We start from the raw sequence: 56278 nt of genomic DNA on the forward strand, positions 1-56278 counted from the left end.
CAGGTGCTGCTGACCCACGACGACCTGCGCAACCGACGCCGCTACCTCAACGCGCGCGCGACGCTGCGCGAGCTGCTGCGTCTGGGTACATTGCCCGTCATCAATGAGAACGATGCCGTCGCGGTCGACGAACTCAAGCTTGGCGACAACGACAACCTCGCCGCCGCGGTGGCGTCGCTGGTCGATGCCGACCTGCTGCTGATCGCCACCGACATCGGCGGCCTCTACAGCGCGCATCCGCTACGCGATCCATCCGCGCGCCCGGTCGAGCGCGTCGAACACATAACCCCTGAACTGCTCGAAGCCGCGGGCGGCGGTGCCGGTGTGCTCGGTACCGGCGGCATGCGCACCAAGTTGGAAGCCGCGGCGAAAGCCGGTGCGGCGGGCATCGCCACCGTGCTGTTCTGTGGGCGCGACGCGCACGTGGTGGAAGCGCTCGCCGATGACCGCCTGCACGGCACGCTGGTCCTCGCGCAGGGCGATCGCCTGCGCGCGCGCAAGCAGTGGCTGCGCCATGCACCCGCATCGGGTCGCCTGCAAGTCGATGAAGGCGCGGCGCTCGCGTTGCGCCGGCAGGGCGCATCGCTGCTGCCCGGTGGCGTGGTCGCGGTCGAAGGCGATTTCCGTCGCGGCGACGTGGTGGAGATCGCGATCGCCGGACAGGCTCCATTCGCGCGCGGCCTGGCCCAGTACAGCGCCGGTGAAGTGCGCCGCATCGCGCGCCGCCACAGCCAGGACATCGAAGTTATCCTCGGGTTCCGCTACGGGGAGTCGGTCGTGCATCGTGATGACCTCGTGCTGCTCGGCTCCACGGCCAACACCGAGGCGACGACATGAGTGGCTACGTTCGCCAGCTAGCCGAACGCGCACGCGAGGCCGGTCCGGCTATTGCCACACTCGACGGACCCGCGCGACGTCGCCTGATCGAACGCATGGCGACGCATCTGCGCCGCGACAGCGTCGATATCATCGCCGCGAATATTGAAGACATGACGCGCGGCCGCGACGCTGGACTCAGCGACGCAGTGCTCGATCGCCTGCGGCTGGACGATACGCGCGTATCCGCCATCGCCGACGCGCTCGATGAAGTCGCGGCGCAGGCGGATCCGCTGGGCGAGGTGACGCGTCGCGAGACGCGGCCGAACGGCGTGGTGGTCGAACGCGTGCGCATTCCGCTGGGCCTGATCGCGATGATCTACGAGGCACGACCCAACGTGACCGCGGAAGCGGCGGCGCTGTGCCTGAAGGCGGGCAACACCGTGTTGCTGCGCGGCGGATCCGAGGCGCGTGCGAGCAACGCGGCGATCGCGGGCTGCCTGCACGCCGCGCTGCGCGAGGAAGGGCTGCCCGAAGCGGCGGTGTCGCTGGTGTCGGATCCCGCGCGCGAGCACGTGCTGGAACTGTTGCAGCTGGCCGACCTCATCGACCTGGCGATCCCGCGCGGTGGCGAAGGGCTGATCCGCTTCGTCGCCGAGCATGCGCGCGTGCCGGTGATCAAGCACTACAAGGGCGTGTGCCATCTCTACGTCGATCGCGCGGCCGACCTCGATACTGCGCTCGACCTGCTGGTCGACGGCAAGGCCTCGCGACCCGGCGTGTGCAACGCACTGGAGACGCTGCTGGTGCATCGCGACGTGGCTGGCGAGTTCCTGCCGCGCGCAATGCAGCGCCTGCTTGCGCGCGGCGTCGAAGTGCGCGGCTGCGAGCGCACGCGGGCCATTGCCCCACAGGCGAAAGTGGCGGACGAAGTCGATTACGCCGCCGAATACCTCGACCTGATCCTTGCGGTGCGCGTGGTGGACGATCTGGCGCAGGCGCTCGCGCACATTGCGCGTCATGGATCCGACCACACCGAGGTGATCGTCACGGCCGATGCTGCGGCTGCCGAGGCGTTCGTGCGCGGCACGCGCAGCGCGGCGGTGATGGTCAATGCATCGTCGCGCTTCAACGACGGCGGGCAGCTCGGGCTCGGCGCGGAGATCGGCATCTCGACCACGCGCCTGCACGCGTACGGGCCGATGGGTGCCGAATCGCTGACCATCGAACGCTTCGTCGTGCGCGGGGAAGGACAGGTGCGGCATCCGGAGTCGCGCGAAAGGTTGGGTTGACGTTGCTGTCATCCCCGCGAAGGTGGGGACCCAGTCGTCCGATGCGTCAAGCCTTCCGGATGTCTTGACGCATGCGTGCATGGATTCCCGCCTGCGCGGGAATGACAGCCTGGTCGATGCTTATTCCTGAAGCCGCTGCACACCAACCCATCGTTCGCCCGGATCCAGCGTCACCGGTTCCACCACGGTGGCAGCTTCCACGCAGACGAAGCGCAGGTGTTCGCCCGCGCCGAGGTCGCCAATGGAGGCGGCGAGCGTCGCCCCGGGACTCCATATCACCGCATCGCGGAAACCTTCGGAGGCGATGCGCAGCGTCTGTTCGCCGTCGTGCAGCGTGAGTTCGCACGGCGCGGCCGGGTAAATGTGGTCGAGTTCGCCGTCGAAGCGCACCGGCGTGCCCGTCGCGGGCATCGCGACGGACTTGCGTGCGCTGTCTTCGTACGGCGTGGACTCCAGGCCGGACAGATCGACCTGCGCCAGTCGCCCGACCCGCAGGTAGGTATGCAGCGCGGCGGTGAACGCGAACGGCGCATCGCCGGGGTTGTGTACCGACAGCCCGACGATGAGGCGCGACGGCGCCAGTGCGACCTGCAGCCGCGCGACGAATCGCGACGGCCACAGCGAGCGTGTGTACTCGCTGTCGGTCAGCTCGAACGTCGCGGCCTCCATGCCGTCGGCGCCGGACGGCTCGATACCGGCGAATCGCCATTCCAGCAGGCGCGCGAAGCCGTGCTTGACCAGCGGCCCGTGACCGGCGAACTGCGGGAAGATCACCGGAATGCCGCCGCGGATCGCGCTGCCCGCGGCACGACTGGCGTTGGGGCTGAGGTAGAGGCGCTCACGATCGGGCGCGGGCTTCCAGGACAGGACGTGCGCGCCGTGCAGGCTGACTTCGGCGCTGGCGCCGTCGGCCGCGCGCAGGCGGATGCAGGGACGGTCGTCGCGGACGAAGGATTCGATGGCGAGCGTCATGGGCGGCGATCGTGGCGCATTGCGCCGATCTTGCCCGATTGCCGCGATCCGCGCGCATGGCGTACGGAAACGAAAAACGCCGGCGAGGCCGGCGTTGTCGGTTCAGCACTTCGCGCGAAGGCGGAAGTTGGTCGGGGAGACAGGATTTGAACCTGCGACTTCTACGTCCCGAACGTAGCGCTCTACCAGGCTGAGCTACACCCCGACTGCTGAGCCGCAAATTCTAGTCAGTTCGACGGGTGCGAGGCAAGGGGGCAAATGCAATTTCCTTCAGCCAGGCGCCGGATCGCTGGGGGAAAGCGGGCCGCGCCGCTAAACTGTCGCGGTTTTCATTGCCTGGCCGCGCCCGCGGCCCGCCGTCACTGGAGTCCCGCTTGATCAAGCCGCGCACCCCGCCCGGGGTCATGGAGCTGCTGCCTCCTGACCAGATCGCCTTCCAGCGCATGCTGGACACGATCCGCCGAAATTTCGAACGCTTCGGCTTCCTGCCGGTGGAAACGCCGGTGATGGAGCTGTCGGAGGTGTTGCTGACCAAGTCGGGCGGCGAGACCGAGCGTCAGGTGTATTTCGTCCAGTCCACCGGCGCGCTGAACAAGGCCGAGGGCGGATCCGGCGAGGGCATGCCCGAGCTGGCCCTGCGCTTCGACCTGACCGTGCCGCTGGCGCGCTACGTCGCCGAGCACGAGCACGAACTCGCATTCCCATTCCGCCGCTACCAGATGCAGCGCGTGTACCGCGGCGAACGCGCCCAGCGCGGCCGCTTCCGCGAGTTCTATCAGTGCGACATCGACGTGATCGGCAAGGATGCGCTGAGCGTGCGCTTCGACGCCGAGCTGCCGGCGGCGATCCACGCGGTGTTCTCCGAACTGGACATCGGCGCATTCACCATCCAGCTCAACAACCGCAAGCTGATGCGCGGCTTCTTCGAGGCGCAGGGCGTGGCCGATGGCGAGCTGCAGGCGCTGGTGCTGCGCGAGGTCGACAAGCTCGACAAGCGTGGCGAGGATTACGTGCGCGACACGCTGACCGGCGAAGGCTTCGAGCTGCCGGCCGATGGCGTCGAGCGCATCCTCGACTTCGTCAAGGTGCGTTCGACCTCGCACGCCGACGCGATGGCCAAGCTCGACGCACTGGGCGAAGGCAACGACGCGCTGCGCGAAGGCGTGGCCGAACTGCGCGAAGTGCTGGAGCTGGTGCGTGCGCTTGGCGTTCCCGAGGACGCCTACGCGCTCAACTTCTCCATCGCGCGCGGCCTGGACTACTACACCGGCACGGTCTACGAGACCACGCTCAACGATTACCCGCAGATCGGTTCGATCTGCTCGGGCGGTCGTTACGAGAACCTGGCCAGCCACTACACCAAGTCGAAGCTGCCGGGCGTGGGCATCTCGATCGGCCTGACGCGCCTGTTCTGGCAGCTGCGCGAAGCGGGCCTGCTCGGCAAGTCCGGCGGCAGCACGGTGCAGGCGATGGTCGCGCTGATGGATTCAGAATCGCTGCCCGACGCGCTGGACATCGCGCGCCGCCTCCGTTCGGCCGGGATCAACACCGAGATGCAGATGGAAGCGCGCAAGATCGGCAAGCAGTTCCAGTACGCATCGCGCGCGGGCATCCGCTTCGTGGCGCTGGTCGGCGAGGACGAACGCGCGCGCGGCGTGGTCACGGTCAAGGACCTGCTGCGCGAAGAGCAGTTCGAAGTGGCGCGCGAGGCATTGGCCAGCACGCTGCGCGTGGAACTGGAACAGGCACAAGCGTTGGCGGGGCGCTGATCATGAAACCGATCCGACTTGATGGTCGTTCGCTGACGCGTGCGCAACTGGTGGACGTGGCCTATGGCGCGCACGTCCAGCTCGCCGCCGACCAGCTGCCCGCCGTCGCGCGCGCAGCGGAATTCCTCGCCGAACAGGTCAGCCGCGAGGAACCGATCTACGGCGTCTCCACCGGCTTCGGCAGCAATGCCGACCGCCTGCTGGGCAACCACCACCTGCGTGACGAACTGCCGGGCGCGAAGCCATCCGGCGAAACGCTGCACGAGGAGCTCCAGCGCAACCTCATCGTCACCCATGCCGTTTGCGTGGGCGATGCGTTCGCACCGGAGATCGTGCGCGCGATGCTCTGCATCCGCATCAACACGCTGATGCGCGGGCATTCCGGCATTCGCGTGGAAACGCTGCAGGCGCTGACCGCGATGCTCAACGCCGGCATCGTGCCGGTGGTGCCGCAGCTAGGTTCGGTCGGCGCGAGCGGCGACCTCGCGCCGTTGTCGCATCTGGCGATCGTGCTGCTCGGCGGCGGCGAGGCGTTCTACGAAGGTGAGCGGCTTCCGGGTGCGCAGGCGCTCGCACGCGCCGGACTCGCGCCGATCACGCTGTCGTACAAGGAAGGCCTCGCGCTCAACAACGGCACCGCGCAGATGCTCGCCTGCGGTGTGCTCGCACTGGCTCGCCTGGAAGACCTGCTCGATACGGCCGATCTTGCCGCGGCGATGACCATCGACGCGTTCGCCGGGCGCCTGGGCGCGTTCGCCGAGGAAGTGCACGCACTGCGCCCGCATCCGGGCCAGGTGCGCAGCGCGGCGAACCTGCGCGCACTGCTCGACGGTTCGACGCTTGCCGACATTCCGTACCACCTCGTGCCGAAGTTCCGCGCGTGGCATCCGGCAAGCTGGGACACGCCCGCGTCGCAGGCGCTGCGCTTCGACATCGGCTGGGACTGGGTGGCCTTCAGCCAGCGCCACGGTCGCGAGAAGTTCTATCTCCGCTTCCGTCCGTTCCGTGGAGGCAAGAAACACCAGCCGCAGGACAGCTACTCGCTGCGCTGCATCCCGCAGGTGCACGGCGCGGTGCGCGATGCGGTCGCGCAGGCGGCGCGCGTGCTCGAAGTCGAACTCAACGCGCTGACCGACAACCCCATCGTGTTCCCGGACGCGAAGGCCGATTTCGTCGAGCAGCAGGTGATTTCCGCGGGCCATTTCCACGGCATGCCGCTGGCGCTGGCGATGAGCTACGTGAAGGCCGCGATCCCGGTGCTCGCGAGCATCTCCGAGCGCCGCCTCAACAAGCTCGTCGATCCGGCCACCAACGACGGCCTGCCGGGTTTCCTGATCGGCAACGAGGATTCCACCGAGTCCGGCCACATGATCGTGCAGTACACCGCGGCGGCCATCGTCAACGATCTCGCCAGCCGCGCGCATCCGGCATCGGTGTATTCCATCCCGACCAGCGCCAATGCCGAAGACCACGTGTCGATGGGCGCGAACGAAGCGCGCCACGTGCTGGCAATGGCCGACGACCTGGGCAAGGTACTGGCGCTGGAGCTGTACACCGCTGCGCAGGCACTGGACCTGCGTCGCGACATGATCAACGCCGCGCGCGATCTCGCCGATCGCGCCGATGCCGCCGCGCTGGCGGCGAAGGTGCAGGGTGGTCCGCAGCCCGGAACGCAGGCGTACGACGCGTTCCTCGATGAGGTCGAAGCGTTGCGCGCCGAACTCGCGGCGTCCGCCGAGTTCAAGCCCGGTCGCGCCGTCGCGGCCGCGCATGCGGCGATCCGCGAGTCGATTCCGTTCCTCGACCGCGATCGCGCACTCGACGGCGAAGTCGCCACGGCTGTGCGACTCGTGCGTGAAGGCGTGGTGCTGGCCGCTTCGCGCGGCTAAGGACGCGTGAACTGAAGCCGGCCTGTGCTCAGGCCGGTTCCTCCTGCGAGGTGCGCACGCAGTCGCGTCCGTCGGCCTTGGCGCGATACAGCGCCTGGTCGGCAAGCTGCAGCAGCGGATCGATCGCAGCCACCGCGACGGTTTCGATCGCGTGCACGCCGATGCTCGCCGTTACCGGAATCGCATGGTGGCCGCTGCGGAAGGGTTGTTCGCGCAAGTGCTGGCGCAGGTCCTCTGCGACCTGCGTGGCGGCAGTGAGATTCAGGCCGGGCAGCACCACCACGAACTCCTCGCCGCCGAACCGCGCCAGCAATGCGTCGTGATGCGGGCGCAATCCGTGGCCGAGCGTGCGCGCCGCCCAGCGCAGGCATTCGTCGCCGACGAGATGGCCGTACTGGTCGTTGATCAGTTTGAAGTTGTCCAGGTCGATCATCAGTAGCGACAACGGGCGGCGGTGTTCGCGCGCCTGCCGCAGCAACGCGTCGAAGCGATCGCGGAAATGGCTGCGGTTGTGCAGGCCGGTCAGCGCGTCGCGCTGGCTCGATTCGCGCAGTCGAGCGTGCGCGTCCTCCAATTGCGCCAGCGCGCTGCGAAGCTCGGTCGTGCGCTGTTCGACTTTCTGTTCGAGCTGGTCCTTGGCCTCGCGCACGATCCGTTCGTTTTCGTTGCGCAGCGCCGCGTAGCGGTGGCCCAGCGCGACCGAGAGCAGCAGCATTTCCAGCGCCGAGCCGATCTGCACGCCGTATTCGGTGAAGAAGGTCTTGGGCGTGAGGCCGAACGCCACGCCGACGAACAGTCCGGTGCCGAGCAGGAACATCGCCCATGCCAGCAGGAACAGCTGCGCCGGCGTGTAACCGCGACGCACCACCGCGACCGATACCACTGCGATCCACGCGATGCTGATCAGCACCGCGGCCGATGCGATCGGCGTGGAGACGTGGTACGGCAGCCACGTTGAGGCGATGCCGAGCAGGGCGAAGAACGCGATCAGCGCCAGGCCGATGCGGTCGCCCCAGGGCCAGCGTGTGCGCAAGCCGAGGAAGATGCGCGCGAACTGCTGCATGCCGATCTGCGCCATGCAGATCGATAGCGGCACCATGCGGTCGCTCATCCAGGACGAGTTCGGCCACAGGTACTCGAAGCCCAGTCCGTTCAGCGTGAACAGCACCATCCCGAACGCGGACAGGTGGAACAGGTACCAGAAGTAGCTGGCGTCGCGCAGGCTCAGCCACAGCGCCATGTTGTAGAAGAACAGGGCAAGAAGGATCCCGTAGTACGCGCCGATCACGAACTGCGCATCGCGCGAGAGTTCGGTGAACGCGACCGGCGTCATCAGCGAGAGCGGCACCTGCATCGAGCTCTCGCTTTGCACGCGTACGAACAGATCGACCGGTTCGCCCGTGGGCAGTGCGACCCAGAAGTTCGGATGGCGATAGCGGATGCTGCGCGCGGTGAAGGGCAGGTGGTCGCCGCCGGCCTGGAACGCGACGCGTCCGTCGGGATAGCGCGCGTAAAGGTCGATGCGATCGCTCAGCGCATAGCTCTGCACCAGCAGCCAGCGCTGCTCGGGGTTGTCGCGGTTGACGACGCGCGCATGGAACCAGAACGCGCCGTCCTGGAAGCCGAAGGCGGTGCGGCCGCCGGGCAGGGGCGCGAAGCGGCCTTGCTTCAGCCACGTCGTCGCGGACGTCAGGTCGCCCCGCGCATCGATGTCGTGGAAATAGCGCAACGCCGGGGCCAGTGGCACCTCGGTGCTGGCGCGGTCGAGTTCGATGGCGTCCTGCGCGGACACGGCAGCGGACAGCAACAGGCAGACGGCCACCAGGCAACGTCGCAGCCAACGCGTCCCACTTCCCATGTCTTCCCCTTGCCAGTCCCGGTCCAAGCCGACTGCGGACGCCGCGGCGATGGTCGCTGCGGAGCCATTCCCGTCTCAGGCCGACTGGCGCCGGTGACGTCCGCCCACTATGGATCAAGACGGTGTGAACGGGCCGTTCAGGCCGCCGATGGTCCGAAGCCCGCCCTGGGTTGACGGAGAGCCGTTCGGGCAGGTCTAATGTATTAACGCGTTAATACATTAGCGATCATGAAGCGACGTCCCACCGCCAACGAGCGTAGTGAAGAGAACCTGGCGTTCCTCGCCGCGGCCCTGCTCGAGCTGCGCACCGCCGAGGAGGTTCAGGCCTTCCTCGAGGACCTGTGCACGCCGGCCGAGCTGGAGGCCATGAGCGACCGCTGGCGCGTCGTTCCACTGCTCCAGGACGGCGTCCCGTACCGCGAGATCCACGACCGCACCCAGGTCAGCGTGACCACGATCGGTCGTGTCGCCCGCACCCTGGAGCGTGGCGCTGGCGGGTACCGCATCGCAGCCGGCCGCGTGGCCGCCCCGAGCGTCGATGACGCCCAACCCGAGCTTTCCAAATGAGCCCCACCGTCAACGCCCCGGTGCGCGATCGTCTGCGCGTCGCCATCCAGAAGTCCGGCCGACTGGCCGAGCCCGCGCGTGCGCTGCTGGCCTCGTGCGGGCTGAGCTGGCGCGAAAGCCGCGATCGCCTGTTCTGCTACGGCGAAAGCCTGCCCATCGACCTGCTGCTGGTGCGCGACGACGACATTCCCGGGCTCATCGCCGACGGCGTCTGCGACCTCGGTGTCGTTGGCCGCAACGTGCTGCAGGAGCAGGGTAGCGATCGCGCGGGCAATGGCCGCACGCTGGCCTTCCGCGAATGGCGCGCGCTCGGCTTCGGCCGTTGCCGCCTCGACATCGCCGTGCCCGACGGCTGGGACTGGGAGGGCGTGCAGCAACTTGCCGGCAAGCGCATCGCGACGAGCTATCCCGCGCTGCTGTCGCGCTGGCTAGTGGAGCAGGGCGTCGATGCGCAGGTCGTGCTGCTCTCGGGTTCGGTGGAAATCGCGCCGCGACTGGGCCAGGCCGAGGCGATCTGCGATTTGGTGTCCAGTGGCGCGACGCTCGCCGCGAACCAGCTCAAGCCGGTGACCACGCTGCTCGAAAGCGAAGCGGTGCTGGCGGGACCGGCGGAGGAACTCGACGCCACGCGCGGCGAACTCGCCGAGCTGCTGCTGCGCCGCCTGGATGGCGCGCTGCGCATCCGCCACAGCAAGTTGCTGCTGTTCCAGGCATCGCGACGCGTGCTGCCCGACCTGCTGCCGCTGCTGCCCGACGCCGAAGCGCCGACGGTGATGCGCCTGGACGAAGGCGACGACCTTGCGTTGCAGGCGCTGTGCCACGGCGCGGTGACGTGGCAACGGCTCGAGGAACTCAAGCGCGCCGGCGCGCGCGGGCTGATGGTGCTGCCGGTGGAGGGCATGCTGGCATGAGCGCACTCGTTTCCACCTTCGACGGCATGCGCCGCGTCGACTGGGATCGCCTCGACGATGCCACGCGTTCGCAGTTGCTGCGCAGGCCAGCGCAGATCACCTCCGCTTCGACAGCGAATTCCGTCGCGGCGATCCTCAGCGAAGTGCGCGAGAACGGGGACGCCGCGGTGCGCGCCTTCGGTGCGCGCTTCGACGGTGTGGAACTCGATGATTTCGCGGTGGGCGAAGACGAATTCCGCATCGCCTTCGATACGCTGCCCGAACCACTGAAACAGGCCATCGACGAAGCCGCCGAACGCATCGCGTCGTTCCATCGCGCCGGCATGAGCGAGGCCTACACCGTGGATACCGCACCGGGCGTGCGCTGCGAACGCGTGCTCCGGCCGATCCAGCGCGTCGGCCTGTACGTACCTGCCGGCTCCGCGCCGTTGCCGTCGACCGCGCTGATGCTGGGCGTGCCGGCGCGACTGGCCGGCTGTCCGGAAGTCGTGCTGTGCACGCCGCCGCGCCGCGACGGCAGCGCCGATCCCGCCGTGTTGTACGCCGCGTCACGCTGCGGGATCACGCGCGTACTGAAGATCGGTGGCGCGCAGGCGATCGCGGCGCTGGCGTATGGCACGGCCACGATTCCCCGCTGCGACAAGCTGTTCGGGCCCGGCAACGCATACGTCACCGAAGCCAAGCGTCAGGTCGCGATGGACGTCGACGGCGCCGCCATCGACATGCCGGCCGGACCGTCCGAAGTGCTCGTGATCGCCGATGCCGGTGCCAATCCGGCATTCGTCGCCGCGGACCTGCTCTCGCAAGCCGAACACGGCCCGGACTCGCAGGTGATCCTGATCAGCGACACGACCGCGTTGCTCGATGCGGTGGCGGAACAGATCGAGGTGCAGCTGGAAGCCTTGCCGCGCGCGGACATCGCACGCCGCGCCCTGCAGTCATCCAGCGCGATCCAGGTCGCGTCGCTCGCCGACGCAATGGCAATCAGCAACCGTTACGCACCCGAACACCTGATCCTCGCCGTGCGCGACGCGCGCGCTCTGTTGCCGCGCGTGCAGGCGGCAGGCTCGGTGTTCCTCGGCGACTGGGCGCCGGAAGCGCTAGGCGACTACTGCAGCGGCACCAACCACGTGCTGCCGACCAGTGGCGCGGCGCGCTTCAGCGGCGGGCTCAACGTGGCCAGCTTCCAGGTGGCGATCACCGTGCAGGAAGTGCAGCCGCGCGGCATCGAGGCCATCGGCCCGTGCGCGGTCGAACTGGCGCGCGCGGAAGGACTCGACGCTCACCTGCAGGCGGTGGCGCTGCGCCTGCAACAGGCGGCCGCGGCATGAACGCCATGCTCGACGCCACGCCGACGACGGGGCCGATCGCGCTGTTGCGCGAGGACCTTCGCGACTTCGCCGGATACCGTTCGGCGCGCAGCGAAAAGCTGCAGGGACACATCTGGCTAAACGCCAACGAATCGCCGTGGGCCAATCCCGCCGACCGCGACGGCGCGCTGCGTCGATATCCCGATCCGCAGCCGCAGCAACTGCGCGAAGCACTCGCTGCGCTGTACGGCTGCGTTCCGGAACAGCTGCTTGCCGGTCGCGGCAGCGACGAGGGTATCGACCTGCTGGTTCGCGCGTTCTGCCGCCCCGGTGGCGACGCCATCGTCGTGAGCACGCCGACCTTCGGCATGTACGCGGTGAGCGCGCGCCTGCACGGCACACGCGTGATCGACGTGCCTTTGCGCGAGGCGGATGGCGAATGGATCTGCGACCTCTCCGCCATCGGCGATGCTGCGATCGCACAGAGCGCGCGCATCGTGTTCCTGTGCTCGCCCGGAAATCCGACCGGTGCGCTGCTGCCACTGAAGGACATCGCAGCGCTGGCTGGGCGCCTCGAGCGGCGTGCACTGGTGGTGGTCGATGAGGCCTACATCGAGTATGCAGGGGCCGAGTCTGCGATCTCGCTCATCGGCGTGCAGCGCAACATCGTGGTGCTGCGCACGCTGTCGAAGGCCCATGCGTTGGCCGCCGTGCGCATCGGCAGTGTGATCGGTGATGCTGAGCTGATCGAGGCGCTGCGCCGTTGTCAGGCGCCGTATCCCTTGCCGGTCGCGTGCGTGGCCCAGGCGCTTGCTGCGCTCGATGGCAATGCCGCAACCACCACGCGCGACCGCATTTCGGCAGTCCAGGCGGAGCGCGAAGGCCTGCAGCGTCGCCTTGCGTCCGTTCGCGGCGTCCGTCGTGTGTATCCCTCGCGCGCGAACTTCGTCCTCGTCCGATTCGACGACGCGCAGGACGCATTCGAACGCCTCCTGTCGGTCGGCGTGGTGGTGCGCGACATGCGCGCCGCGCAAGGGCTTGGCGACGCACTGCGGATCAGTCTCGGCACGCCCGCGCAGAACGCAGCCGTCATTGGGGCGCTGGAAGGAGTGCGCGCATGAGCGCCACGCCGATCCTGTTCGTCGATCGCGACGGCACGCTCATCGAGGAGCCGGCCGACTTCCAGATCGACCGCTACGAGAAGCTGCGCTTCGTGCAGGGCGTGATCCCCGCAATGCTGCGCCTGCGCGATGCCGGCTATCAGTTCGTCATGGTGACCAACCAGGACGGCCTCGGTTCGGACGCCTTCCCGCAAGCGGATTTCGACGGCCCGCACCGGTTGATGATGCAGGTGTTCGAGAGTCAGGGCATCGCTTTCCGCGACATCCTGATCGACACCAGCCTGCCGGCCGACAACGCACCGACGCGCAAGCCGGGCATCGGCCTCGCCTTGCCGCTCATGCGCGAACGCGGCATCGACTGGTCGCGTTCGGCGATGGTAGGCGACCGCGAGACCGACAACGCCTTCGCGCGCAACCTCGGCATCCGCGCGTTCCAGCTGCGCACCGCCCAGTTCGGTGGAGAGTGGGACTGGGACGGCATCGCCCGCGTACTGGCAGACGCGCCGCGCGCGGTGACGGTCAAGCGCGACACGCGGGAAACGAAGATCGAGGTCGCGCTCGACCTGGATCGTGTTGCCGATCCGCGCGTGTCTACGGGGATCGGCTTCTTCGACCACATGCTGGAGCAGATCGGAAAGCATGGCGGTTTCGCACTGGAACTGCGCTGCGAAGGCGATCTGCACATCGACGAGCACCATACCGTCGAGGACAGCGCGCTCGCGCTGGGTCAGGCATTGCGTGAGGCGCTCGGCGACAAGCGCGGAATCGGTCGATACGGCTTCACGCTGCCGATGGATGAAGCGCTGGCCAGCGCCGCGCTGGACTTCTCCGGCCGTCCGTTCTTCGTGTTCGAAGGGGCGTTTGCGCGCGAACGCGTGGGCGATCTGCCGACCGAGCTGGTGCCGCACTTCTTCCGCTCTCTGTGCGAAGGCGCGGGACTCAACCTCAACCTCAGCGTACGCGGCGACAACGACCATCACCAGGTCGAGGCCTGCTTCAAGGCGGTGGCGCGCGCCCTGCGCCAGGCCGTGAAGCGCGAAGGCCGTGAGTTGCCGAGCACCAAGGGCACGCTGTAACCCTCACCACGGAACAACGAATACGTGAACGACGTCGTCCTCATCGACTGGGGCGGTGGCAACATCGGCTCGGTGCGTTACGCGCTCGATAGACTCGGCGCGCGCGCCGTGCTGAGCGCCGACGCCGATACCATCGCCAACGCGCCGCGCGTCATCCTGCCAGGCGTCGGTGCGGCGCCGCCGGCGATGGCGCGGCTGCGCGAGCTCGGCCTGGTCGACACCATTCGCACGTTGCAGGCACCGCTGCTCGGCATCTGCCTTGGCATGCAACTGTTGTACGAAGCCAGCGAGGAAGGCGAGGTCGAATGTCTCGGCTTGCTTCCGGGCCGCGTATCGCGGCTGGCGTCGGCGCCGGGTCTTCGCGTGCCGCACATGGGCTGGAACCGGCTCGAGCCTTTGGCGCCGTCGCCACTCCTCGATGGCATCGACAAGGGCGCGTGGGCGTACTTCGTGCACGGTTACGTGGCGCCGGTCACCACCGATACGCTCGCCAGCACCGGCCACGGTGCGAGGTTCGCTTCCGTCGCGGCGCGCGGGCGCTGCTTCGGCGCGCAGTTCCATCCGGAGCGTTCTGCGGGAACAGGGCAGCGCCTTCTCGCCAACTTCCTTCGAATGGAGACGGCATGAACGCCTCGCCTTCGTTCCGGCGTGCCGCCGGGTTCCAACTGTATCCAGCGATCGATGTTCGCGACGGGCGCGTGGTGCGCCTGCATCAGGGCGACTACGAACGCGAGACGCGCTATGAACCGACGCCGATCGATCTCGCCCGACGTTATGTCGCCCAGGGCGCGCAGTGGCTGCACCTGGTGGATCTCGATGCGGCCCGATTGGGCGGCTATTCGCTGCACACGCTGGTGTGTGAGATCGCCGATGCAGGCCTGCGCGTGCAGACAGGCGGCGGCGTACGCAGCGACGATGACATCGCGCGCATCCTCGATGCGGGCGCCGAACGCGTCGTGATCGGTTCGCTCGCGGTGCGCGAGCCCGTTCGAGTTGGCGGCTGGATCGAGCGCTTCGGTGCGGACCGGCTGACCTTCGCGCTGGATGCGCGCCAGGACGCGCGGGGAGAGTGGTGCTTGCCCGTCGCTGGCTGGACCCGAGACAGCGGTGCGCGGCTGGACGACATGCTGGATACGTTCGCGGAAGCGGGCGTCACAAACCTGCTATGCACCGACATCGCCCGCGACGGAACACTTGGCGGGCCGAATCTTGAGCTGTATCGCCTGCTCGCATCGCTGGCGCCGGGCCTTGAAATCCAGGCCTCGGGAGGCATCCGTGACATCGACGACATCGTGGCGTCGCAGGCGGTCGGCTGCGCGGGTGCGGTGCTGGGCAAGGCGCTGATCGAGAACGCGTTCGACCTGTCCGACGCCATCGACAGGGTGCGCGCATGTTGAGTCGGCGCATCGTTCCCTGCCTTGATGTCCGCGACGGTCGGGTCGTCAAGGGCGTTCGATTCCGCGACCACGTCGATATGGGCGATATCGTGGAGCTTGCGCTGCGCTATCGCGATGAAGGGGCCGACGAACTGGTCTTCTACGACATCACCGCAAGCCCCGAGGGGCGTAGTGTGGATCGGGAATGGGTCGAGCGTGTCGCATGCGTGATCGACATTCCGTTCTGCGTGGCCGGTGGCATCCGCAGTGTCGAGGATGCGCGCGCGGTTCTGCATGCGGGTGCGGACAAGGTGTCGGTCAACACGCCGGCCCTCGAACGGCCAGACCTGATCGGCGAACTCGCCGACGCGTTCGGCGTGCAGTGCGTGGTGGTCGGCATCGACAGCCTTCGCGACGAGGACGGCGAATGGCGGGTCCGCCAGTACACCGGCGATCCGTCGCGCACGCGTGCGCTGGCGCGGCGCACGCTCGACTGGGTGGAAGAGGCGCAACGCCGCGGCGCCGGCGAGATCGTACTGAACTGCATGGGAAGCGACGGCGTGCGCTCGGGCTACGACATCGAGCAACTTGCTGCGGTGCGCGAGCGTTGCACGGTGCCGCTGGTCGCTTCCGGCGGCGCTGGCGCCATCGAGCATTTCGCACAGGTGTTCCGCGAGGCCGACGTCGATGCGGCGCTGGCAGCGAGTGTGTTCCACTCGGGCGCGGTGCCGATCCCCGATCTGAAGCGGCACCTGCGCGGGCAGGGTATGGAGGTGCGCGATGTCGATTGAACTTCCGTTCGTCGTGGACGAGCTCGCGTGGGACAAGCAGTCCGGCCTGCTGCCCGCGGTGGTGCAGGACGTGGACACGATGCGCGTCCTGATGCTGGGCTACATGGATCGCGATGCGTTGCGCGCCACGCTCGACAGCGGGCACGTCACGTTCTTCAGTCGCAGCCGGCAGCGCCTGTGGACCAAGGGCGAGACGTCCGGGCATTTCCTCGATCTGGCCTCGATCGAAGCCGATTGCGACGGCGACACATTGCTGGTGCAGGCGCGGCCGCATGGGCCGACCTGCCACCTGGAGCGCGACAGTTGCTTCGGCGACGCGCCCGCGCGGTCCGCTTCGTTCCTGCAGGAGCTCGATGCACTCATCGCCACGCGCGACCGTGAACGGCCGGCGGAAAGCTATACCACGCGGCTGTTCGAAGGCGGCGTGCGCCGGATCGCGCAGAAGGTGGGCGAGGAGGGCGTCGAAACCGCGCTGGCGGCGGTCGCGCAGGGCGATGCGGAGCTGCTCGGCGAGGCCGGCGATCTGGTCTACCACCTGCTGGTCCTGTTGCGCGCGCGCGGCCTTTGCCTTGCCGACCTGGAGGCATTGCTGCGCGAGCGGCACGGGCACTGAGCCCGCGACTTCCTCCGGCCACACGGCATGCGGATAATCGCGCGACGCCTCCAGGGTTCGCGCCATGTCCCGCACGCTGTCCGCCTTGTTCCTGTGCCTTCTCGCCAGTACGACCGTTGCGCACGCGGCCGATGCCGTCGGCACCGTCTACGACGACGTCAACCGCAATGGCCAGCGCGACCGCAACGAGCGCGGCATCGCTGGAATCAAGGTGTCGAACGGGCGCGAGCTTGCGCTGACGGACGCGCAGGGCCGTTACACGCTTCCCGCGCGCGACGGCAGCACGCTGTTCGTGATCAAGCCGCCGTCTTACGCGGTTGCGAATGGTGACAATGGCCTGCCGCGGTTCTGGCACCACGTGTTCCCGCAGGGATCGCCCGCCTTGCGTTACGGTGGCATCGCGCCGACGACGTCGGACGGGTACGACTTCCCCCTGCATCGCGAGCGAGCGCAGCCACGTGACCTCGACATGCTGCTGTTCGGCGATCCGCAGCCCAAGAGCCGCACCGACGTCGGCTATTACGAACGCGACATCGTGCAGCCGCTGGCCGGCCGCCACGAGGCGCGGCTCGGGCTGAGCCTGGGCGACATCGTCAACGACGACCTCAGCCTGTACGCCGACATGAATCGCGTGACCGCGACGCTCGGCGTGCCTTGGCTGCACGTCCCGGGTAACCACGACCTCGACTTCGACGCGACGCGAGACGAGGACGCGCTGCTGACGTTCCGCAACGTGTTCGGTCCCGACACCTACGCGTGGGAGGAGCCGCAGGCGAGTTTCATCGTCATGGACGACGTGGTCTACCAGCCGGGCAGGAAGCCGTCCTACGTGGGCGGACTGCGCGACGACCAGTTCGCGTTCCTGCAGGCGTACCTGGCGACGCTACCGAAGGAGCGGCGCGTGGTGATCGCCGTGCACATCCCGTTCTTCGAACCTGTGCCGGGCGTGGAAACGTTCCGCCGTACCGATCGCGAGCGCCTGTTCGCGCTGCTCAAGGACCACACGCAGGTGCTGCTGCTCAGCGCGCACACGCACAACCAGCGCCACTACTACCACGACGCCTCGACCGGCTGGCACGGCGCGAAGCCGCTGCACGAGTACAACGCAGGCGCGACCTGCGGCGCGTTCTGGTCGGGCGTGAAGGATGCTCAGGGCATCCCGGACACGACGATGAGCGACGGTACGCCGAATGGCTATGCGCGTGTCGTCTTCAAGCCGGACGGTGCGTATTCGCTGCGCTACCAGGTGGCGCGCGGTGCGCGTGACGAGGCCATCGGGCTGCACGCACCGAAGGTCCTGCGTCGTGGCGCATGGCAGGCGTTCGGCGTGTACGCCAACGTCTACATGGGCGATGCCGACAGTCGCGTCGAGTACCGCATCGATGAAGGTGAATGGCGCGCGATGAAGCGCGTCGAGCAGCCCGATCCGCGGTTGGTCGCGGAGAACATCGCGGACGACGCGGCGACCGCGCTGCGCGGCTACGACCGTTCGCCGGAGGCGGATCCGTCCACGCATCTGTGGCGCGGCACGTTGCCGACAGACTTGTCGGCCGGGGAACACCGCATCGAGGTGCGCACCTTCGACCGCTGGCAGGGCGAACAGCGTGCGCAAACGCGCTATCGTCTGGACGACGCGCAGGAGTAACCATCATGGCCGCCGAGCTTCCGACCGATCTGCCGATCAAGCTGTTCCGGACGGAAGCCGCGTGGGAGAAATGGCTGGCCGCGCACGGCGGCGCACCGGGACTGTGGCTGAAGATCGCCAAGAAGGACCAGGGCGTGACGTCGGTGACGTATTCGCAGGCGCTCGACGTCGCGCTGTGCCACGGTTGGATCGACGGGCTCAAGCGCGCCTGCGACGAGCAGTACTTCCTGCAGCGCTTCACGCCGCGCAAGGCGAAAAGCCTGTGGTCGAAGCTCAACGTCGCGCGCGTGGAGAAGCTCGTGGCCGGCGGGCGCATGCGGGCCGGTGGGCAGCGCGAAGTGGACGCGGCGAAGGCCGATGGACGCTGGCAGGCTGCCTACCATTCCGCCAGCGGCATGGAGGTTCCGCCCGAACTGGCCGCGGCGCTGGCGAAGAACGCGAAGGCGCGGAAATCCTTCGAGTCGCTCAACGGCACCAACCGCTACGCGTTCTGCTGGCGCGTGCACACCGCGAAGAAGCCCGAGACGAAACAGGCCCGGGTGGAGAAGTTCATCGGGATGCTGGAGCGCGGGGAGAAGATCCACGCCTGAGGCGTGGACGTCAGGACACCGCGAGGTCGGCGAACGACACCACTCGCGCATGGCCATGCGTCGCATCGCCGGTGCGCGGTTGTGCGTAGTCGTCGAGGCGGTCGATCAATGCGGTCTGCAGGCCGGCCTCGCGCGCGGCGTCGAGTTCTTCGACCACGTCCGACAGGAACAGGATCTCGCCGGCCGGAATGCCGATGGACTCGACGATGTTGCGATAGCTCTGCGCCTCGCGCTTGCCGCCCATCTCGGTGTCGTACCAGCCGGAGAACAGGGAGGTCAGGTCGCCCGCGTCGCTGTGGCCGAAGAACAGCCGCTGCGCCGGCACGCTGCCGGAGGAATACACGTACAGCGGCAGGCCCGCGGCGTGCCACTGGCGCAGCGCCGGTGCGGCGTCGGGATAGATGTGCGCGGTGAAGTCGGCGCTCTTGTAGCCATCGGCCCAGATCATGCCCTGCAGCGCCTTCAGCGCGGTGTGCTTGCGATCCTCGTCGATCCAGCCCTGCAGCACTTCCACGATCATCGCGTCCTCGCACATGCCGCCGTTCTCGGCGGCGACCGTGTCGAGCCACTTGCGCACCGCCGGCTCCTTGCCGCGTGCGGCGACGAAGCGGGGCAGGGCGCGGCGCGCGTACGGGAACAGCACGTCCTTGACGAAGGAGATGCTGCTGGTGGTGCCTTCGATGTCGGTGAGGATGGCGCGGATGGTCATGGGGCGGTGATCGCAGTCGTGCGCGCGACGAGGCGCGTCGGAGGTGCAGGGCACGATCCCCGCGTACGCGGGGATGGCGAAGGCAGTGTCGGCGGGCTTCAGCCCGCCTGGCCCTTCTCGTAGCGCGGGAAACGCTGGGCGATGTCGGTGCCGGTGAAATGGCCGACCCAGCCGTCCGGCTCGGTGAAGAAGCGGATCGCGACGAAGCTCGGTTCTGGGCCCATGTCGAACCAGTGCGTGGCGCCATCGGGCACGGCGATCAGGTCGCCCTGTTCGCACTTCACTTCGTACACCTGCGCGTTCACGTGCAGGGAGAACAGGCCCGAGCCGGCGACGAAGAAACGCACTTCGTCTTCCTTGTGGAAGTGCTCGTCGAGGAACTTGGTGCGCATGGCTTCGCGCTGCGGATTGTCCGGCGCGATGCTGACCACGTCGACCGTCTTGAAACCGCGCTCGGCGATGAGGCGGTCGATGTCGGCGCGATACGCGTCCATGATCTTCTCCGGCGAATCGCCGGGCGCGACGGGCGCGTTGGCCTGCCACTGTTCGAAGCCGACGCCGATCTTCGCCAGTTCGCGCGCCATCTCGGCGTGGTCGCTGGTGGTCAGGGTCGGCGTGGCGGTGTCGTTCTCGTCAAAGATGCGCAGGCGGCTCATCGCTGCAGTCTCCTCAGGTCAAGCTCGCAGCCGAGCAGGAATTCGAAAGCTTCCAGATGGCGTCGCGCTTCCGGCATGTCGCGGCCCCAGGCGTACAGGCCGTGGCCGTCGATCAGGTAGCCCCACAGCTGCTGGCGGTCGAGCAGGCAATCGACCTGTGCGGCCAGCGTGTGCATGTCCTGGCTGTTGGGCAGCACGGGCAGTTCGACGCTGATCTCATGGGTGGTGTTGCCGGAGAAGGCTTTCAAGAGTTCGTAGCCTTCCAGGTGCACGTGGCCGATGCCGGCGTACAGGCGCGAGGCCACCGTCTGCGTGCGCGAATGGGTGTGCAGGACGCAGCCGATCTCCGGGAAGCGCTTGTACAGCTGCGTGTGCAGCAGGGTCTCGGCGGAGGACTTCTGGCTGGTCGCAACCGGCTGGGCGTCCACGTCCACGACCATGATGTCGGCTTCGGTCAGCTTGCCCTTGTCGCGGCCGGACACGGTGATGGCGATGTGGCGCTCGTCCATCCGGCGCGAGAAGTTGCTGCTCGTCGCCGGCGTCCAGCCGAGCGCGGAGAGCTCGCGCACGTTGACGATGATCTCGCCGGCGCAATGCGCCAGGCGCTGGGGGTCGTAGGGAAGGGAGGCAGTCATGGGGAAAGTGTAACGGACCCTCGCGAAAGGCCGGGTTACCGGATCGGGTGGCGCGCCTTTTTCACCGTCACGCCGGCCTACCGGGCCGGATCGATACTTCGCGCGGAGGTGGCCCATGAACGCTCATGATCACGCTCGGCGGCGCTTCCTGCGCCGGACGGCCCTCGCGGCCCTCGCCAGCCTCGCCGGAGGCGCCATCGCCGGCCAGGCGGCCAAACCCGCAGCCAAACCCGCAGCGAAGCCTGCCGCACCGGCGGCCCTGCCCAAGCTGCCGCTGGACAATCCGCAGGCCAAGGCACTGGCCTATACCGAGAACGCGGCGGCGGTGAAGCACACGCTGTTCAAGCCGGGCAGCGACTGCGCCAACTGCAACTTCTACAAGGGTGCGAAGGGGCAGGCCTACGGGCCGTGCCAGATGTTCCCGCAGCACTCGGTGGCGGCCAAGGGATGGTGCTCGGCCTGGGCGAAGAAGGTCTGATCGCCCGCCGGACGCGAGGGCCGGGTGGCCCTCGCGCGGTGCGCGGTCAGCCGCGCATGCGGCTGTGCTTGAAGCCGTACAGGAAGTAGATCAGGAAGCCCGCGGCGGTCCAGACGACCATCAGGAACCAGTTGTGCGCGGTCATCGTGGACAGCAGCGCCAGGCAGCTGAGGATGCCTGCGGTGCAGATGAGCCATGCGAACGGGATGCGGAACGGACGCGGCAGGTCGGGCTGGGTCCGGCGCAGGATCAGCACGCCACCGCACACGGCGGCGAACGCGATCAGCGTGCCCATCGAGGTCAGCTCGCCCAGCACGTCCAGCGGGAACAGCGCCGCCAGCACGGCGATGCCGATGCCGGTGATCACCGTGTTGATGTGCGGCGTGCGGTATTCGGGATGGATCCGGGTGAACACCGGCGGCAGCAGGCCGTCGCGCGCCATGATCATGAAGATGCGCGGCTGGCCGATGATCATCACCAGCACCACCGACGACAGGCCGATCAGCGCGCCGATCTCCACCACGATGCGCAGCCAGCCCAGTTCCGGATGCGCCGCCACCGCGGTCACGACCGGCTCGTCCGTGCCCAGCTGTGCGTACGGCACCAGGCCGGTCATCACCGCGGCCATCGCGATGTACAGGACCGTGCAGATCGCGAGCGAGAGCAGCATGCCGATCGGCAGGTCGCGCTGCGGCTTGTGCGATTCCTGCGCCGCCACCGACACCGCCTCGAAGCCGATGTAGGCGAAGAACACCAGCGCCGCGCCGCGCAGCACGCCTTCGAAGCCGTACTTGCCCGGGCCTTCGTTGGCGGGGATGAAGGGATGCCAGTTGGCCGGGTCGATGTACTTCCAGCCGGCGAAGATCACCAGCACGATCAGGCCGGTCTTGAGCACTACCATCGCCATGTTCATCGCCGACGACTTGCGGATGCCGACGTAGCACAGCCAGGTCAGCAGCAGCACGATGCCCGCGGCGGGCAGGTTGGCGATCGCGCCGGTCGGGCGCAGTTGCCCGTCGAGTGGCGCACTGACCAGCGCCTTGGGCAGATAGATGTGGAAGTGTTCTAGCAGGCTCAGGAAGTAGCCGGTCCAGCTCACCGCGACCGCCGAGGCGGATACGCCGTATTCCAGTACCAGCATCCAGCCGATGAACCACGCCGCCAGTTCGCCCAGCGTCGCGTAGGTGTAGGTGTAGGCGCTGCCGGAGACCGGCACCATCGCCGCGAACTCGGCGTAGGCCAGCGCACAGAAGGTGCAGCAGATCGCGGCGAGGATGAAGGACAGCATGATCGCCGGACCGGCGTGGTCGGCCGCGGCCTGTCCGGTGATGACGAAGATGCCGCCGCCGATGACTGCGCCGATGCCCAGCGCGGTCAGGCCCCACGGCCCGAGCGTGCGGTGCAGGCTCAGGCCTTCCGCTTCGGCGTGGCTCGCGTGCGGGTGTTTGGTTGCCCAGAGTTGTCGGAGCATGAGGCTGTATGTCCTGGTGGATGCCGCGCCGGCGTGTGCCGTGCGGAGAATTGCGTCCCTCAACGAGCGAGGCCGACGGCGGTACCGTCGGCCTCGTCGAACTGCACGATGGCGATTACGGACCCGGGTCCGGACCTTCGTGGAAAGTCGGGTGCTTCTCGAGCGTCGGGCCGCTGGCCGGAGCGTTGCCCGGGGCCATGTGGCTCTTGCGGTAACCGTAGAGGAAGTAGACCACCAAGCCGATCGCCGCCCAGCCGAAGAACATGCTCAGCGTGTACGTCGACAGGTTGAGGAACAGCAGCAGGCAGCCGGCGATCGCCAGCGGGCACACCACCCACACCATCGGCGTGCGGAAGCCACGCGGACGGTTCGGCTGCTGCACACGCAGCACCATCACCGCGCAGGACACCGCGATGAACGCGAACAGCGTGCCCGAGTTGGAGATGTCGGCCAGCACGCCCACCGGGAACAGCGCGGCGAAGGTCGCCACGAACAGGCCGGTGATGACGGTGATGACGTGCGGCGTGTGGAACTTCGGATGCACCTTCGACAGGATCTCCGGCAGCAGGCCGTCGCGCGACATGGTGAAGAAGATGCGGGTCTGGCCGTAGATCATCATCAGGATGACCGACGGCAGCGCCAGCGCCGCGGCCAGGCCGATCAGGTTGCCCATGCCCTGGAAGCCGAGCAGGCGCAGCACGTGGGCCAGCGGTTCCTTGCTGCACACCAGGGCTTCGCTGCCCTTGCACGCGGCGGCCAGTTCCGGGCTGCCCGGATGCAGGGCCACGCCGTTGGCGTCGAACATCGGCTGCGAACCGACCGAACCGACCGCGCCGTAGCCGACCAGCAGGTAGAACACGGTGCACACCAGCAGCGAACCGATCAGGCCGATCGGGATGTTGCGGTTGGGGTTCTTGGTTTCCTCGGCCGCGGTGGAGACCGCGTCGAAGCCGACGTAGGCGAAGAAGATCGACGCCGCCGCGCCGAGCACGCCGATGCCGCCCAGCGGGCTGCCCCAGCCAGTCGGAAAGAACGGCTGGAAGTTCGGATCCTTCGCCGCCGGCACCGCGATGGCGATGAAGGCGGTCAGCGCGATCACCTTGATCGCGACGAGGACGGCGTTGACCTTGGCCGACTTGGACGTGCCGATCACCAGCAGGCCGGTGACGACCAGCGCGATGAGGAAGGCCAGCAGGTTGAAGCCGCCGCCGTCCATCGGACCGGTCTTGAGGAATTCGGGTAGCGAGACACCGGCACTGTTGAGCAGACCGTTCATGTAGCCCGACCAGCCCACCGATACCGCGCCCGCGGCGATCGCGTACTCGAGCACCAGCGCCCAGCCGACGATCCAGGCCAGGCCTTCGCCGAGCACGCCGTAGGTATAGGTGTAGGCCGAACCCGCGACGGGGACCATCGAGGCCAGTTCGGAGTAGGCCAGTGCCGCCAGGGCGCAGACGACTGCGGCGATCACGAAGGCGAGCATCATGGCCGGACCGGCCTTCTGTCCGGCTTCGGCGGTGAGCACGAAGATGCCGGTACCGATGATCGCGCCGATGCCGAGCATCGTCAGTTGGAACGCGCCGAGCTGCCGCTTCAGCGATTTCTTTTCAGCTGTTTCAAGAATCTTGTCGAGCGGCTTGACGCGCCAGAAAAGCATTGCCTTCTCCCCGGTGGCTTTGTTACTGATTAGGGCTACATTGGCCCGCCACGATGCGGCGCGTGGCTGGCGGAACATACCCTGCTGCGCCGCGACGGCACAAGTAACGCCGGGAGTGGGACAATCGCCGGCCCTCCGCGTCGACCCCGCCCATGCCCCGTTCATCCGCTCCCGAGATCGCGCTGCTGCGCGAAACGCTGTCCCTGTACGGACGTTCCTGGCCGGACGAACACGCGAGCGTGACCCTGTTCACCGGATTGCTCGACGAAGCCGATGCGCCGATGCCGGGCGCCGATCCGTTCTCGCGCGAGCGACTGGGCGGCCACTTCACCGCATCGAGCTGGCTCGTCGACCGTTCCGGCACGCGTGTGCTGCTGACCCATCACCGCAAACTCGAACGCTGGCTGCAGCTCGGCGGCCACGCCGACGGCGATCGCGACCTGGCGCGCGTGGCGCTGCGCGAAGCGGAGGAGGAGTCGGGACTGAGCGGATTGACGGTCGAGCCGGAGATGTTCGATCTCGACCGACACTGGATTCCCGAGCGCGGCGACGTGCCGGGTCACTGGCATTACGACGTGCGTTACGTGGTGCACGCCGGCGACGACGAAGGCTATGTCGTCAGTGAGGAATCGCACGATCTGGCGTGGCGCTCGATCGACGAAATCCTTGCGGATGCGTCGAGCGACGAGTCGATGTTGCGGATGGCGAAGAAGTGGATGGAGCGTGCAGGGAAAGGCTGACCCCTCTACCGCCCCTGCGGGGCACCTTCTCCCGCAAGGGGAGAAGGGAAAAAGAGCGTCGAAGTTCGCATGTTCCACCTCTCCCCTCGCGGGAGAGGTCGACGCGCAGCGCGCGTCAGGAGAGGGGGCTCAATACAACACGCGCGTCCGCAGCGTCCCCGGGATCCGCGCCAGTTCCTCGCGCACCTGGTCGGCCTGCTCGGTCGTCGCGGTCACGTCGATGACCACGTAGCCCACCTTCGGATGCGTGCGCAGGAACTGGCCGTCGATGTTGACGCCCAGTCGCGAGAACACGTCGTTCACCTGCGACAGCACGCCCGGCACGTTGCGGTGGATGTGCAGCAGGCGAAGGCTGCCGGTGTGTTCCGGCAGTGTGACTTCGGGGAAGTTGACCGCCGACAGCGTCGACCCGTTGTCGCTGTAGCGGATCAGCTTGGCTGCCACTTCCAGGCCGATGTTGTCCTGCGCTTCCAGCGTGCTGCCGCCGATGTGCGGGGTGAGGATCACGTTGTCCAGGCCGACCAGCGGCGAGACGAACGGATCGGCGTTGCCCTGCGGCTCGACCGGGAACACGTCCACCGCCGCGCCGCCGACCTTGCCGGATGTCAGCGCTTCGGCCAGTGCATCGATATCGACGACCGTGCCGCGTGAGGCGTTGATGAGGTGCGCGCCGTGCTTCATCTTCGCGATCTGCGCCGCGCCGAACATGCCCTGCGTCGCCGGCGTCTCCGGCACGTGCAGGGTGACGATGTCGCTACGCTCCAGCAGGTCGTCCAGGCCCATCGCCATGCGCGCGTTGCCCAGCGAGAGCTTGGTCTCGATGTCGTGGAAGATCACGTGCATGCCCAGCGCTTCGGCGATCACGCCGACCTGCGTGCCGATATGCCCGTAGCCGACGATGCCGAGCGTCTTGCCGCGTACTTCGTGGCTGCCGGCGGCCGACTTCGACCAGCCACCGCGATGGCATTGCGCGTTCTTCTGCGGGATGCCGCGCATCAGCATGATCGCCTCGGCCAGCACCAGCTCGGCGACGCTGCGGGTGTTGGAGTAGGGCGCATTGAACACCGGGATGCCGGCCAGCTCGGCCGTGTCCAGGTCGATCTGGTTGGTGCCGATGCAGAACGCGCCGATCGCCATCAGCCTGCGTCCGTGCGCCAGGACCTCGGCATCCAGCTGCGTGCGCGAACGGATACCGACGATGTGGGCGTTGGCGATCTCCTGGTGCAGCAGCTCCGGCGGCGGCGACTTGTCGTAGACCTGGATGTTCGAATAACCGGCGTTGCGGAAGCTCTCCACTGCGGTCGGCGCGACGCCTTCCAGCAGCAGGACGCGGATGTCGGACTTCGGAAAGGAGGTCGGCAGGCTCACGACGGTCGGGGTCGAGGGTGGGCCTTCGACTATGCCCGAAATGCACCGCGTTTGCTGCAATGCACCAGCGTCGAGGATAGGATTCCCGAACGCCTGCCCGGACGGTCCGACAGGCGATGCGACCGGGTCGCCACCACTGCTGGGTTCCGATGACCGATTCCCGCCTGCAACGCTTGAAGGACGCCGCTCCCCAGCTGCGTCTGAGCACTGATGCCGCCGACCTGGAGCACTACGGCCGCGACTGGACGCGGCGCTGGACGCCGGCGCCGCTGGCGATAGCGCTGCCGGCTTCGCTGGAGGAAGTACAGGCGATCGTGCGCTGGGCCAACCAGGAGGCCGTGGCAGTGGTGCCCTCGGGCGGTCGCACCGGCTTGTCGGGCGGGGCGGTCGCCGCGAACGGCGAGCTGGTGCTGAGCCTGGAACGCATGAACCGCGTGCTCGACTTCGACTCGGTCGACCGCACCCTGACGGTGCAGGCCGGCATCCCATTGGAAGCCGTGCACAACGCCGCGCGCGAACACGGCCTGGTGTATCCGGTGGATTTCGCCGCACGCGGCTCGTGTTCCATCGGCGGCAACATCGCGACCAACGCCGGCGGCATCCGCGTGATCCGCTACGGCAACACGCGCGAGTGGATCGCGGGCCTGACCGTGGTGACGGGCGAGGGCGAGGTGCTGCGACTCAACCGCGGCCTGATCAAGAATTCCAGCGGCTACGACCTGCGCCAGTTGATGATCGGCTCGGAAGGCACGCTCGGCATCGTCGTGGAAGCGACCCTGCGCCTGACCGATCCACCGCCGCCGACCAACGTGATGCTGCTGGCGCTGCCGTCGTTCGAATCGTTGATGCAGGTGTTCGCGGCGTTCCGCGAGCGGCTGACGCTGGAGGCGTTCGAGTTCTTCACCGACCGCGCGCTGCACCATGTGCTGGCGCACGGCGCGCAGAAACCTTTCGACGAGGTGCATCCGTTCTACGTCGTCACCGAGTTCGCGGTCGGCTTTGATGCGCGCGAGGCCGCGGCGATGGCGGCGTTCGAGTTCTGCATGGAGCAGGGCCTGGTCAGCGACGGCGTGATCAGCCAGAGCGACGCGCAGGCCGCGCAGCTGTGGCGCTTGCGCGAAGGCATCACCGAAAGCCTGGCGAAATACCGGCCGTACAAGAACGATGTGTCGGTGCGGATTTCGGCGATGCCGGCGTTCCTCGCCGAAACGCAGGCGCTGCTGGGGCGCGAGTACCCGCACTTCGACGTGGTCTGGTTCGGCCACATCGGCGACGGCAACCTGCACATCAACGTGCTCAAGCCCGACGACACCGGTGACGCCGAATTCGTCAGCCAGTGCGAGCAGGTCACCAAGCTGCTGTCGCAGGCGCTGGAGGGTCATGGCGGCAGCATCTCCGCCGAACACGGCATCGGCCTGGTCAAGAAGGCCTACCTGCTCGGCACGCGCAGCGCCGAGGAAGTGGCGCTGATGCGCGGCATCAAGCGCGTGCTCGATCCGAACGGCCTGATGAATCCGGGCAAGCTGTTCGACACCTGACACGCCGACGCCCCACGTCCGCCAGGTTGCTTCACCGCGGGATGAACACCGCGGCCTTTTCGCCGCCGCGCATACGTCCTTTGACGCTTCGAGCGGTTAGTCTTCGCGGACCGGCCGCCCCCGCGGTCATTCCGTTCATGGACTTGCGATGAAGCGTTCCGCCCTGTTGCTTTCCCTCGCGCTCACGGCCGCCGCCCCGGTGGCGCTGGCCTCCAGTTTCGCCGGCACGTCGGCGGGTACCTCCGCCGGCGGCAGCTCGGCCTCGAGCAACGCCAGCTCCGATTCCAGCTCCGGCAACGACGACAAGGTGGTGCTGGCCGCGCGCGACGACGCCGCGACCTTCGTCGCCAGCGACGGCGCGATCCGCGGTGCGCAGCTCGAAGCCGCACTGCGCCACCTGCGCGAGCATGCGCCGCAGGCGCGCGACGCCAGCGACCTGGAACTGGCGAAGGCGATCCTCGCCCTGTGATCCACGGCCGCGGCCTCGTCCGCGGCGTCGTGCTCGTCGTCGGACTCGCATTCGCCGCCGGTTCGGCGCAGGCCGCGTTGCGCCTGCGTCTCGCCGAGGACGGCCTGACTCGTGCGCAGGTCGATGCCAGCCAGCGGCTGCTCGAGGAAGCGCAGGCGCATTTGCCCGATGCGATGCGAACCGGCATCGACCGGGAGATCGTCGTGCGCTGGACGGATGTGCTGGACGATTCCATCCACGGACGCGCGACGCGAGACGAATTGCTGATCAACCGCGCGCTGCTGCCGCCGTTGACGCAGGCGGGCGCACCACCGCGCGAAGCGCTCGCGACCGTCCTGCACGAACTCGCGCATTTCCATGACCGTGCCGTTCGCGGCGCGCTGTCACGCGATCCGCGCCTGCTCGATCTCGCCGGCTGGCAGGTGCGCGCCACGCGTTTCACCACGCGCGTCGCGGGACGCCAGCGCGAGAACCGTTTCGTCGACCGCAGTCCCGATCCGTACGAGCTGACCGATGCGGAGGAGTTCGTCGCGGTCAACGTCGAACACTTCCTGCTCGACGCCGACTACGCGTGCCGTCGTCCCGCCGTGTATCGCTACCTGCGCGATCGTCTCGGCGAGCCGCGCACGCCAGCGGCGTCGTGCGACGCGCAGTGGCCGTACGTCGATGCAGGCGAGAGCGAGGGCGGTGCGGTGGGCATGCTCGATCCCGCACGCGTGTACGCCATCGACTACCTGCTCGCCGAAGGCAACAGCCAGCCGATGAGCCGCTGGGGCCACAGCATGCTGCGCATCGTGGTGTGTGCGCCGGGGCGTCCGCGCGGACCGGATTGCCGACTCGATCTGTCGCACCACCGCGTGCTCTCGTTCCGCGCCTTCGTCGACGACGTGCAGGTATCGAGCTGGCGCGGACTCAGCGGGCGCTATCCGTCGCGGCTGTTCGTGTTGCCGATGGAACAGGTGATCGACGAGTACACGCGCGTCGAGCTGCGCGGCCTGAGATCGGTGCCGCTGCGACTGGATCGCGGAGAGATCGCGGCCGTGCTCGAACGCGCCGCGCAGGTGCACTGGAGCTACGACGGCCGCTACTACTTCCTCGGCAACAACTGCGCGGCGGAAACCTGGAAACTGCTCCACGACAGCCTGCCGCGACTGGCGGGGCAGGGCATTGGCAGCATCACGCCGACGGGCCTGTTGCAGCGACTGGAATCGGCCGGCGTCGCCGATGCGTCGGTGCTGGAAGACGACGATGAAGCGCTGCGCCTGGGCTATCGCTTCGCTTCGCAGCGGGCGTACTTCCAGCAGGTGTATGACGTCGCGCGTACGCAGCTGGAGCTGCCGCAGCGCGATGTCGAGGACTGGCTCGCGATGGGACCCGCGCAGCGTCGAGCGTGGTTCGAAGGCGCCGACCTGCGCGCGAGCGCGGCGCTGCTCGTGCTGGAGCAGGCCGCGCAGCGACGGCAGATGCGCGACGTGCGCGATGCGCTGAAACGGCGTTACCTAGAGCAGGAGGCACAATCCGGCGTGGGCGACGATCCGGTGCGCGAGCTGCTGCGTGAAAGCGCCTACCTTGGCCGCCCCGCATCGCTGATCGAAGGCGGCTACGGCGTTCCGCAGACGGATGAACGCATGGCGCTGGTCGCGCGCGGCGACGAATTGCACGCGAAGCTGCAACGCACGCGCATCGCGGTCGAGCAGGGCGCGCGCGGATGGATGAGCGCACAGCAGCGCGACACCATCGATGCCATCGCGTCGAACCGTGACGCGCTGGGAGAACGGCTGCGCGCCCTGCACGCGCAGGAAGGCGGCGTGCGCCTGGATTCCCGGTAGCGTCGGTAAATCCGCCGCGCTCGGGGAGGCCGGCGGCGCGCATGTCGCTCCGAGCGCCTCGCGAGCCGCATGAAGCGCCTGCGTTGGCGAAAAAAGCGTCATGGGTCGACACAAAAAGCGTCGGCGATGGCGAAGAAGGCGCCATGCTCGACGCTTTTCGCGGCGTGCACGGCGCTTTGGGCGTCGGCGGTGGCGCTTGTTTCGTCAGGTTGCGGCACGAATGGCGTCGAGCGTGGCGCTTATTTCGCCGCCCGCGCCGCTTGAAGGTGGGACGGAGCCGGATCCAGCGTCGGCGGAAACGCAAAAAGCCGCTCGGGAGCGGCTTTTTGCGGTGTCGACGACGCGGGAAGTGCTGCGCGTGACGCTTTTTTCGTCGCGTCAGTCCGCGCGGCCGGCGAATTCGCCCGTCGTGGTGTTGACCAGCACGCGCTCGCCGTTGCCGATGTACTCCGGCACCATGATCTCGATGCCGGTGGACAGCTTGGCCGGCTTCGGGCGCTTGGTGGCGGTGCCACCCTTGAGTTCCGGCGGCGTCTCGACCACTTCGATCGCCACGCTCTGCGGCAGCTGCAGCGCGACCGGTGCGTCGTCGATGATCTGCACGTAGCAGCCGGTGAGGTCGGCGACGATGTAGCCGGCCAGGTCGCCGACGACGTCGGCGTCGAGCGTGTACGGCGTGTAGTCCTCGTCGTCGAGGAACACGAACGCATCGCCGTCCTTGTACGAGAACGTGGCCTGGCGACGGCTGAGCTCGACTTCCTTCAGCTCGTCCTCCGCGCCCATGCTCACGTCGAGCTTGGTGCCGCCGGGCACGGAGTACATGGTGAAGCGGAACTTGACGTTGCCGCCGCGGCCCTGCGGCGAGCTGCGCTCGATGTCGCGGATCTGGTAGACCGCGTTGTTGTACTCGACAACGTTACCTTTCTTTACGTCGTAGGCTTTCATGGTTGTGTTCGGGATTCGTGATTCGGGATTGAGGATTCGCAAGAGCGGCGGCGCGGTTAACGGGACGATGCGGGCTCCTTCGAATCCCCGAATCTCGAATCCCGAAGCCCAGCGTCACATCACTTCGGCGCCAGACGCGTCGCGCCGTCGAGGCGGATGGTTTCGCCGTTGAGGTAGGTGTTGCCGAGGATGTACGCGACCAGGTCGGCGAATTCCTTCGGCTGGCCCAGGCGCGACGGGAACGGGATCGACGCGGCCAGCGACTGCTGCACCGAGTCCGGCATGCCGTCGACCATCGGGGTCCAGAACACGCCCGGCGCGATGGTCATCACGCGGATCCCGAAGCGCGACAGTTCGCGCGCCATCGGCAGGGTCATGGCGACCACGCCGCCCTTCGACGCGGAGTACGCGGCCTGGCCGATCTGTCCTTCGTAGGCGGCCACGGAGGCGGTGTTGACGATCACGCCGCGCTCGCCGTCGGTGCCGGCCTCGTTGTGCTGCATCAGGGCGGCGGCGGCCTTGGCGACGTTGAAGCTGCCGACGAGGTTGACCATCACCGTGCCCTGGAACTGCGCCAGCGGCATCGCGCCTTCCTTGCCGAGCATGCGGCCCGCGCCGAGGATGCCCGCGCAGTTGATCGCCACGTTGAGTCCGCCGAGGAACTCGCGCGCGGCCGCGACGTTGTCGACGACGCCGGCTTCGCTGGTGACGTCGGTCTTGAAGTAGCGGGCGTTGGCTTCGCCGAGTTCGGCGACGGCGGCGGCGCCCTTGTCGTCGTTGACGTCGAACAGGGCGACCTTGCCGCCGTGGGCGACGAGATGCTGGGCGACGGCGAGGCCGAGGCCGGAGACGCCGCCGGTGACGATGGCGCGGACGGATTGGAGTTGCATGGGCTGGTCCCGGGACGCGGAAAGACGCGATTTTACCGGACGCCGGGCCCTGGCCGTTCGTCGCGGCCGATCCGGGCCGTATTCAGGCCTGCATCAACATCGTGCGGTAGGTGTCGCGGATCTGTTCCGGCGTCAGGCCGGGGGCGAACAGGAAGCCCTGGCCGACGTGGATCCCCAGTTGCAGCAGGAAGGCGCGGTGGCGCTCGGTTTCCACGCCCTCGGCGACCAGCTCCAGGCCCAGGCTCTTGGCGATGCCGGTCACGGCCTGGCATACGGCCACGTCGGAGTGGTTCTCCGGAACGCCCTGCACGAACAGCTGGCTCAGCTTGAGGCCGTGGATCGGCAGGCGGCGCAGGTAGTTGAGCGCGCTGTAGCCCTCGCCGAAATCGTCGATGGTGAGCATCACCCCCATCTCGCGCAGCGCGGCGAACGTGCGCAGCGTCGCCGGCGCATCCTCGATCAGCACGCGTTCGGTGAATTCCAGTTCGAGCGCGGCGCCGGGCAGGCCGTACTCGGCGAGCACCGCGGCGACGCTGCTTGCGAGGTCCTCGCCGAGGAACTGGCGATACGACACGTTGACCGCCACGCGCGGCACCTTGAGGCCGCCTTCCTGCCATTCGCGCATCTGCCGGCAGGCTTCGTGCAACACCCAGTCGCCGATGCCGACGATGTCGCCGGTGGTTTCGGCGTGGTCGATGAACTTGTCCGGACGGATCTCGCCGAGCGAGTGGTTGCGCCAGCGGATCAGCGCTTCGACCGCGATCACGCCGCCGTCGCGCATGTCGACCTGCGGCTGGTAGACGAGGTGGAACTCGTCGTTGTTGACCGCGCGGCGCAGGTGCGTTTCGAGCTGCAGGCGATGCAGTTGCTGCTCGGCCAGTTCCGGCGTGAAGGTCTGCCAGCCGTTGCGACCGCGCCGCTTGCTGTCGTACATCGCCACGTCCGCGCTCTGGATCAGCTGCTGCGAGCGCACGCCGTCGAGCGGCGCCTGGGCGATGCCGATGCTGGCGGTGATCGAGAACTCCTCGCCGTCGAGGCGGAAGCTGTCGCCGAAGATTTCCAGGATCGCATCGGCCAGCCGCTCCGGGCGCGCCGGATCGCTGCCGGTGTCGCAGATGATCAGGAATTCGTCGCCGCCGAAGCGCGCGATCAGGCCTTCGCTGCCGATCGCGCGCTGGATGCGTCGCGCGGCCGAGGCGAGCAGGCGATCGCCCGCGGCGTGGCCGAGCACGTCGTTGACCACCTTGAAGCGGTCGAGGTCGACGTAGAGCACCGCCAGCGCCGAGCGCAGCGGATCGTCGAGGCGGCTTTCCAGTTCGGCCAGCACCGCGTCGCGGTTGAGCAGGCCGGTGAGCGGATCGCTGCGCGCCTGCACGCGCAGGGTTTCCTCATCGTGCTTGCGTTCGGTGATGTCCTGCAGCGTGCCGGTCAGACGCGAGTTGAGCGGATCGCCCGCTTCGGCTTCGCCGATCACGCGCACCCAGAACGAACGGCCATCGGCACGGTGGCCCTGGACTTCGAGATCGAGGTTGCGGCCGAAGGAAATCGCCTGGCCCAGCGCCGCGCGCAGGCGGTCGCGGTCGATGCCGCGCAGGCAGCCGAGCATGCCTTCGATGGTGTCGGGTGCGGGTCGGTGGCCGAGGATGCGCTGCGCTTCCTCGGTGAGGTAGAGCCGGTCGGGCGCGACGTCCCATTCCCAGCCGCCGATGTGCGCCATCGCCTGCGCGCGGTCGAACAGCGTGCTGTCGCGCTTGAGCGTGGTGACGTCGGAAAACAGCGCCAGCACCTGGTGCGGCTTGTCGCCACCGGCCGGGAACTGCGGCACTGCGGTCACCGACAGCCACATCAGTTGCTGGCGCGTGCGGTGGTACAGGCCGATCACGGTGCTCTCGATGATGCGCGCTTCCTGCAGCGCCTGGCGCGAGGGATAGCGCTCGGGCGGTAGCTGGTGGCCACGCTCGTCCACCACCATCCAGTGATCGGGTTGCAGCGCGTCGTTGATCGACTCGTCCTGGCCGATGCCGAAGATCTTCATCGCCGCGACGTTGGCGTAGACGATCTGCAGGGCCTCGTCCTGGACGATGATGCCGCGGTCGACCGCTTCCATCAGTTCGCGGTAGCGCAGCTCGGCGGTGTGGCGGCTGCTGAGGTCGCGCGCGACCGCGACCATCGCCTTGTTGCCGTCGTACTGCAGTCCGGCGGTATGCACCTCGACCGGGAAGCGCGTGCCGTCGCCGCGCATGTTGGTCACTTCGACGACATACGTGCCGCCGCGGTTGAGCGTTTCCCACACCGGGACCATGTGGTCTTTCGGTAGATCGGGATTCAACGTCTCGATCGGCTGGCCGACGATTTCCTCGCGCGCCCGCTTGTACGCGGTCATGCCGGCCTTGTTGAGGTCGAGCACCGTGCCGTCCCACGCGATGATGCTGACCGGATCGGGTACCGCGTCGAACAGCGTGCGATAGCGCAGGCGTTCGGCTTCGCAGTCGTGCAGTGTCGCGACGAGCGCGTCGTGCGATTGCTGCAGCAGTTGTCGGGTGTCGGGCGACAGATCGCCGCGTTCGAGCGCGTCTCGCAGCGCCGCCAGCGTGGCCGTCGCGTCGCCTCCATCCGGAGGCGTCGGCGGCGTCGGCGCTGGCGGCTTGCGTTTCATCACGCCGCCAACGCTTTCCCGACCTTGCTGCCGGTCTCGCGCCCCAGCAGCGTGGCGAGCCAGCGTCCGGTCTGCGCGAGTTGTGCCAGGTCGATCCCCGTCTCGACGCCCAGGCCGTGCAGCATGTACACGACGTCCTCGGTGGCGACGTTGCCGCTGGCGCCCTTCGCGTAAGGGCAGCCGCCGGTGCCGGAGACCGACGAATCGACCACCGCGACGCCTTCCTCCAGGCACGCCAGCACGTTCGCCAGCGCCTGGCCGTAGGTGTCGTGGAAATGCACGGCGAGCGCGCCGATCGGCACTTCCTGCGCGACCGCGAGCAGCATCGCCCGCGCCTTGCCGGGCGTGCCGACGCCGATGGTGTCGCCGAGCGAGACCTCGTTGCAGCCCATCTCGTGCAGGGCACGCGCGACGCGGACCACGTCGGACAGTGGCACCTCGCCCTGGTAGGGGCAGCCGAGCACGGTGGAGACGTAGCCGCGTACCGCGACGCCGTCGGCGCGCGCGCGTTCCATCACCGGCGCGAAGCGCTGCAGCGATTCGTCGATGCCGGCGTTGATGTTCTTGCGGTTGAACGCCTCGGATGCGGCGGTGAACACCGCGATCTCGTCCACGCCGACCGCGCGGGCGCGCTCGTAACCCTGTTCGTTGGGCACCAGCACCGGATAGCGCACGCCGGGCTGCTTGTGGATGCCGGTGTAGACCTCGGCCGCGTCGGCGAGCTGCGGCACCCACTTCGGACTGACGAAACTGGTCGTCTCGATGCTGCGCAGGCCGGTCGCCGAAAGCCGATCGATCAGCGCGATCTTGTCGGCGGTCGAGATCGTCGCCTTCTCGTTCTGCAGGCCGTCGCGCGGACCGACCTCGACGATGCGCACCGAGGTCTTCATGACGCCAGCGCCACCAGCACCGCGTCGGCTTCGACGAAGTCGCCGCTGGCCGCGCGCACTTCCGCGACCGTGCCGGCGCGCGGGGCCTTCAGGCTCAACTCCATCTTCATCGCTTCGATCACCATCAACTCCTGTCCGGCTTCCACCACATCGCCCGCGGCGGCCTTCACCAGCACCACGCGACCCGGCATCGGCGCCAGCACGCGGTCGCCGGCGCTGCCGGCACTGCTTTGCTCGTGACGATACCTCGGGACCCCCAGCAGGCGCAGCCGGCGCTCACCGTCGTGGACCACGATCCGCTGGCGACCTTCGTCCAGCCTATCCACTGCCAACGTAAAACGGCGTCCATGTCCGTCGATGCGCAGGCTCAGGACGTCGCCGTCGCGGCGCGCGCCTTCGATCGTATGGCTTTGGCCGTCGCGTTCGATCCGGTATTCGCCGCCACTGCCCTGCGCCCGCAGGACGTGGCGCCGTTCGCCCTGGAGGAAGGCGAGGTCGCGATGGCCGCCGTGGCCCAGCCGCCAGCCGTCGGCGATCGCCCACGGCGAGGTCGGGTCGGGCGAGGCTGACGCCGCGTCGCGGGTGTCGCCTTCCTGCACCAGCAACTGCGCGGCCGCCGCTGCGAGCAGCAGGTCGGCCTCGTCGACGTCGCCGGGCATGAACTCGTCGAGGTGGCGATCGAGGTAGCCGGTGTCGATGCGACCCTCGACCACCGCGGGATGACGCGCGAGTCGTTCGAGGAACTCGACGTTCGACTTCGGTCCGACGATGTCGCACTGCGCGAGCGCCGCGCGCAGGCGGGCGAGGGCGCGCGGACGGTCCGCGTCGTGGACGATGAGCTTGGCGATCATCGGGTCGTAGAAGATCGTGACCGTATCGCCCTCGATCACGCCGGAATCGATGCGCACACCTGCGTCGGATGAAGGCAGGCGCAGGCGTTCGAGGCGACCGGAGCCGGGCAGGAAGCCGGCTTCCGGATCTTCCGCGTACAGGCGCACTTCGATCGCATGGCCACGCTGCGGGATCGCGTCCTGCGCCAGCGGCAACGCTTCGCCCGCGGCGACACGCAGCTGCCATTCGACAAGATCGAGTCCGGTCACCAGTTCGGTGACGGGATGCTCCACCTGCAGGCGTGTGTTGATTTCCATGAAGTAGAAGCCGCCGTCCTGGCCGACGATGAACTCCACCGTGCCAGCGTTGACGTAGTCGATCGCGCGCGCGGCAAGTACCGCGGCGTCGCCCATCGCCTGGCGCAGCTGTGGCGTCAGGAACGGCGAGGGCGATTCCTCCAGCACCTTCTGGTAGCGGCGCTGCGCGGAGCATTCGCGTTCGTTGAGGTGGATCGCGTGGCCGTGGCTGTCGCCGAACACCTGGATCTCGATATGGCGCGGCTTCTCGACGTAGCGTTCCAGCAGCACGCGGTCGCGGCCGAAGGCGTTGCGCGCTTCGCGCTGGCAGCTTTCCAGGTTCGCGGCGAACTCGCCGCTGTCGCGCACGATGCGCATGCCCTTGCCGCCGCCGCCGTGCGCGGCCTTGATCATCAGCGGATAGCCGATGGCATCGGCCTCGCGCTGCAGGTGGTCGGGCGACTGGTCCTCGCCGGTGTAGCCGGGAACGACCGGCACGCCGGCCGCGTGCATCAGCTCCTTGGCGCCGGCCTTGCTGCCCATCTTGCGCATCGACGCGGCCTTCGGGCCGATGAACACCAGCCCCGCGGCCTCGACCGCATCGGCGAAGTCGGCGTTCTCGCTGAGGAAGCCGTAACCCGGGTGGATCGCCTGCGCGCCGCTGCGACGCGCGACATCCAGGATGGCGTCGCCGCGCAGGTAGCTGTCGGCCGGGCGGGGCCCGCCGATCGGCCACGCCTCATCGGCCTGGCGCACGTGCTGCGCGTCGGCGTCGGCTTCGGAATACACCGCGACGGTGCGGATGCCGAGGCGACGACAGGTGCGGATAACGCGGCAGGCGATCTCGCCGCGATTGGCGATCAGGATCTTGGAGAACATGTTGTTCAGCCCTCCCCTTCAAGGGGAGGGTTGGGTGGGGATGGGGTGGCCTTCTGCAGCGCGGCGGTAATCACGTCGATCACTCCTTCGGCATTGCCGAGTACATCGTTGTTCCAGAATCGCAGGACGACAAAGCCGGCCTCTTCCAGGTACTTCGTTCGCTCCCGATCGTATCGGAGTGTGTCGGCGTGATGGCCGCCATCCAGCTCGATAACGACCTTCCGCTCCAGGCATGCGAAATCCAGGATGAAGCGTCCGAATGGATGCTGTCGCCTGAACTTGCAGCCTGAGACCTGCCTGCCGCGCAGGTATTGCCACAGTCGATGCTCGGCTTCGGTTGGCGAGTTGCGCAGGCGACGCACACGCGCCGAGTGCCGTTGTTCCTGACCTTGCATCGTAGCGTCCTGCCAAACCATCCCCACCCAACCCTCCCCTTGAAGGGGAGGGCTTAAAAGCATCACTTGCACCAGCGCGGCTTTCGCTTTTCGAGGAAAGCGCCCAGTCCTTCCTGGCCTTCCTCCGACACGCGCAGGCGGGCGATCAGCGCGGCGTTGTCGGCGTCGAGGCGGTCGCGGTCGTGTTCGTGGGCGACGCGACGTACCAGCGCCTTGGCCTGCGCGGAGGCAATCGGGCCGGCCTTGAGCAGCAGGTCGGTCTGGCGCTGGACCGCGGCGTCCAGTTCCGCGGCTGGTACGACCTCGTGCAGCAGGCCGATGCGTTGCGCGGTCGGGGCGTCGAAGATCTCCGCCGTGGCGAACCAGCGCCGCGCCTCGCGCGGCCCGATGGCCTCGATCACGTAGGGCGAGATCACCGCCGGGAGCAGGCCGAGCTTGCTCTCGGTCAGCCCGAACTTCGCATCGACCGAAGCGACGGCGATGTCGCAGCAGGCGACCAGGCCGACGCCGCCGCCGAAGGCCGCGCCCTGCACGCGGGCGATGGTCGGCTTGGGTAGTTCGTCGAGCGTGCGCATCAGGCGGGCGAGGGCGAGCGAATCGGTGCGGTTGTCGGCCTCGCTGGCGGCCGCCATGCCGCGCATCCAGTTCAGGTCGGCGCCGGCGGAGAACGACGGCCCTTCGCCTTCCAGGATCACGACCCGGACGCTGTCGTCGTCGGCCACGGCTTCCAGAGCGCCGGTCAGCGCCGCGATCAACATCGCGTCGAAGGCGTTGTGCAGGTCCGGACGGTTCAGGCGCAGGCGGGCGACGGGTCCCTCGCGCAGGTTCAACAGCGGGTTGGTCATCGGCCATGCGGTTGTTGGACTCTGGCGGATGATAGCCGGTGGCCTCAGTGGACCGCGCGACGGCGGGTGGAGTGCTACAATTTGAGAACGATTCCCATTTGGAGCCGGAGTCCCGGAGGCATGCCTTCGGACCGGCTGTAGGTGAACCTTGAAGCTGTCCGAACTGCCATACCGCACCGCTGCCATCGTCGAACGTGTCGAGGACGACATGCCCAACGACGCCATCGCGCGCCGACTGCGCGAACTCGGCTTCGTGCAGGGCGAGCGCGTCGAAGTCATGGCGGCTGGCCCGGTCGCGGCGGAACCGCTGCTGGTGCAGGTCGGCTTCACCCGCTTTGCATTGCGTCGCAGCGAGGCCGCGCGGGTGCGCGTGGCGATGAATGCCGCGACGCTGGCGGAGGCGGTCGCATGAGCGCCGAGAACGCCGTGCGCATCGCCCTGATCGGCAATCCGAACTGCGGCAAGACCGCGCTGTTCAACCAGCTGACCGGCAGTCGGCAGAAGGTCGCCAACTACGCCGGCGTGACCGTCGAGCGCAAGGAAGGCCGCTTCCTCGCGCCGTCGGGCCGCAGCTACGCCGTGCTCGACCTGCCCGGTGCGTACAGCCTGCACGCGGCCAGCCTCGACGAAGCCGTCGCACGCGACGTGTGCCGCGGCTTCTATCCGGGCGAGCCCGCGCCGGACGTGCTGGTGTGCGTGGTCGATGCGACAAACCTGCGCCTGCATCTTCGCTTCGCGCTGGAAGTGCGCGAACTCGGCCGGCCGATGGTGCTGGCGGTCAACATGATGGATGCGGCCAAGCGCCGCGGCATCGACGTCGATCTCGCCGTGCTCGAGCGCGAACTCGGCGTGCCGGTGGTGCCGACGATCGCCGTGCGCAACGGTGGTGCACGCGAGCTGGTGTCGATGCTCGACACGGTCTCCGGGAAGCTGCACGAGCCGCAGACGCACCTGCCGGAGGAGTTCGCGCACGACGCCGATGCATTGCATGCCGAAACCCGTCGTCTGCTGTCGCTGGCGGTGACGATGCCGCGCCGCACCGCCGAGCTGGACGACGCACTCGACCGCTGGCTGCTGCATCCGGTGCTCGGCCTGTTGTCGCTGGCGGTGGTGATGTTCCTGATCTTCCAGGCGGTCTACGCCTGGGCGACGCCGTTGATGGACCTGATCGAAGCCGGCACCGGTGCGCTGGGCGAGTTCGCCAGTGCGATGCTGCCGGATGGACCGCTGCGCAGCTTGCTGGTCGATGGCGTGATCGCCGGCCTTGGCAGCGTGGTGGTGTTCCTCCCGCAGATCCTGATCCTGTTCGCCTTCATCCTCGCGCTGGAAGAATCGGGCTACCTGCCGCGCGCCGCATTCCTGCTTGATCGCCTCATGTCGCAGGCGGGCCTGTCCGGTCGTTCGTTCATCCCCTTGCTGTCGAGTTTCGCGTGCGCGGTGCCGGGCATCATGGCGACGCGCTCGATCCAGGATCCGCGCGACCGCCTCGCCACGATCCTCGTCGCGCCGCTGATGACGTGTTCGGCCCGGCTGCCGGTGTACGCGCTGCTGATCGGCGCGTTCATCCCGCAACGACAGGTCGCCGGCGGGCTGCTCAACCTGCAGGGGCTGGTTCTGTTCGGCCTGTACGCCGCCGGCATCCTCAGCGCGTTGGGCGTGGCGTGGGTGATGAAGAAGTGGCGTCGCGACAAGAGCGAGCATCCGCTGCTGCTTGAGCTCCCGTCCTACCGCATCCCGCATCCGCGCGACCTGCTCATCGGCCTGTGGGAACGCGCGTGGATCTTCCTGCGCCGCGTCGGCGGCATCATCCTCGCGTTGACGATCCTGCTGTGGTTCCTGCTGTCGTTCCCCGGCGCGCCCGAAGGCGCCACCGGACCGGCCATCGACTACAGCTTCGCCGGCCGCATCGGCCACACGCTGACGGCGGTGTTCGCGCCGATCGGCTTCAACTGGCAGATCTGCATCGCTCTGATCCCCGGTCTGGCCGCGCGCGAAGTGGCGGTGTCCTCGCTGGCGACGGTGTACGCGCTGTCGGCCGCGAACGACGATGCCGCCGCGCAGGCGCTGTCGCCGATCATCAGTGACACCTGGTCGCTGGCGACCGCGCTGTCGCTGCTGGTGTGGTTCATCTATGCGCCGCAGTGCATCTCGACGCTGGCGACGATCAAGCGCGAGACCAACTCGTGGAAGCAGGTGGCGATCGCCACCGGCTATCTGTTCGGTCTGGCGTATCTCGCCTCGCTCGTGACCTACCAGGTCGCGGTCGCGCTGGGCGCGGGGTGAGCATGGACGTCGGCCTGCTCGCGCAGTACCTGATCATAGCGGCGGCGGTGCTGGTGAGCGCGTGGTTCGTGGCCCGGCGTCAGTTCCCGAATGCCGTGCGGCGCGCGCGCATCGCGCTGGCGATTCCGCTGGTGCGCGAGGGCAGGGCGTCGTGGCTGCAGCGCATCGGTCGCTGGGTCGCACCGCCAGCCGCGTTGAACGACGGCTCCTGCGGCGGCTGCAACAGTTGTGAGCCCACGCAACCGCGCCAGCACTGAGCCGGCGCGGTACATGGACGCAACCGCTCAGTGGCGGCTGCGTCCGCGACCGGCGCGATAGCCGGTCACTTCAACGGCTTCCACCTCGAGGGTGAAAGACCGCTCCTCGCCCGCGAAGAGCGCGCCCACGCCCATGACCTGGCGTTCGATCTCGACGCCCTCGTCGTTGCGGATCGTGAGCACCACCGAATACTCCAGCGCGTTGTCGCCCGGCGGCGGCTTGATGGTGCCCTCCACACGCAGGGGCACCGACCGCTTCTTCGCGGACTCCACGGCGTCCGGATCGAACCGCAGGTGATGGCGGCACGACGGACAGACGTTGGCGCTTTCGAGGATCTTCGTCTTGCAGTGCGGACAGGTCCGCGTCGCGCCTGGCGTGCCGGGGCGCGTGCTGCTCATGACGCGGTGGCCGCCTCCGCCTTGGCTTCGGACTTCTCGGCCTTGCTGCTACCGGGCTTGGTGTCCTTGTCGTCGAAGCCGAACTCGACCTGGCCGCGCATGCGCGAACCAGCGGCGATGGTCACCACACCGGCCTTGACGTCGCCGACCACGATGCCGCCTTCCAGCAGTTCGACGCGCGAAGCGGATTCGATGTTGCCTTCGAGCTCGCCGGCGATGACGACCTTGCGCGCGCGCACGCTGCCGTTGACCTTGGCGCCGACCTCGACGCTGAGGTCGCCTTCCACGTGCACGTCGCCCTTGAAGCGACCCGCGATGCGGATATGGCCCGCGCCCTGGATCTTGCCTTCGATCGACAGGTCGGCGGCGATCAGCGACTCCTTGCCCTCACGCTCGACCGGACGCGGCGCGGGGGCGGGCGTCGGACGCGGTGCGGGCGCGGCGGCGCCGAAGTTGATCTCGTTGCGGACATCGGGTTCCTTCGGCAGCGCGGATTCCGGCTGACCCGTCGGAGCGTTCTTGGGGGCGGGGGACTGGGGGGAATTGAAAATCGCCATGACGCTTCCTCGGTTGGGGCATAACGTGGGATGCAACCCACCCGAGGCTACGCAGCCCGATCGTCCACCGGTGTGACACCGTGCACCTAACCGCCAGTACGCGTGAGGGCGTTTATGTTCCGATCACATGACTGAATCGGCGTGCGGACGTCACATGCGGAACACGCCGAAGCGCGTGCGGTCCTCGATCGGCGCGTTGAAGCTGGCGGACAGGGCCAGACCGAGCACGCGGCGGGTGTCGGCCGGATCGATGATGCCGTCGTCCCACAGGCGCGCGCTGGCGTAGTACGGATTGCCCTGCGACTCGTACTGTTCGCGGATCGGTGCCTTGAAGGTTTCCTCTTCCTCGGCGGACCAAGACTTGCCGGCTGCCTCGATACCATCGCGCTTGACCGTGGCCAGCACGCTGGCCGCCTGTTCGCCGCCCATGACCGAGATGCGCGCGTTCGGCCACATCCACAGGAAGCGCGCGCCGTACGCGCGGCCGCACATCGCGTAGTTGCCCGCACCGAAACTGCCGCCGATGACGACAGTGAACTTGGGCACGTGCGAGCACGCCACCGCGGTCACCATCTTCGCGCCGTCCTTGGCGATGCCGGCGTTCTCGTACTTGCGGCCGACCATGAAGCCGGTGATGTTCTGCAGGAACACGAGCGGGATGCCGCGCTGGTTGCACAGTTCGATGAAGTGCGCGCCCTTGAGCGCGCTCTCGGCGAACAGGATGCCGTTGTTGGCGACGATGCCGACCGGATAGCCGTGCAGGTGCGCGAAGCCGGTGACCAGCGTCTTGCCGTAGCGCGCCTTGAATTCCTGGAAGTCGCTGCCGTCGACGACGCGTGCGATGACTTCGCGGATGTCGAACGGACGTCGCGTGTCCTTCGGCACGATGCCGTAGAGCTCGTTGCCCGAGTACAAGGGCTCGCGCGCCGGCTGCACGGCCACCGGCAGGGACTTGCTGCGGTTGAACGTCGCGACGATGTCGCGTGCGATCTGCAGCGCGTGGCGATCGTCCTCGGCGAAATGGTCGGCGACGCCGGAGACGCTGGTGTGCACATCGGCACCGCCGAGCGCTTCGGCATCGACGACTTCGCCGGTCGCGGCCTTCACCAGCGGCGGGCCGCCGAGGAAGATCGTGCCCTGTTCCTTGACGATGATCGACTCGTCGCACATCGCCGGCACGTACGCACCGCCCGCGGTACACGAACCCATCACCACGGCGACCTGCGGGATGTTCTCCGCGCTCAGCCGCGCCTGGTTGTAGAAGATGCGGCCGAAGTGCTCCTTGTCGGGGAAGACCTCGTCCTGCAAGGGCAGGAACGCGCCGCCCGAATCGACGAGGTACACGCAGGGCAGGCGGTTCTCGCGCGCGATTTCCTGCGCGCGCAGATGCTTCTTCACCGTCATCGGGAAGTAGGTGCCGCCCTTGACCGTCGCGTCGTTGGCGACCACCACCACTTCCTGGCCCATCACGCGACCGATGCCGCAGACCATGCCGGCCGCGGGCGCGGCATCGTCGTACATGCCTTCGGCGGCGAGCGGCGCGATCTCGAGGAACGGCGAACCCGGGTCGAGCAGGGCAGTGATGCGATCGCGCGCGAGCAGCTTGCCGCGCTCGGTGTGCTTGGCGCGTGCCTTCTCGCCACCGCCCTGCGCGGCGCGGGCGAGGCGTGCGTCGAGTTCGTCGACCAGCGCGCGGTGGTAGGCGACGTTGTCCTGGAAATCCTGCGAGCGGGGATCGATGTGGGAAGTGAGTGCGGGCATCGATGCGGGGGAATGCGAAGGATGCGGCATCAGACCACAAAGGGCAGGGCACGGCCAACCGTGAGGGACGTGGCGTGCTTCGTGCGCCAGAGTGCGATGCGGCAAAAAAAGAAAGGCCCGCGTTGGCGGGCCTTTCGTCGTGCGTGTCGAAGCGCTGCGGTTACTTGCGTTCCGCGGCTTCCTGCTCGGCCTTCTCGGCAGCGGCGTCGGCCTTCTCGGCGACCTTGCTCGCAGCATCGGCGGTGGCCTGTGCGGCGTCGGCCGTCGCGGCGGCCGCACCTGCAGCGGCGTCCTGCGCGGCAGCGGCAGTGGCGTCGGCAGCGTTCGCGACTGCGGCGCCGGTCTTCTCGGCGGCGGTGTCGGTGGCGGCGGCCGCGGCCTCGGCAGTTTCCTTCGCGGCGGTCGCGGTGGCGTCGGCGGCCTGATTGGCAGCGGCGGCGGCTTCAGCGGCCTCGCCCTGCGCGTTGTCGTGTTTGGTGCAGGCCGACAGGGCCAGGACGGCGGCGGCCAGTGCAACGTAGAGCTTGGTGTTCATGAGGTCTCTCCGAAGGAAGTTGTCGTGACGTGTCAGCTGGAGCTGCAGCGCCGGTGTGGCTGCGGCGACATCATTCACCGGCGGGTGTGAAAAAGCATCAACAACCCGAACCTCTACTACAGAAAAAGCCGCCGGGAACCCGGCGGCTTCTTCATCGTAATCACCTGGGCAATTGCTTGCCCGCGGTTATTACTTCTTGCCTTCTTCCTTAGCAGCGTCAGCGGCCTGCGTGGCAGCGTCGGCAGCCTGGGTGGCGGCGTCAGCAGCCTGCGAGGCAGCGTCGGCAGCAGCGTCGGCAGCGGCCGGAGCGGTGGCAGCGGCGGTGGCGTCGGCCGAGGTGGCGGCGGCGTCAGCAGCCTGGGCAGCGGTGTCGGCAGCGGCCTGGGCAGCGTCAGCAGCAGCGGCGTCGCCGGCAGCAGCGGCGTCGGTGGCAGCAGCAGCGGCTTCGGTCGAAGCAGCGGCGGCGTCAGCAGCGGCTTCCTCAGCCTGCTTCTGGTTCGAGCAAGCAGCCAGGGCGAAGCCCAGAGCCAGGGCGATCAGCGCCTTGTTGAAGGTCATGGTTTGTATCCTCGTCGTTAGTTAGGCAACGCGCAATTGCGCGTCTATAACATGATGACAAGCCGGTGACGTGTGTCAAGCGGCTTGGCCGGTTTTTTTTAAGTAATACGTTCTTAACGTCTTATACCAGCTCGACCGCGATCGCGGTGGCCTCGCCGCCGCCGATGCACAGCGACGCGACCCCCTTCTTGACGCCCCTTGCACGCAGGGCATGCAACAGCGTCACCACGAGGCGGGCACCACTGGCGCCGATGGGATGGCCCAGGGCACACGCGCCGCCATTGATGTTGAGCTTGTCGTGCGGGATCCCCAGATCCTTCATCGGCGCCATGGCCACACAGGCAAACGCTTCATTGACCTCAAACAGGTCAACGTCCTCGACCTTCCATCCGGCCTTCGCCAGCACGTTTGAAATCGCTTTCACCGGCGCAGTGGTGAACCATTCCGGTGCCTGGGCATGGCCGGCGTGCGCGACGATGCGGGCGATCGGCGCGAGTCCGCGACGCTTGGCCTCGTCGGCGCCCATGAGCACTGCGGCGGCGGCACCGTCGGAAATCTTCGACGACGACGCAGCGGTCAGCACGCCTTCCTTGCCGAAGGCGGCGCGCAGGGTGGGGATCTTCGCCAGATCGATCTTGCCCGGCTCCTCGTCGGTGTCGACGACCACGTCGCCCTTGCGACCCTTGACCGTGACCGGCACGACTTCGTCCTTGAACGCACCGTTGGCCAACGCGGCCTGCGCGCGACGCGCGCTTTCGGCGGAGAAGGCATCGAGCGATTCGCGGTCGAAACCGTACTTGTCGCACGCCATGTCGCCGAACACGCCCATCGCCTTGCCGTCGTACGGATTGGTCAGGCCATCCCACGCCATGTGGTCGAGCATCTCGGCGCTGCCGTAACGAATGCCGGTACGCGAGTTGTTGAGCAGGTGCGGCGCATTGGTCATCGACTCCATGCCGCCGGCGACGACGACATTGGCCGAGCCCGCCTTGATCAGGTCGTGCGCCAGCATCATCGCCTTCATGCCCGAGCCGCAGACCTTGTTGATCGTGGTGCAGCCGGCGGACGTCGGCAGGCCCGCGCCGAGCGCGGCCTGGCGCGCGGGCGCCTGGCCGAGGCCGGCCGGCAGCACGCAGCCCATGATCACTTCGTCGACCTGGTCGGGCGCGACGTTGGCATGGGTCAGCGCGCCCTGGATGGCGGCGGTGCCCAGCGTCGGCGTCGGCACGCCGGTGAACTGGCCGAGGAAGGAACCGATGGCGGTGCGCTTGGCACCGACGATGACGACGTCGCTCATGGGGACTCCAGCAGAAAACTTCGCAAACGGGCCGGCGCGGGGCCGGAACCCACGGATTATGCGGCGGCGTGCTGCGACGCCGCAAACCACCGGCTAGCCCAGTCGCAGCAGGTACAGGCCCCGGCCGCGGCCTCGCGGGGTCTGGCGCTGGAAGCCATGCGGGACGAACAGGGCGGGGACTCCGGTCCAGACGAAGGCAGCGGCCTGCCGTTCACCCTCGGCGACCGACTGCGGGTAGGCCTCGATCTCACCCGCCCCCTTCCGCCGCGCCAGGGCGACCGCGGCCGCGACCAGGAGGCGGGCGATGCCGTGGCTACGCCAGCGCGTCGGCACGAACAGGCAGTTGAGCGACCAGGTCCGAGCGTTCCAGTCGCGTTGCAGGGCGCGGCTGTGAGCCAGCCGTGGGAAATCCGAACGCGGGCCGATCGCGCACCAGCCGACCGCTTCGTCGCCGACGAATGCCAGAACGCCCGTGGCGGCACCGCGCTCGACCAGCCTCCTGAACGACTCCCGGTTGTGGTCGCCCTTGGCGGCTTCCCACGCCTTCCCGCCGGTGGGAACCCGCCACCACATGCACCAGCAGCCCCCGCACGCGCCGCGTTCGCCAAACAGCGCCTGAAGGTGCGGCCAGTCGTCGCGGCGCAGCGGCCGTGTGCGCACGGACACCCGCGGTTCATCCGCGTGGAGGCGGCGTGGAATTGTTCGCTTCGGGACTCGCATCGATTGTGGCGGCCTCCGCTTGGATCGATACTCGACACGCGTCCGCTGGGGAGTGGACGGCGACTACCGAGGAGCTCATGCATTACCACGAAAAGGGACTTGTGACGGCCCTGCGCAGCGCACTGCTGTGCACGGGATTCTGCGGCCTGGCCGCATGCGGAGGCGGCGGAGGCGGGAGCACCAATGTCAGATCGGCCCCGCCGGCGCTCGGATCGACGACGCCGACGCAGCCGGTAGTGAGCACGCCGAATCCGGCGTACAGCCGGCACCTCACGCTGACCAATGCGGCCGAAGCGTCGCGGGCCGGCATCACCGGCGCGGGCGTGCGCATTGGCGTCGTCGACAGTGGCGTCATGGGCAACCATCCGGCGCTGTCGCCGCGCGTGGTGGACAAGCTGGTGTACGTGCCGTCGCCGCCGAACAATCTGCGCGTCGACGATGTGGTCGGGCACGGCACGGCGGTGTCGCAGATCGCGGCAGGCACGCCGTTCGGCGCATGGCCGGGCGGTATCGCGCCGGGCGCGCAGATCGTGTCGGCGCGCATCCTGTACGACAAGGATCCCGAGGACGACGGGTCCGGCCAAGGCAATTCGGTGGACGGTGCGCTGGGCATGGCGCCCATCCACCAGGATCTGATCAACCGCGGCGTGCGCGTGATGAACAACTCGTGGGGTGGTTTGTACTGGACCAATCCCGCGGCGACCGCGCCCATCGCGTCGGAGTACCGTCCCTTCATCGTGAGCAACGACGGACTGGTGGTGTTCGCGACGGGCAACGAAGCGAAGGCGAATCCGTCCAGCATGGCCGCACTGCCGAGCCAGCCCGGACCCAACGGCACGTTGCCGGCTGCGGACCTCGAACGCGGCTGGCTCGCGGTGACCGCGATCAACCCGAACAACATCAACCAGCTCGACGTCGACAGGAACGGCGCCGTCTACGCGAACGCCTGCGGCGTTGCGATGCGTTACTGCCTTGCGGCGGTCGGCACCGTTGCAGCCACCGGCAAGGACGATGGCCCGACCAGTCCCACCTACTGGAGCTGGTCCGGCACTTCGCTGGCCGCGCCGCAGGTGTCGGGTGCCGCCGCGCTGGTGTGGCAGGCCTTCCCGTACTTCAACAACGACCTGGTCCGGCAGACACTGCTCGGCACTGCGCGCGACATCGGCACGCCGGGCGTGGACGCCGTGTTCGGCTACGGCCTGCTCGACGTGGGCAAGGCGATCAGGGGCCCCGCGCGCTTCGATTGGGGCGACGTGACCGTGAACATCAACGGCGCCACGTCCACGTGGTCCAACACCATCTTCGGCAACGGTGGCCTGATCAAGCAGGGCACGGGCACGCTGGTGCTCAACGGCAGTGCGCAGTACACCGGCGCCACCCAGGTGCTCGGGGGCACGCTGCGGATCGGCACCGGCATGATCTCTCCAGTCACCATCGGGCCGGCGGGCACGCTGGCGATCGGCAGCGGCGGAAGTTCCGCCGGCGCCAACGCGGGCAACGTCGTGAACCAGGGCACGCTGCTGCTCGACTCGGGGTCCTCCGTCATCACCGGCAACTACCAGCAGTCGGCAGCCGCGCGCATGGCGCTGATGGTCGGTGCGCGCCTGAACGTGACCGGGCAGGCGGGTCTCGCCGGCAACCTGCATGTGCTCGGCGTGCTGCCGGGCTATGTGACGTCCGCGCGCGAGGTCTTCCTCAACGCCAACAGCATCACTGGCACATTCGGCAGCCTCACCGCGCAGACGGGCGTGCTGTTGAACGCGACTCCGGGTTACAGCACGACCCAGGCATGGCTCGACATCACTCGCCTTGAAGTCACCGCCACCGCGCAGTCGCTGGGACTCAGCGCGGAATCGGTCGGCAGCGCGCAGCGCGTCGAAGGCGCGTTCGATGCGATCGACTCGGGCCAGCTCGGCAGCGGTGCATCCTCGTCGTCGTTCCTCGGCGGTGCCGGTGCGATCCAGGGGTCGCCCACGGCCGCAGCGGCGGAGCGCACGCTGTCGAGCCTGTCCGGTGAGCTGCATACCGCCGACAGCGAATTCGCGCTGATGGCCATCGAAGGCAATCGTCGCGCGCTGGAATCGCGCGTGGATGCGCTGCTCGATGCCCCGGCCGGCGGCGCATGGGCCGACGAGCTGCGTTCGCAACGCGCGATGTCGCGTTTCGACATCGATGCCAACGGCTGGATGATGGGCCAGGATCGCCGCCACGGCGATCGCCTCACCATCGGCGCCGCGCTCGCGGAAACCGACGGCTACGCGTACCACGACCAGCGTTTCGATCGCGAGCGCAACCGCCAGCTCGAAGCGCAGGTCTATGCGACCTACGATCTCGGCGCGGGCTACGTGCTGGGCAACGTCGCGTTCGGTCACATGCAGCGCTGGACCCAGCGCGACGTGCTGCTCGGCGATGAGGCCTTCCGCCTTGGCACCGACTACTCCCAGCGCTATGCCAGTGCGGCCGTGCAGGCCGGTTTGCCGCTGCGCATTGGGCGCGGACGCCTCACGCCATATGCCGGCGTGCAGTCGCTGCGTCTGGATCGCGATGGTTTCAGCGAAGACGGTGCGGTCGGTTTCGGCCTGAGCACCGACGCGTCGACGATGACCTTGAGCCAGGCGCTGTTCGGCGCGCGCTGGTCCAGTCAGTGGAGCGCCGGGCGTTCGCTGTGGAGCCTGCAGGGTCGCGTCGAATGGCAGCGCCTGCTGTCGCAGTCGGGAGCCGATGTCGATGCGCGCTTCACCGGTCTCGACGTGTGGTCGCCGATTGTCGGCAGCGCGCTGGGCCGCGACATCGGCGTGGTCGGTTTCGGTCTCGGCACGGTGTTGCCGGGTGGTAGCCGCCTCGGCTTCGACGTCGATGCGCGCCACGACCAGGGCGAGACATGGTCGCGCGCGATGCTCAACTGGTCGACGGCCTGGTGATCAGGACGTTCGGGCAGCGGCTCAGTGCCGCTGCTCGAACAACTCGCGGCCGATCAGCATGCGGCGGATTTCGTTGGTGCCCGCGCCGATCGCGTAGAGCTTGGCGTCGCGCAGGATCCGGCCGGTCGGGAACTCGTTGATGTAGCCGTTGCCGCCCAGCGCCTGGATGCCTTCCAGCGCGACCTGCACGGCCGCTTCCGACGCATGCAGCAGGCACGCCGCCGCATCGACGCGACTGCTGTGGCCGCCGTCGAAATCGCGCGCCACCTGGTACGCGAACGCGCGGCTCGACTGCAGCGCGGTGTACATGTCGGCGATCTTGCCCTGCATCAGCCCGAACGTGCCGATGGCGGCGTTGAACTGCTTGCGCTCGCGCACGTAGGGCAGGGCGATGTCGAGCGCGGCCTGCATCAGGCCGATGGGGCCGCCGGTCAGCACGAGGCGTTCGGTGTTGAGGCCGCGCATCAGCACCTTCACGCCGTGGTTCACGTGGCCGAGCACGTTCTGCACCGGGATCTCGCAGTTCTCGAACACCAGCTCGCAGGTGTTCGAGCCGCGCATGCCGAACTTGTCGAGCTTCTGCGCCGTCGAGAAACCCTTCATGCCCTTCTCGACGATGAAAGCGGTCATGCACTGGCTGCCGGCGTCTTTGCCCGCAGTGCGCATGTACACGATCAGCACGTCGGCCTCGGGGCCGTTGGTGATCCACATCTTGCTGCCGTTGGCGACCCACACGCCGTCGCGCCCCGCTTCAAGACGAAGCTCGGCGCGGCAGCTCATCGAGCCGACCACGTCCGAACCCGCGCCCGGTTCGCTCATCGCCAGCGCGCCCTTCCATTCGCCGCTGCACAGCTTGGGCAGGTACTTGCGGCGCTGGTCCTCGTTGCCGTTGGCGTAGAGATTGCTCACGCACAGGTTCGAATGCGCGCCGTAGCTCAGGCCGACAGAACCCGACGCGCGCGAGATCTCTTCCATCGCGACCAGATGCGCGAGGTAACCCATGTCGCTGCCGCCGTACTCGCCCGGCACCGTCATGCCCAGCAAACCCATTTCGCCGAGCTTCGGCCACAGATCCTGCGGGAACCAGTTCTCCTCGTCGATCTGCGCCGCGCGCGGTGCGATCTCGGCCTGCGCGAAACGTTGCACGGCATCGCGCAGGGCATCGAGTTCTTCACCGAGGGGGAAAGGGCGCATGGGAGTCCTTGAACGGAGGAGAGGGCACGCGGCGAACGCGCGCGATGCTGCAATTGTAGGGGCGCGGCGTTAACCGGTCGTCTTGCGGTGCAATAAAACGTGCCGCAAGCGCCACGCGAACCGACGGCCTCTTGCCGTCATCCCCGCGAAGGCGGGGATCCAGGCCGGCACGCATCACGCATTCCGGAGGGCGGAATCGCATCCGTTGCATGGATTCCCGCCTTCGCGGGAATGACCGCAACGGAAGTCGTAGCCCGGGTAAGGCCGAAGGCCGCACCCGGGGAAGTGGCGTGTTTCCCGGGTGCGCTGCGCTTACCCGGGCTACGACACGCAGGGAGGTCAAAAGAAAACGCCCGGACAAGCCGGGCGTTTTCAGATGCATCACTGCTCGCGAAACGGCAATCAATGCCCGCCGCGAATACGACCCTGGAAACGCGGAGCCGAACGGCCCAGCGGCAGCTTCAGCTTGCCGATCGCGTTGATGCGCTCTTCGGCCAGGCGGTCGGCGGCACGGTAGGTCGGGATCGCGTCACGCTCGGCGATCTCGAAGATGCGCGCGAGGTTGTGGTAGATCGTGCGCATCATGCGCATGGCGCGCTCGCGGTTGTAGCCGTCCAGCTCCAGCGCCACGTTCATCACGCCGCCCGCGTTCACCGCGTAATCCGGTGCGTACAGGATGCCGCGCTTGGCCACTTCGTCGCCGATGGCGTTGTTGGCCAGCTGGTTGTTGGCCGCGCCGCAGATGACCTTGGCCTTCAGGCGGGGCAGGGTGTTCTCGTTGACGGTGCCGCCCAGCGCGCACGGCGAGTACACGTCGGCCGGGACGTCGTAGATCTCGTCCAGGCCCACGGCTTCGGCGCCGTACTCGGACACGGCCTTGTCCACCAGCGACTTGTTGATGTCGGTGACGAACATCTTCGCGCCGCGCTCCTTGAGCAGCTTCACGAACTCCATGCCCACGTGGCCAAGGCCCTGCACGGCGTAGGAATACTTGCCCACTTCCTCGTCGCCGAAACGCTTGTTGAGCGTGGCCATCAGGCCCTGCAGCGTGCCGTAGGCGGTGAACGGCGACGGGTCGCCCGAACCGCCGTGGACCTGGTGCACGCCGGTGACGTACTCGGTCTCGCGGTACACGTATTCCATGTCGTTGACGTCGATGCCGACGTCTTCGGCGGTGATGTAACGACCGCCCAGTGCTTCGACGAACTGGCCGAACGCGCGGAACAGCGCCTCGGACTTGTCCACGGCGGGATCGCCGATGATCACGGCCTTGCCGCCGCCGATGTTCAGGCCGGCAACCGCGTTCTTGTACGTCATGCCGCGCGACAGGCGGAGCACGTCGTTCAGCGCGTCCTGCTCGGTCTTGTACGGCCACATGCGCGTACCGCCGAGAGCCGGACCGAGCACGGTGTTATGGATCGCGATGATGGCCTTCAGGCCCGCGTCCTTGTTGTGGCAAAACACGACCTGCTCGTGGCCGAAGGTGTCCAGGGTTTCGAAAATCATCGGGTGCTCCGCGTTGGCGCGAGGAGTTGCGCGTCGCGCTTTACGCCAACTGTGAGGTGTAAGTCGTTGAATCGAAATAGATTCGCCTCTGCGACAAAGGCTATGGCCCCGCCGCAGGCGCGACAGTCTAATGCAATCGGGGGATACGGATGCGTACGCCCAGCGGCGTGATGCCCGTTCAGTAATTCCGGTACGGTCCCTGGCGCAGCCAGAGGGTCGCCAGCCACTTCACGCCGCGCTCCACGGGCAGGCCGGCGTGCAGCGAATCCACGTCCGGCGACCCGTCCGGATGCAGGTTGTCGAAGATCACCGCGCGCCCCGGCCGCGGCATCACCCGCAGCCCGGCGATCGGGAATTCGGTTTCGCCGCCGGCTTCCACGTCGTTGAGGTAGACGCAGATCGTGCGCAGGCGGTTGCCCGCGTCGGGACGGTCGCCTTCGATCGAACCGGGCGGCCGGTAATCGCGATGCGGACGGTATTCCTGGCCGGGCTCGTAGCGCAGCACGGTCAGGTGTTCGGCATGCGAGAACGGCACGCCGGCCGCGGCGGTCATGCGCAGCTGCACCGCGCGCAGCGCCATGTCCTCGAGGATGGGATCCACCGCGGCATCGCGGCTGGTGCGGATTTCCAGCGGCACCGGCTTGCCGGTGTTCGGATCGATCGTCTGCGAACGCTGCAGGCGCGGCTCGGCGTTGGCAATCAGCAGCCGGCAATCGTCCGCGCTCAGCAGACCATCGACGGTCAGCACGCGCGGACGCGCCGATTGCAGTTTCAGGTCGACCGGGCGCAGCACGTCGTCCATCTGCAACTCGCCGGCCGGGACATCCAGCGGCACGTAGTCCGGCACCGCGACCCGCGGCAACGGGCCGATGCCGTACGACGCCAGTTGCTGGCGCAGCTGCGACGCCGCGAACGGCTGCGCCTTGCAGTTTTCGCCCAGTGCCAACCGCTCGGCGAACAATCGCGCCGCGACCGCATCGCCCAGGTCCGCGCCGCGTTCGAGCAGTTGCATGCAGCGCCGCTGGTCGTCGGGATGGGCCTTGCGCGCGAAGTGCAGCGCCGCCGCGCGCAACGCCGGCGGATAGTCCGCCTTGACCGCGTGCATCACCCGCTCGTTGATCCGCCCGTCGCGCGGCAGGGCCTGCCCGCCGAGCGCGATCAGCGCCAGGAAATACCCCGCGATCGGGCTGCCCGCCATTTCCGCGCGCAGGAACCACACCGCCGCCAGTTCCGCATCGGCCTCGCAGCCCACGCCGTACATCAGCATGCGGGCGTACTCGATCTGCGCGTTCGCCAGCCCGGCTTCGGCCGCGCGGCGGTGCAGGGTGAACGCCTCTTCCAGCTCGTGCCGCACCACCAGCGCCGAGGCCAGCCGGAACAAGGCCGGCGGCGAACCCGTATGGGCCTGGCGGCGCAGTTCGAGCAGGGCGGTGTCTTCGTTCATGGCGGCGGGGAGGGGGTTGGACGGCAGTGTAGCCAGACCGCACGGGCGCGGTGCCGGTGAGGACTACCAACGCCCGCTCCGGGCCAAACCGGCCCATAACCCTGCCGCGCTACAATGCGGATTCGATCGTTTCCGTATTGAGCAGTCCATGAGCACTCCCGCCAGCAACCTGCCCGAAGCCGCAACCGAGACCAGCCCGCTGCGGTTCGTCACCGCCGCCAGCCTGTTCGACGGCCACGACGCCGCCATCAACATCATGCGGCGCCTGATCCAGGGGCAGGGCGCGGAGGTCATCCACCTCGGCCACAACCGCTCGGTCGAAGACGTCGTTCGCGCCGCATTGCAGGAAGACGCCGACGCCATCGCGCTGTCGTCCTACCAGGGCGGCCACGTCGAGTACTTCAAGTACATGGTCGACATGCTCAAGGAACGCGGCGCGTCCCACGTCCGCGTGTTCGGCGGCGGCGGCGGCACCATCACGCCGGAAGAAATCCGCGAACTGCAGGCCTACGGCGTGGAGCGCATCTACCACCCCAACGACGGCATGCACATGGGCCTGGTGGCGATGATCGAGGACGTCGTGCGCCGCGCCGAAGGCGCGCGCCTGCCGGTCGACAAGCCGCACAAGGTCGCCTTCGACAACGAGATCGAAATCGGCCGCATGCTCAGCGCCATCGAAGAGAGCGCGCTCGACGAGGCCGAACTCGCCCACCTGCGCAAGGAATGGCAGCTCGCCGGCGGCAAGACCCCGGTGGTCGGCATCACCGGCACCGGCGGCGCCGGCAAGTCCTCGGTCACCGACGAACTGCTCAACCGCTTCCTCGCCAGCTTCCCGGAGATGCGCGTCGCCGTGATCTCCGTCGATCCCACCCGCCGCCGCACCGGTGGCGCGCTGCTGGGCGACCGCATCCGCATGAACTCGCTGCGCTCCAAGCGCGTGTTCATGCGTTCGATGGCCACGCGCCGCCAGCACATGGCGACCAACATCGTGCTCAAGGACTGCATCGCCTTCCTCAAGTCGCTGGGCTACGACCTCGTCATCGTCGAGACCGCCGGCATCGGCCAGTCCGACTCGGAGATCGTCGACCTCGTCGATTTCCCCATGTACGTCATGACCAGCGACTTCGGTGCGCCGAGCCAGCTGGAGAAGATCGACATGCTCGACTACGCCGAGCTGGTCGTCCTCAACAAGTTCGACAAGCGCGGCGCCGAAGACGCCCTGCGCGACGTGCGTAAGCAGTGGAAGCGCAACCGCGTCGCCTTCCAGACCAAGGACGAGGACGTCCCGGTCTACCCGACCATCGCCTCGCAGTTCAACGACCCCGGCATCAGCTGGATGTTCGCCAACCTGTGCCGCCTGTTGCGCGACAAGCTGTCGCTGCCGGCGGACAAGTGGACGCCCGAGCTCGACACCTCGCTCAAGGAACCGCGCGCGACCGTGCTGATCCCGGGCGCGCGCGTGCGCTATCTCGCCGAGATCGCCGAGCAGGGCCGCGGCATCAACAAGCAGATCGAAACCCAGTCCGAGATCGCCGACCGCGCGCAGAGCTACTGGCAGTCGCTGAAGGACCTGGGCGACGACAAGCTCCCCGGTGCGCTCGACCTGTACGTGGCCGATGCGCTGCTACCCCTCTCCCTGGCTGCTTCGCAGCCTGTCCCTCTCCCGCAAGGGGAGAGGGGCCACACCGGCCACGCCAACGCTTCCACCTCTCCCCTTGCGGGAGAGGTCGACGCGCGCAGCGCGTCGGGAGAGGGGAGCGCGCGCAGCGCGCCCGACCGCACGCTCCTTACCCTGCGCCAGCGCTACAACGACGCCGTTCAGTCGCTCACGTCCGAAGCGTTGAAGCTGCTGCGCGACTGGCCCGCACGCCTCAAGTCCATCACGGACGAAGTCAACGAATACAAGGTCCGCGACAAGACCATTCGCGTCGAGAACTACCGCGAATCCCTGTCGCACCAGAAGATCCCGAAGATCGCCGCGCCCACCTACCGCAGCTGGGGCGAACTGCTGACCTTCCTGCAGAAGGAAAACCTGCCGGGCTACTACCCGTACACCGGCGGCGTGTACCCGTA

General features: G+C 68.0%; 51 protein-coding genes and 1 tRNA gene (2 of these 52 only partly in view). 26 read left to right on the forward strand and 26 right to left on the reverse strand.

The genetic code is table 11. From position 1 onward, the window contains the following. Both proB and FOF45_RS17690 read left to right on the forward strand, forming a co-directional pair. On the forward strand, nucleotides 1-837 hold the 3' portion of the coding sequence (gene proB, locus FOF45_RS17685) for a glutamate 5-kinase (protein WP_158987756.1). It extends 309 nt beyond the left edge of the window; only the last 837 of its 1146 coding nucleotides appear in the window; its start codon lies beyond the left edge, outside the window; the stop codon is at nucleotides 835-837. Further along, on the forward strand, nucleotides 834-2108 hold the full coding sequence (locus FOF45_RS17690; RefSeq protein WP_158987758.1) for a glutamate-5-semialdehyde dehydrogenase: 1275 nt from the start codon (nucleotides 834-836) through the stop codon (nucleotides 2106-2108). The genes proB and FOF45_RS17690 overlap by 4 nt, the downstream gene beginning before the upstream one ends. Nucleotides 2109-2228: 120 nt before the next feature. Here FOF45_RS17690 and FOF45_RS17695 read toward each other — a convergent pair whose 3' ends face one another. Together FOF45_RS17695 and FOF45_RS17700 are read right to left on the reverse strand one after the other, a co-directional pair. Then, complete coding sequence (locus FOF45_RS17695) at nucleotides 2229-3080, reverse strand: D-hexose-6-phosphate mutarotase (RefSeq protein WP_158987760.1); 852 nt, start codon at nucleotides 3078-3080, stop codon at nucleotides 2229-2231. A 128-nt stretch (nucleotides 3081-3208) separates the two neighbouring features. Further along, nucleotides 3209-3285 (reverse strand) — tRNA-Pro (locus FOF45_RS17700). A 169-nt stretch (nucleotides 3286-3454) separates the two neighbouring features. Between FOF45_RS17700 and hisS the strand changes: the two genes are divergently transcribed. Both hisS and FOF45_RS17710 read left to right on the forward strand, forming a co-directional pair. Beyond that, nucleotides 3455-4849, forward strand: coding sequence for a histidine--tRNA ligase (gene hisS / locus FOF45_RS17705; RefSeq protein ID WP_158987762.1), 1395 nt, complete (start codon nucleotides 3455-3457; stop codon nucleotides 4847-4849). A 2-nt stretch (nucleotides 4850-4851) separates the two neighbouring features. Beyond that, nucleotides 4852-6738: an HAL/PAL/TAL family ammonia-lyase gene (locus FOF45_RS17710; protein ID WP_158987764.1), complete on the forward strand. Its 1887-nt coding sequence runs from the start codon at nucleotides 4852-4854 to the stop codon at nucleotides 6736-6738. Between the two features lie 28 nt (nucleotides 6739-6766). On the opposite strand, the gene FOF45_RS17715 is transcribed toward FOF45_RS17710, so the two are convergent. After that, nucleotides 6767-8560, reverse strand: coding sequence for a sensor domain-containing diguanylate cyclase (locus tag FOF45_RS17715; protein WP_158987766.1), 1794 nt, complete (start codon nucleotides 8558-8560; stop codon nucleotides 6767-6769). 264 nt (nucleotides 8561-8824) lie between these two features. Between FOF45_RS17715 and FOF45_RS17720 the strand changes: the two genes are divergently transcribed. The 11 genes from FOF45_RS17720 to FOF45_RS17770 all read left to right on the forward strand — a co-directional run bounded on the left by FOF45_RS17720 (nucleotide 8825) and on the right by FOF45_RS17770 (nucleotide 18596). Next, nucleotides 8825-9163 (forward strand): YerC/YecD family TrpR-related protein, encoded by a 339-nt coding sequence (locus FOF45_RS17720; RefSeq protein WP_158987768.1) that lies wholly within the window; start codon nucleotides 8825-8827, stop codon nucleotides 9161-9163. Continuing rightward, nucleotides 9160-10074 carry an ATP phosphoribosyltransferase gene (gene hisG, locus FOF45_RS17725; protein ID WP_158987770.1) on the forward strand — a complete coding sequence of 305 codons (915 nt, stop codon included), beginning with the start codon at nucleotides 9160-9162 and terminating at the stop codon, nucleotides 10072-10074. The genes FOF45_RS17720 and hisG overlap by 4 nt, the downstream gene beginning before the upstream one ends. A 26-nt stretch (nucleotides 10075-10100) precedes the next feature. Further along, nucleotides 10101-11405 carry a histidinol dehydrogenase gene (hisD, locus tag FOF45_RS17730; protein WP_158987923.1) on the forward strand — a complete coding sequence of 435 codons (1305 nt, stop codon included), beginning with the start codon at nucleotides 10101-10103 and terminating at the stop codon, nucleotides 11403-11405. A 5-nt stretch (nucleotides 11406-11410) separates the two neighbouring features. Continuing rightward, the gene (gene hisC, locus FOF45_RS17735) at nucleotides 11411-12505 is read left to right on the forward strand and encodes a histidinol-phosphate transaminase (RefSeq protein WP_425481967.1); all 1095 of its coding nucleotides are present in this window, start codon (nucleotides 11411-11413) and stop codon (nucleotides 12503-12505) included. Continuing rightward, a complete protein-coding gene (gene hisB / locus FOF45_RS17740) occupies nucleotides 12502-13581 on the forward strand; it encodes a bifunctional histidinol-phosphatase/imidazoleglycerol-phosphate dehydratase HisB (protein WP_158987774.1) in 1080 nt (359 codons plus the stop codon). The genes hisC and hisB overlap by 4 nt, the downstream gene beginning before the upstream one ends. Nucleotides 13582-13605: 24 nt before the next feature. Then, complete coding sequence (gene hisH / locus FOF45_RS17745; protein ID WP_158987776.1) at nucleotides 13606-14208, forward strand: imidazole glycerol phosphate synthase subunit HisH; 603 nt, start codon at nucleotides 13606-13608, stop codon at nucleotides 14206-14208. Further along, on the forward strand, nucleotides 14205-14978 hold the full coding sequence (locus FOF45_RS17750; protein WP_158987778.1) for a 1-(5-phosphoribosyl)-5-[(5-phosphoribosylamino)methylideneamino]imidazole-4-carboxamide isomerase: 774 nt from the start codon (nucleotides 14205-14207) through the stop codon (nucleotides 14976-14978). The genes hisH and FOF45_RS17750 overlap by 4 nt, the downstream gene beginning before the upstream one ends. Then, a complete protein-coding gene (hisF, locus tag FOF45_RS17755) occupies nucleotides 14972-15748 on the forward strand; it encodes an imidazole glycerol phosphate synthase subunit HisF (RefSeq protein WP_158987780.1) in 777 nt (258 codons plus the stop codon). The genes FOF45_RS17750 and hisF overlap by 7 nt, the downstream gene beginning before the upstream one ends. Next, nucleotides 15738-16361, forward strand: coding sequence for a bifunctional phosphoribosyl-AMP cyclohydrolase/phosphoribosyl-ATP diphosphatase HisIE (hisIE, locus tag FOF45_RS17760; RefSeq protein WP_158987782.1), 624 nt, complete (start codon nucleotides 15738-15740; stop codon nucleotides 16359-16361). The genes hisF and hisIE overlap by 11 nt, the downstream gene beginning before the upstream one ends. Nucleotides 16362-16425: 64 nt before the next feature. Next, complete coding sequence (locus FOF45_RS17765) at nucleotides 16426-18006, forward strand: calcineurin-like phosphoesterase C-terminal domain-containing protein (protein ID WP_158987784.1); 1581 nt, start codon at nucleotides 16426-16428, stop codon at nucleotides 18004-18006. A gap of 5 nt (nucleotides 18007-18011) precedes the next feature. Then, nucleotides 18012-18596 (forward strand): YdeI/OmpD-associated family protein, encoded by a 585-nt coding sequence (locus tag FOF45_RS17770; RefSeq protein ID WP_158987786.1) that lies wholly within the window; start codon nucleotides 18012-18014, stop codon nucleotides 18594-18596. A 10-nt stretch (nucleotides 18597-18606) separates the two neighbouring features. Here FOF45_RS17770 and mtnC read toward each other — a convergent pair whose 3' ends face one another. The 3 genes from mtnC to FOF45_RS17785 all read right to left on the reverse strand — a co-directional run bounded on the left by mtnC (nucleotide 18607) and on the right by FOF45_RS17785 (nucleotide 20596). Beyond that, a complete protein-coding gene (gene mtnC, locus FOF45_RS17775) occupies nucleotides 18607-19305 on the reverse strand; it encodes an acireductone synthase (protein ID WP_158987789.1) in 699 nt (232 codons plus the stop codon). A 98-nt stretch (nucleotides 19306-19403) separates the two neighbouring features. Beyond that, nucleotides 19404-19961: a 1,2-dihydroxy-3-keto-5-methylthiopentene dioxygenase gene (locus FOF45_RS17780; protein ID WP_158987791.1), complete on the reverse strand. Its 558-nt coding sequence runs from the start codon at nucleotides 19959-19961 to the stop codon at nucleotides 19404-19406. Further along, nucleotides 19958-20596, reverse strand: a complete 639-nt coding sequence (locus tag FOF45_RS17785) for a methylthioribulose 1-phosphate dehydratase (protein WP_158987793.1) — start codon at nucleotides 20594-20596, stop codon at nucleotides 19958-19960. Before FOF45_RS17785 ends, FOF45_RS17780 begins: the two co-directional genes overlap by 4 nt. A gap of 115 nt (nucleotides 20597-20711) precedes the next feature. Between FOF45_RS17785 and FOF45_RS17790 the strand changes: the two genes are divergently transcribed. Beyond that, nucleotides 20712-21074 (forward strand): high-potential iron-sulfur protein, encoded by a 363-nt coding sequence (locus tag FOF45_RS17790; protein ID WP_158987795.1) that lies wholly within the window; start codon nucleotides 20712-20714, stop codon nucleotides 21072-21074. Between the two features lie 46 nt (nucleotides 21075-21120). Here FOF45_RS17790 and FOF45_RS17795 read toward each other — a convergent pair whose 3' ends face one another. Together FOF45_RS17795 and FOF45_RS17800 are read right to left on the reverse strand one after the other, a co-directional pair. Continuing rightward, nucleotides 21121-22545 carry an amino acid permease gene (locus FOF45_RS17795; protein WP_158987797.1) on the reverse strand — a complete coding sequence of 475 codons (1425 nt, stop codon included), beginning with the start codon at nucleotides 22543-22545 and terminating at the stop codon, nucleotides 21121-21123. Nucleotides 22546-22660: 115 nt separating this feature from the next. Then, a complete protein-coding gene (locus FOF45_RS17800) occupies nucleotides 22661-24202 on the reverse strand; it encodes an amino acid permease (protein WP_158987799.1) in 1542 nt (513 codons plus the stop codon). Nucleotides 24203-24354: 152 nt separating this feature from the next. Here FOF45_RS17800 and FOF45_RS17805 point away from each other — a divergent pair, with 152 nt between their 5' ends. Beyond that, nucleotides 24355-24942: an NUDIX hydrolase gene (locus tag FOF45_RS17805; RefSeq protein ID WP_158987800.1), complete on the forward strand. Its 588-nt coding sequence runs from the start codon at nucleotides 24355-24357 to the stop codon at nucleotides 24940-24942. 129 nt (nucleotides 24943-25071) lie between these two features. Here the strand turns inward: FOF45_RS17805 and serA are convergent, their stop codons facing one another. Further along, nucleotides 25072-26310, reverse strand: a complete 1239-nt coding sequence (serA, locus tag FOF45_RS17810) for a phosphoglycerate dehydrogenase (protein WP_158987802.1) — start codon at nucleotides 26308-26310, stop codon at nucleotides 25072-25074. A gap of 149 nt (nucleotides 26311-26459) precedes the next feature. On the opposite strand from serA, the gene FOF45_RS17815 reads away from it, so the two are divergent. The 4 genes from FOF45_RS17815 (at nucleotide 26460) to FOF45_RS17830 (ending at nucleotide 30410) form a co-directional block, all read left to right on the forward strand. Beyond that, nucleotides 26460-27848, forward strand: coding sequence for an FAD-binding oxidoreductase (locus FOF45_RS17815; protein ID WP_158987804.1), 1389 nt, complete (start codon nucleotides 26460-26462; stop codon nucleotides 27846-27848). A gap of 148 nt (nucleotides 27849-27996) precedes the next feature. Further along, a complete protein-coding gene (locus FOF45_RS17820; RefSeq protein ID WP_158987806.1) occupies nucleotides 27997-28317 on the forward strand; it encodes a DUF2388 domain-containing protein in 321 nt (106 codons plus the stop codon). Continuing rightward, nucleotides 28314-30146 (forward strand): DUF7844 domain-containing protein, encoded by a 1833-nt coding sequence (locus tag FOF45_RS17825; RefSeq protein ID WP_233264257.1) that lies wholly within the window; start codon nucleotides 28314-28316, stop codon nucleotides 30144-30146. Before FOF45_RS17820 ends, FOF45_RS17825 begins: the two co-directional genes overlap by 4 nt. Before the next feature lie 69 nt (nucleotides 30147-30215). Beyond that, the gene (locus FOF45_RS17830; protein WP_158987808.1) at nucleotides 30216-30410 is read left to right on the forward strand and encodes a hypothetical protein; all 195 of its coding nucleotides are present in this window, start codon (nucleotides 30216-30218) and stop codon (nucleotides 30408-30410) included. Nucleotides 30411-30524: 114 nt separating this feature from the next. Here the strand turns inward: FOF45_RS17830 and yeiP are convergent, their stop codons facing one another. The 7 genes from yeiP to FOF45_RS17865 all read right to left on the reverse strand — a co-directional run bounded on the left by yeiP (nucleotide 30525) and on the right by FOF45_RS17865 (nucleotide 38773). Continuing rightward, entirely contained in the window at nucleotides 30525-31091 is a 567-nt protein-coding gene (yeiP, locus tag FOF45_RS17835) for an elongation factor P-like protein YeiP (protein WP_158987810.1), read from the reverse strand. Nucleotides 31092-31210: 119 nt separating this feature from the next. Further along, nucleotides 31211-31981: an SDR family NAD(P)-dependent oxidoreductase gene (locus FOF45_RS17840; RefSeq protein ID WP_158987812.1), complete on the reverse strand. Its 771-nt coding sequence runs from the start codon at nucleotides 31979-31981 to the stop codon at nucleotides 31211-31213. Nucleotides 31982-32063: 82 nt separating this feature from the next. Beyond that, nucleotides 32064-34637, reverse strand: a complete 2574-nt coding sequence (locus FOF45_RS17845; RefSeq protein WP_158987814.1) for a sensor domain-containing protein — start codon at nucleotides 34635-34637, stop codon at nucleotides 32064-32066. Continuing rightward, nucleotides 34637-35527, reverse strand: a complete 891-nt coding sequence (locus FOF45_RS17850) for a hydroxymethylglutaryl-CoA lyase (protein WP_158987816.1) — start codon at nucleotides 35525-35527, stop codon at nucleotides 34637-34639. The genes FOF45_RS17845 and FOF45_RS17850 overlap by 1 nt, the downstream gene beginning before the upstream one ends. Beyond that, nucleotides 35524-37533 (reverse strand): acetyl-CoA carboxylase biotin carboxylase subunit, encoded by a 2010-nt coding sequence (locus tag FOF45_RS17855; protein ID WP_158987818.1) that lies wholly within the window; start codon nucleotides 37531-37533, stop codon nucleotides 35524-35526. The genes FOF45_RS17850 and FOF45_RS17855 overlap by 4 nt, the downstream gene beginning before the upstream one ends. 5 nt (nucleotides 37534-37538) lie before the next feature. Continuing rightward, a complete protein-coding gene (locus tag FOF45_RS17860; RefSeq protein WP_199244588.1) occupies nucleotides 37539-37928 on the reverse strand; it encodes an endonuclease domain-containing protein in 390 nt (129 codons plus the stop codon). A gap of 62 nt (nucleotides 37929-37990) precedes the next feature. Continuing rightward, on the reverse strand, nucleotides 37991-38773 hold the full coding sequence (locus tag FOF45_RS17865; RefSeq protein ID WP_158987822.1) for an enoyl-CoA hydratase/isomerase family protein: 783 nt from the start codon (nucleotides 38771-38773) through the stop codon (nucleotides 37991-37993). Nucleotides 38774-38921: 148 nt separating this feature from the next. Between FOF45_RS17865 and FOF45_RS17870 the strand changes: the two genes are divergently transcribed. From FOF45_RS17870 to FOF45_RS17880, 3 genes are read left to right on the forward strand one after another with little or no spacing between them, the layout of a single operon-like run. Next, a complete protein-coding gene (locus FOF45_RS17870) occupies nucleotides 38922-39185 on the forward strand; it encodes a FeoA family protein (protein WP_158987824.1) in 264 nt (87 codons plus the stop codon). Then, complete coding sequence (gene feoB / locus FOF45_RS17875) at nucleotides 39182-41056, forward strand: ferrous iron transport protein B (RefSeq protein WP_158987826.1); 1875 nt, start codon at nucleotides 39182-39184, stop codon at nucleotides 41054-41056. Before FOF45_RS17870 ends, feoB begins: the two co-directional genes overlap by 4 nt. A 2-nt stretch (nucleotides 41057-41058) precedes the next feature. After that, nucleotides 41059-41313, forward strand: a complete 255-nt coding sequence (locus FOF45_RS17880) for a DUF6587 family protein (RefSeq protein WP_158987828.1) — start codon at nucleotides 41059-41061, stop codon at nucleotides 41311-41313. 27 nt (nucleotides 41314-41340) lie between these two features. On the opposite strand, the gene FOF45_RS17885 is transcribed toward FOF45_RS17880, so the two are convergent. From FOF45_RS17885 to FOF45_RS17915, 7 genes are all read right to left on the reverse strand, one after another. Next, a complete protein-coding gene (locus tag FOF45_RS17885) occupies nucleotides 41341-41712 on the reverse strand; it encodes a hypothetical protein (protein WP_158987830.1) in 372 nt (123 codons plus the stop codon). Beyond that, a complete protein-coding gene (locus FOF45_RS17890; RefSeq protein WP_158987832.1) occupies nucleotides 41709-42269 on the reverse strand; it encodes a bactofilin family protein in 561 nt (186 codons plus the stop codon). The genes FOF45_RS17885 and FOF45_RS17890 overlap by 4 nt, the downstream gene beginning before the upstream one ends. Nucleotides 42270-42419: 150 nt before the next feature. Continuing rightward, on the reverse strand, nucleotides 42420-44030 hold the full coding sequence (locus FOF45_RS17895; protein ID WP_158987834.1) for a carboxyl transferase domain-containing protein: 1611 nt from the start codon (nucleotides 44028-44030) through the stop codon (nucleotides 42420-42422). Nucleotides 44031-44190: 160 nt separating this feature from the next. Then, nucleotides 44191-44565 (reverse strand): hypothetical protein, encoded by a 375-nt coding sequence (locus FOF45_RS17900; RefSeq protein ID WP_158987836.1) that lies wholly within the window; start codon nucleotides 44563-44565, stop codon nucleotides 44191-44193. Between the two features lie 189 nt (nucleotides 44566-44754). Further along, entirely contained in the window at nucleotides 44755-45123 is a 369-nt protein-coding gene (locus tag FOF45_RS17905) for a hypothetical protein (RefSeq protein ID WP_158987838.1), read from the reverse strand. Nucleotides 45124-45244: 121 nt separating this feature from the next. Continuing rightward, entirely contained in the window at nucleotides 45245-46420 is a 1176-nt protein-coding gene (locus FOF45_RS17910) for a thiolase family protein (protein ID WP_158987840.1), read from the reverse strand. Between the two features lie 93 nt (nucleotides 46421-46513). Next, a complete protein-coding gene (locus FOF45_RS17915; protein ID WP_158987842.1) occupies nucleotides 46514-47086 on the reverse strand; it encodes a GNAT family N-acetyltransferase in 573 nt (190 codons plus the stop codon). A gap of 290 nt (nucleotides 47087-47376) precedes the next feature. Between FOF45_RS17915 and FOF45_RS17920 the strand changes: the two genes are divergently transcribed. Next, complete coding sequence (locus FOF45_RS17920) at nucleotides 47377-50061, forward strand: S8 family serine peptidase (protein WP_233264258.1); 2685 nt, start codon at nucleotides 47377-47379, stop codon at nucleotides 50059-50061. A 21-nt stretch (nucleotides 50062-50082) separates the two neighbouring features. Here the strand turns inward: FOF45_RS17920 and FOF45_RS17925 are convergent, their stop codons facing one another. The 3 genes from FOF45_RS17925 to FOF45_RS17935 form a co-directional block, all read right to left on the reverse strand. Then, on the reverse strand, nucleotides 50083-51255 hold the full coding sequence (locus FOF45_RS17925; RefSeq protein WP_158987846.1) for an isovaleryl-CoA dehydrogenase: 1173 nt from the start codon (nucleotides 51253-51255) through the stop codon (nucleotides 50083-50085). 402 nt (nucleotides 51256-51657) lie between these two features. Beyond that, complete coding sequence (locus tag FOF45_RS17930) at nucleotides 51658-52761, reverse strand: Glu/Leu/Phe/Val dehydrogenase dimerization domain-containing protein (RefSeq protein ID WP_158987848.1); 1104 nt, start codon at nucleotides 52759-52761, stop codon at nucleotides 51658-51660. A gap of 178 nt (nucleotides 52762-52939) precedes the next feature. Then, nucleotides 52940-54205: a 2OG-Fe(II) oxygenase gene (locus FOF45_RS17935; protein WP_158987850.1), complete on the reverse strand. Its 1266-nt coding sequence runs from the start codon at nucleotides 54203-54205 to the stop codon at nucleotides 52940-52942. A 148-nt stretch (nucleotides 54206-54353) separates the two neighbouring features. Here FOF45_RS17935 and FOF45_RS17940 point away from each other — a divergent pair, with 148 nt between their 5' ends. Continuing rightward, nucleotides 54354-56278, forward strand: partial view of a methylmalonyl-CoA mutase family protein gene (locus FOF45_RS17940; protein ID WP_158987852.1) — the 5' portion only. The gene runs 1654 nt beyond the window's last position; the window shows 1925 of its 3579 coding nt (coding positions 1-1925); it begins with the start codon at nucleotides 54354-54356; its stop codon lies beyond the right edge, outside the window.

Origin of the sequence: Lysobacter panacisoli (genome assembly GCF_009765165.1) — a bacterium.
In the GTDB taxonomy this organism is placed as follows: domain Bacteria; phylum Pseudomonadota; class Gammaproteobacteria; order Xanthomonadales; family Xanthomonadaceae; genus Lysobacter_J; species Lysobacter_J panacisoli.

What these genes read in the sequence shown, in the direction of transcription:
- FOF45_RS17690 (WP_158987758.1), top strand. Translation starts at nt 834, where the DNA reads ATGAGTGGCTACGTTCGCCAGCTAGCCGAACGCGCACGCGAGGCCGGT.
- FOF45_RS17695 (WP_158987760.1), bottom strand. Translation starts at nt 3,080, where the DNA reads ATGACGCTCGCCATCGAATCCTTCGTCCGCGACGACCGTCCCTGCATC.
- FOF45_RS17710 (WP_158987764.1), top strand. Translation starts at nt 4,852, where the DNA reads ATGAAACCGATCCGACTTGATGGTCGTTCGCTGACGCGTGCGCAACTG.
- FOF45_RS17720 (WP_158987768.1), top strand. Translation starts at nt 8,825, where the DNA reads ATGAAGCGACGTCCCACCGCCAACGAGCGTAGTGAAGAGAACCTGGCG.
- hisG (WP_158987770.1), top strand. Translation starts at nt 9,160, where the DNA reads ATGAGCCCCACCGTCAACGCCCCGGTGCGCGATCGTCTGCGCGTCGCC.
- hisD (WP_158987923.1), top strand. Translation starts at nt 10,101, where the DNA reads ATGCGCCGCGTCGACTGGGATCGCCTCGACGATGCCACGCGTTCGCAG.
- hisC (WP_425481967.1), top strand. Translation starts at nt 11,411, where the DNA reads ATGCTCGACGCCACGCCGACGACGGGGCCGATCGCGCTGTTGCGCGAG.
- hisB (WP_158987774.1), top strand. Translation starts at nt 12,502, where the DNA reads ATGAGCGCCACGCCGATCCTGTTCGTCGATCGCGACGGCACGCTCATC.
- FOF45_RS17750 (WP_158987778.1), top strand. Translation starts at nt 14,205, where the DNA reads ATGAACGCCTCGCCTTCGTTCCGGCGTGCCGCCGGGTTCCAACTGTAT.
- hisF (WP_158987780.1), top strand. Translation starts at nt 14,972, where the DNA reads ATGTTGAGTCGGCGCATCGTTCCCTGCCTTGATGTCCGCGACGGTCGG.
- hisIE (WP_158987782.1), top strand. Translation starts at nt 15,738, where the DNA reads ATGTCGATTGAACTTCCGTTCGTCGTGGACGAGCTCGCGTGGGACAAG.
- FOF45_RS17765 (WP_158987784.1), top strand. Translation starts at nt 16,426, where the DNA reads ATGTCCCGCACGCTGTCCGCCTTGTTCCTGTGCCTTCTCGCCAGTACG.
- FOF45_RS17770 (WP_158987786.1), top strand. Translation starts at nt 18,012, where the DNA reads ATGGCCGCCGAGCTTCCGACCGATCTGCCGATCAAGCTGTTCCGGACG.
- mtnC (WP_158987789.1), bottom strand. Translation starts at nt 19,305, where the DNA reads ATGACCATCCGCGCCATCCTCACCGACATCGAAGGCACCACCAGCAGC.
- FOF45_RS17780 (WP_158987791.1), bottom strand. Translation starts at nt 19,961, where the DNA reads ATGAGCCGCCTGCGCATCTTTGACGAGAACGACACCGCCACGCCGACC.
- FOF45_RS17785 (WP_158987793.1), bottom strand. Translation starts at nt 20,596, where the DNA reads ATGACTGCCTCCCTTCCCTACGACCCCCAGCGCCTGGCGCATTGCGCC.
- FOF45_RS17790 (WP_158987795.1), top strand. Translation starts at nt 20,712, where the DNA reads ATGAACGCTCATGATCACGCTCGGCGGCGCTTCCTGCGCCGGACGGCC.
- FOF45_RS17795 (WP_158987797.1), bottom strand. Translation starts at nt 22,545, where the DNA reads ATGCTCCGACAACTCTGGGCAACCAAACACCCGCACGCGAGCCACGCC.
- FOF45_RS17800 (WP_158987799.1), bottom strand. Translation starts at nt 24,202, where the DNA reads ATGCTTTTCTGGCGCGTCAAGCCGCTCGACAAGATTCTTGAAACAGCT.
- FOF45_RS17805 (WP_158987800.1), top strand. Translation starts at nt 24,355, where the DNA reads ATGCCCCGTTCATCCGCTCCCGAGATCGCGCTGCTGCGCGAAACGCTG.
- FOF45_RS17815 (WP_158987804.1), top strand. Translation starts at nt 26,460, where the DNA reads ATGACCGATTCCCGCCTGCAACGCTTGAAGGACGCCGCTCCCCAGCTG.
- FOF45_RS17820 (WP_158987806.1), top strand. Translation starts at nt 27,997, where the DNA reads ATGAAGCGTTCCGCCCTGTTGCTTTCCCTCGCGCTCACGGCCGCCGCC.
- FOF45_RS17830 (WP_158987808.1), top strand. Translation starts at nt 30,216, where the DNA reads ATGAAGCGCCTGCGTTGGCGAAAAAAGCGTCATGGGTCGACACAAAAA.
- yeiP (WP_158987810.1), bottom strand. Translation starts at nt 31,091, where the DNA reads ATGAAAGCCTACGACGTAAAGAAAGGTAACGTTGTCGAGTACAACAAC.
- FOF45_RS17840 (WP_158987812.1), bottom strand. Translation starts at nt 31,981, where the DNA reads ATGCAACTCCAATCCGTCCGCGCCATCGTCACCGGCGGCGTCTCCGGC.
- FOF45_RS17845 (WP_158987814.1), bottom strand. Translation starts at nt 34,637, where the DNA reads ATGAAACGCAAGCCGCCAGCGCCGACGCCGCCGACGCCTCCGGATGGA.
- FOF45_RS17850 (WP_158987816.1), bottom strand. Translation starts at nt 35,527, where the DNA reads ATGAAGACCTCGGTGCGCATCGTCGAGGTCGGTCCGCGCGACGGCCTG.
- FOF45_RS17855 (WP_158987818.1), bottom strand. Translation starts at nt 37,533, where the DNA reads ATGTTCTCCAAGATCCTGATCGCCAATCGCGGCGAGATCGCCTGCCGC.
- FOF45_RS17860 (WP_199244588.1), bottom strand. Translation starts at nt 37,928, where the DNA reads ATGCAAGGTCAGGAACAACGGCACTCGGCGCGTGTGCGTCGCCTGCGC.
- FOF45_RS17865 (WP_158987822.1), bottom strand. Translation starts at nt 38,773, where the DNA reads ATGACCAACCCGCTGTTGAACCTGCGCGAGGGACCCGTCGCCCGCCTG.
- feoB (WP_158987826.1), top strand. Translation starts at nt 39,182, where the DNA reads ATGAGCGCCGAGAACGCCGTGCGCATCGCCCTGATCGGCAATCCGAAC.
- FOF45_RS17880 (WP_158987828.1), top strand. Translation starts at nt 41,059, where the DNA reads ATGGACGTCGGCCTGCTCGCGCAGTACCTGATCATAGCGGCGGCGGTG.
- FOF45_RS17885 (WP_158987830.1), bottom strand. Translation starts at nt 41,712, where the DNA reads ATGAGCAGCACGCGCCCCGGCACGCCAGGCGCGACGCGGACCTGTCCG.
- FOF45_RS17890 (WP_158987832.1), bottom strand. Translation starts at nt 42,269, where the DNA reads ATGGCGATTTTCAATTCCCCCCAGTCCCCCGCCCCCAAGAACGCTCCG.
- FOF45_RS17895 (WP_158987834.1), bottom strand. Translation starts at nt 44,030, where the DNA reads ATGCCCGCACTCACTTCCCACATCGATCCCCGCTCGCAGGATTTCCAG.
- FOF45_RS17900 (WP_158987836.1), bottom strand. Translation starts at nt 44,565, where the DNA reads ATGAACACCAAGCTCTACGTTGCACTGGCCGCCGCCGTCCTGGCCCTG.
- FOF45_RS17905 (WP_158987838.1), bottom strand. Translation starts at nt 45,123, where the DNA reads ATGACCTTCAACAAGGCGCTGATCGCCCTGGCTCTGGGCTTCGCCCTG.
- FOF45_RS17910 (WP_158987840.1), bottom strand. Translation starts at nt 46,420, where the DNA reads ATGAGCGACGTCGTCATCGTCGGTGCCAAGCGCACCGCCATCGGTTCC.
- FOF45_RS17925 (WP_158987846.1), bottom strand. Translation starts at nt 51,255, where the DNA reads ATGCGCCCTTTCCCCCTCGGTGAAGAACTCGATGCCCTGCGCGATGCC.
- FOF45_RS17930 (WP_158987848.1), bottom strand. Translation starts at nt 52,761, where the DNA reads ATGATTTTCGAAACCCTGGACACCTTCGGCCACGAGCAGGTCGTGTTT.
- FOF45_RS17935 (WP_158987850.1), bottom strand. Translation starts at nt 54,205, where the DNA reads ATGAACGAAGACACCGCCCTGCTCGAACTGCGCCGCCAGGCCCATACG.